Consider the following 57,207-nt stretch of genomic DNA (forward strand, 5'->3'; position numbering starts at 1 on the left):
CCGCCTCGTCTCAACTGGTCACCCCTCAGGCTGGCGTAAGATGGTGCCCGCGGCGGTGTCGGCCCGCACCCGTCGAGCCGCGGTTGATCCGGCCCCGCGCCGGAGCTATGGGGACGGGATGAGCACTCAGCACCCCTCCGGCGCCCCCTGGCGCAACTTCTACGGCCGGTTCAAGGGCAAGGGCCTGCGCAAGTCGCAGGAGGCCTACCTCGACGAGGACCTCGACGCGCTGTCCCCTGGCCCGGTTGGCTGGGACGTGAACCCCGACCGAAACCCGCTGGACCTGGAGGCGCTCTTCGGCGAGCGGGATGTCTGGCTGGAGGTCGGCTTTGGCGGCGGCGAGCATCTGGTGCACCAGGCCGCGCAGAACCCGCAGGTCGGGATCATCGGGGCCGAGCCCTATATCAACGGCGTGGCGATGCTGTTGGGTAAGATCCGCGAGGCCGGTGTCGAAAACCTGCGGGTGCATCCCGGGGATGCGCGCGATCTGTTTGACGTGCTGCCGAACGGGTCGCTGTCGCGGGCCTTTCTGCTGTACCCCGATCCCTGGCCGAAGAAGCGCCACCACCGCCGCCGTTTTGTCACCCCGGAACATCTGGAGCCGCTGGCGGCCAAGCTGAAGCCCGGGTCGATCTTTCGCGTGGCGACCGATATCCCCGATTACGTCCGCCAGACGCTGGAACAGGTGCCGCGCCACGGGTTCGAGTGGCTGGCCGAAGGGCCCGCGGACTGGCGCGAACCCTGGGACGACTGGATCTCCACCCGCTACGAGCAGAAGGCGCTACGCGAGGGTCGTGTGCCGCATTACCTGACTTTCCGACGGCGCTGAGACTGGACGGAGGGCGGGTTCGGCCCCTAGGGTCGTGCCGCGAGGTGCCCCATGTCCGACCAGAAGACACAACCGACCGATGTCACGCCCGAGGCCTTTCTGTCCGGGGTGCAGCCGCCCCGACGGCAGGCGCAGGGACAGGAGTTGCTGGAGCTTTTCGGTCAGGTCACTGGCTGGCCGGCGCGGATGTGGGGGCCCAGCATCGTCGGCTATGGCGTCTATGACTACACGTACAAGAGCGGACGGACCGGCACCTGGATGGCGACGGGGTTTTCCCCGCGCAAGGCGGCTTTGTCCGTCTATATCATGCCGGGTTACCAGAATTACGGCGCGATCCTCGACCGGCTCGGCCCGCACAAGATGGGGAAATCCTGTCTCTACATCACCCGGCTCGATGCGGTGGACAAGGGGGTGCTGGCCGAGCTGATCGGCACCGGGATCGACGATCTGGCAAAAATCTGGCCGGTGCGGGCGCAATAGCCCCCGCAAGATGGACATTTCCGCCGGTTTGTGACAAAGCCCCCGGGCACTCAGGAGCCCAGCATGACCGTCACCCGTTTCGCCCCCTCGCCGACCGGCTTTATCCACGTCGGCAATCTGCGCACCGCGCTCTTCAACTTCCTGATCGCCCGCAAGCAGGGTGGCACTTTCATCCTGCGGATCGACGACACCGATCCGGAGCGATCGAAGGAGGAATATGTCGACGCGATCAAGCAGGATCTGGAGTGGCTGGGCCTGCACTGGGACCGGGTGGAGCGGCAGTCGGAACGGCTGGACCGCTATGCCGAAGCCGCAGACAAGTATCGAGAGATGGGCCGCTTCTACGAGGCCTTCGAGACGCCGACCGAGCTGGACCTGAAACGGAAGAAACAGCTGAACATGGGCAAGCCGCCGGTCTATGACCGCGCCGCGCTGGCGCTGTCGGAGGACGAAAAGGCCAAATTGCGCGCTGAGCGGGGCGATGGCGTCTGGCGGTTCAAGCTGGATCAGGAGCGGATCGAATGGACCGACGGCATCCTCGGCGATCTGTCGATCGACGCGGCCTCGGTGTCTGACCCGGTGCTGATCCGGGCAGATGGTCAGGTGCTCTATACGCTGGCCTCTGTCGTGGATGATACGGATATGGGCGTGACCCATGTCGTGCGCGGCTCGGACCATGTGACCAATACGGCGACGCAGATCCAGATGATCGCGGCCCTTGGCGGCACCGCGCCCGACTTCGCGCATCACTCGCTGCTGACCGGCCCGCAGGGCGAGGCGCTGTCGAAACGTCTGGGCACCCTGTCGATCCGTGACCTGCGCGCGCGGGGGATCGCCCCGATGGCGCTGCTGTCGCTGATGGCGCGGCTCGGGTCGTCGCAGCCGGTGGAGCTGCGGTCGTCCATCGACGAGTTGGTCGAGGGGTTCGATCTGACCACCTTCGGTTCGGCCCCGACGAAGTTCGACGAAAACGACCTGCTGCCGCTGACGGCGCATGTGCTGCAGGCGACGCCCTTTGACGCGGTGAAGGACCGGATCGCCGCCGCCGGTGTGCCCGATGACAGGGCCGAGGCCTTCTGGGCCGTGGTGCGCGACAATATCTCCGTTCTGGACGAGGTCGACGGGTGGTGGGCCCTGATGCGCGACGGGGCGGAGCCGCTGGTAGAGGCGGAGGACGAGGCCTTCATCCGCGAAGCGATGGCGATGCTGCCCGCTGAAGTCGATGGCGAGACTTGGGGCCAGTGGACCGCCGCCGTGAAGGAGGCGACGGGCCGCAAGGGCAAAGGGCTCTTCATGCCGCTGCGCAAGGCGGTGACGGGGCGGACGAATGGGCCGGACATGGCGTCCTTGCTGCCGCTTTTGCAGGTGATCCCGGCGCGGGAATTCTGATCCTAGCGGTGCGTGCAAGCACGCACCCTACGGGCGGGATGTAGGGTGCGTGCAAGCACGCACCCTACGGGCGGGATGTAGGGTGCGTGCTTGCACGCACCGCCATGCACGCAGTTAAAGGTTCTCCGGCTGCGGCATCCCCAGCACGTGGTAGCCGCCGTCGACGCGGATGATCTCTCCGCTGGTGAAGGCGCCGGCATCCGAGGCCAGATAGACCGCCGTCCCGCCGACTGCCTCCAGCGTCGCATTGGCGCGGAGGGGGGAGTTCGACTCGGTCTGGCGGAAGGTCTTGCGCGCGCCGGAAATCGCGGCGCCGGCCAGGGTCTTCATCGGGCCGGGGGAGATGGCGTTGACGCGGATGCCATCGGGGCCCAGGTCGTTGGCCAGATACCGAACTGCGGATTCCAGCGCCGCCTTGGCCACGCCCATGACGTTGTAATAGGGCGTCACGCGAGTGGAGCCCTGGTAGGTCAGGGTCAGGATCGTGCCGCCCTCCTTCATCAGGGGGGCCGCGCGGCGCGAGACGTCGATCAGGGAATAACAGGAAATATCCAGCGAATTCTTGAAGTTCTCGCGGCTGGTGTTGATGAACCGACCCGCCAGTTCGTCCTTGTTGGAAAAGGCGATGGCATGGACGAGGAAGTCGATCCTGGGCCATTTGGCTTTCAGTTCGGCAAAGCCCCGGTCCATTGCGGCGTCGTCGGTTACATCCATGTCGACCATGAAGTCGGAGCCTAGCGACTGGGCCAGCGGCAGGACGCGTTTGCCAAAGGCCTCGCCCTGGTAGCTGAAAGCCAGCTCGGCCCCGGCCGCGGCCATTTCCTTTGCGATGCCCCAGGCGATCGACCGCTCGTTGGCGACCCCCATGATGAGCCCGCGCTTGCCTTCGAGAAGTCCTGCCATCTGTCTACCCGTCTTACCCGTTATAGCGGCTCAGCAGCATGGACCCGTTGGTCCCGCCGAAGCCGAAGCTGTTGGTCATCACCGTATCGAGGCCCGCGTTTTCGACAAGGGCGGTCGCGATCTCTTCGGGCTTCAGCTCGGGATCGAGGGTTTCGACATTGATCGAGGGTGTGATGAAATCGTCCTTCAGCATGAGCAGGCAGAAGATCGCCTCCAACGCGCCGGCCGCGCCTTGGGCGTGGCCCGTCATCGACTTGGTAGAGCTGATCGGCGGGGTCTGCCCCTCGCCGAAGACGCGGCGCACGGCCTGCACTTCGCCCACATCGCCGACGGGGGTGGAGGTGCCGTGGGCGTTGATATAGCCGACCTTGCGGCCCTCGGGCAGCGTGTCGAGGGCAAGGCGCATGGCACGTTCACCGCCCTCACCCGAGGGGGCAACCATGTCGTGGCCATCGGAGGTCGCGGCATAGCCGGTGACCTCGGCATAGATCTTCGCCCCGCGCGCCAGGGCGTGGTCCAGATCCTCCAGCACCACGATGCCGCCGCCGCCGGAGATGACAAAGCCGTCGCGGCTTTCGTCGAAGGCGCGGGACGCCTTGTCGGGCGTGTCGTTGTATTTGGAGGACATGGCGCCCATGGCGTCGAAGAGGCAGGACAGCGTCCAGTCCAGTTCCTCGCCGCCGCCGGCAAACATCATGTCCTGCTTGCCCAGCATGATCTGTTCCGCCGCATTGCCGATGCAGTGCAGCGAGGTCGAGCAGGCGGAGGTGATGGAGTAGTTGATGCCCTTGATCTTGAAGGCCGTCGCGAGGTTGGCCGAGACTGTGGAGGACATGCATTTCGGCACGGCGAAGGGGCCGATCCGCTTGGTCGCGCCGGATTTCAGCACGGTCTGATGGGCGGCCAGCATGGCGGAGGTGGACGGCCCGCCGGACCCGGCCACGAGGCCGGTGCGCGGGCTGGTGATGTGGCTTTCATCCAGGCCCGCATCCTCGATCGCCTGTTGCATGGCGATATAGGCATAGGCGGCACCCGGCCCCATGAAGCGCAGGGTTCGCTTGTCGATATGGTCTGCCGGGTCGATCTTGAGCGTCCCGGCAATCTGGCTGCGGAACCCGTGTTCCGCCATTTCGGGGGAGGCCACGATGCCGGATTTTCCGGCCTTGAGCGAGGCGGTGACCTCTTCGGCAGTGTTGCCGATGCTGGAGACGATCCCCAGACCGGTTACGACGACTCGGCGCATGTCATATCCCTAGTTGTGTTGGCAGTCTGTGTAGGACATGGGGACGGTCGGGCGCAAGGACGAGAGGCAGCGGCGCGCGAATGTCGCGATCCGCCGACGCGGGGGCCTTTCCGGACGAGGCGTGACGTGCCGAGGCGCGACGATATCACTTGCCGGCGCGGAGGATCCGAGGCTTAGCTGATCCGTCACTCAGAGGCGCTTCCATGGACAAATCGGACTTTGCCACCCTCGTCGCGAACGAGATCCTGCCGGAGGGCCGCATGGGCCACGCGCTGGACATCCACCGAAACCCGCCGGGGCGGGGTGTGTCGGCCGAGCGGCGTGCCATGGCGGCCTGGCTCAGCGCGTTGACGGAGGAGGACCGCGCCCGGATCGAACACCTGATGGCAGATGCGCGGGAGGCGGCGGTCTTCGGCATGCTGGTGCTGCTGGATGACGCCACCCAATATCGCGACGGCGAGGAGGTCGGCGAACTGCGGCTGGAATATCGCGACCGGGATGGCGGTGTGACTCATCTGAACGCCCCGCGCGGCGAGGACCTTCACGATCTGTTCAAATGGGCGCTGAAGGACCGGGAGACTAACCGGACACCTTCTTGACGAACTGCGACTTCAACCCGATCTGGCCGATGCCGGGGATCTTGCAGTCGATGTCATGATCGCCGGGGACGAGGCGGATATTCTGGACCTTGGTGCCGACCTTCACGGTCTGCGAGGTGCCCTTGAGCTTGAGGTCCTTGATCACCGTCACCGTGTCGCCATCGCTGAGGACGTTGCCGACACTGTCGCGGATCACCTCTTCTACCGTCGCCGCAGCGGACCACTCATGCCCGCATTCGGGACAGACGAGCAGCGCATCCATCGCGTAGGTGAAGGCAGAGGCGCAGTCGGGGCATGGCGGCAGGGTTTCGGTCATGCGCCCGCTATGATCAGCGGAAGGCACCCCCGCCAGCGCAACAAGGTCGCAGGCTTAGCTTTCCGACAGCGCGACCTTCATGTCCTTCACGACGTAGATCTCTTCTCCATCGGCCTCGACCCGGCCGTCGGCGACGCCCATGGTCAGGCGGCGGGTCTGGATCGCCTTGGTGAAGTCGACGTAGTAGGTCAGCATCTTGCGTTCGGGACGGACCATTCCGGTCAGCTTTACCTCGCCCACGCCGAGGGCATAGCCCCGCCCCTGCCAGCCGCGCCAGCCGAGGTTGAAACCGGTCAGCTGCCAAAGGCCGTCGAGGCCGAGGCAGCCGGGCATGATCGGGTTGCCGGGGAAGTGGCATTCGAAAAACCACAGGTTGGGCGTGATGTCGAATTCGGCCCGGACATGGCCCTTTCCGTGCAGGCCGCCGTCACCGGAGATATCGGTGATCCGGTCCATCATCAGCATCGGCGGCGCCGGAAGCTGCGCATTGCCGGGGCCGAAAAGCTCGCCCCGCGCACATTTCAGAAGATCTTCCTTGTCGAAGCTGGACGGATAGTCGGCCATGCAGTCGGACCCTTTCCCCTTGGGCTGAACATTGCCCCCTCTATCACCCGGGTCGCGCGCCATGCAAGGGGCGGGGCCGGGGCGCGGCAATCGGACCCTTGCGTGGTGCATTGAAACCGGGGGCATAGACGGGCTATAGTGCGGGCCGAGCAAGGGATTGAGACCAATGTCCGGTAGCGAACACGCAATTGTAACGGATTGGCTGGCAGGCGGCGGGCTGCGCCCGACGCGGCAGCGGGTTGCGCTGGCAGAATTGCTGGTCGGCGATGGCAAGCATCGGCATGTCACGGCCGAAAGCCTCTATGCCGCGGCGCAGACCGGCGGGCAGTCGGTGTCGCTTGCAACGGTCTACAACACGCTCAAGGCCTTCTGCGAGGCCGGTCTGATCCAGGAAATCACCGTCGACGGGTCGAAAAGCTATTTCGACACCAACATGCATGACCACCCGCATTTCTTCTGGGAAGACACCGGGCAGTTGACGGATGCGCCCGCAGATCAGCTGGAAATCACCCGCCTGCCGGATCTGCCGGAGGGCGCGGAACTAGCCAAGGTTGACGTCGTTATCCGCCTGCGCCGGGGCTGATCGCGGCGGCGTACCGATCTCCTGCATCCTGCGCCGGGCGATCTTGAGCCCTTCGGCATAGGCCTCCCCGTCGCCGTATTCCATGAACTGATCGTAGTGCCGGTGGCGTCCCTGAACGCGGGCGGCGTGTTTGATGGGGCACCAGTAAGCCTCTGTCCGGCCCGCAATTTCGGCGACATAGGCGATCAGCCCGTTGACGTAGCCGCAGTAGAAACAGTTCACCTTCTGGATGGAGTTCAGATAGGCCAGGTGGTGCCGATCGAACCGGATATACTCGGCGCGCCGGACCCTTGGGATGCCATAGGCCCGGAAACAGATCGCTTGGTAGAGGCTGACGAAAAGATCCAGCAGCGCGAAGGGCACGATCAGGGAATAGATCACCGGCGCCGTCAGCAGGTGGCGCGGAGGGCTCTTGACCAAATAGGGGGCAAGCCGGGCGCGCAGGTTTCGATGACGACGACGCACACCCTCCTCCCAGACGACGCGGTTGTTGTCCAACCGATAGCGCATCGCGGACCGGGCGCTTTCGAATTCCGCCTCCAGCTGGTCCTGAAGCTGACCTATTCTTTCGCGTAGGGATTCGACGGTGTTGGACATGGCGGTCTCCGGATTACGGCTCCAAAAATAAGGTCTCTCGCAGCTTTGTCACCTGCTGCGCCGCCCCGCGCTTATGACAAATTTCACACAGGCCCCCTTCCCCCCCGGCGAGCGCGACCGTAACCTTGCCGCAGGGGGTGACCAAATGCCGATAACGACCTGTGTTTTTGATGCCTATGGCACCCTCTTCGACGTCAGCGCTGCGGCCCGGCTGGCGGCGCAGGAGCCGGATATGCAGCCGCTGGCCGAATGCTGGGCCGCGCTGGCGGAGGATTGGCGGCGCAAGCAGCTGGAGTATTCCTGGCTGCGCGCGGTCACGGGGGTGCATTGCGACTTCTGGCAGGTGACGCAGGACGGTCTGAACTGGGCGATGGAGGCGCGGGGGATCACCGACGCGCCGATCCGGGACCGCCTGCTGCAGCTTTATCGCGAACTTGCCGCCTATCCGGAGGTGCCGGGGATGCTGGCGCAGCTCAAGCAGATGGGGCAATCCACGGCGATCCTGTCCAACGGCTCGCCGGGCATGCTGGCGGATGCGGTGGCCTCGGCCGGGGTGGGCGATCTGCTGGATGACGTGCTGTCCGTCGAACGTGTGGGCATCTTCAAGCCCGCCGCCCAGGTTTATGATCTGGTGGAGGAGCGGTTCGGGACACGGGCCGATCAGGTGCTCTTTGTCTCCTCCAATGGCTGGGATGCGGCCTCGGCCAAGGCCTACGGCTTCACGGTGGCCTGGGTGAACCGGCGCGGCGATCCCGTGGACAGGCTGCCGGGACGTCCGGATCATGTGCTGTCCGATCTTTCAGGAATTACGGAATTGAAGGTTTTCTGAGTGCCCCATTTCACGACTGCGGACGGGGTCCGCATCTACTACGAGGACGAGGGCGCGGGACTTCCCCTGTTGTGCCTCGCCGGTCTGACACGCAACGCCCGCGATTTCGATTTCGTCGCCCCGCATCTGGATGGGGTGCGGATGATCCGCATCGACAGCCGGGGGCGCGGGAAGTCGGGCTGGGCCGATTACAAGACCTACGAAGTGGTGCAGGAGGCGCGGGATGCGCTGGCACTGCTCGATCACCTGGGGGTCGCAAAGGCGGCGGTTCTGGGCACCTCGCGCGGCGGGCTGATGGCGATGCTTCTGGCGGCGACGGCCAAGGAGCGGCTGCTTGGCGTGGCGCTGAACGATGTGGGTCCGGTGATCGAAACCGCGGGGCTGAACGCGATCAAAGGCTACCTGGGCAAGGCCCCGCCCTTCGCCACGCTGGCCGAGGCGGCGGAGGACAAGATGGCCCATGACCCGCGGTTCGCCAATGTGCCGAAGGCGCGCTGGATCACCTTTCTCTCGCATGTCTACGACGAGACGCCCGAGGGGCTGACGATCACCTATGACCCCAAGCTCTATGACGCCGTCGCACCCGGGCTGGAGCAGCCCGCGATGGAGGCCTGGCCGCTGTTCGACGCGATGGCCGGGCTGCCCGTCGCGGTGATCCACGGGGCCAATTCGGATCTGCTGAGCGCGGCGACCGTCGCGCAGATGCAGGACCGGCATCCGGGGTTGATCGTCGCCCAAGTGCCGGATCGCGGGCATATCCCGTTTCTGGACGAACCTGCGGCACTGGCGGCCCTGGCGGAATGGAAAGGACTGATGGCATGAATATCGAGATGATCGAGGCCGCGCGGCGGCGGCTTAACGGCCATCTGCGGCAGACGCCCCTGCTGAGCTCGCCCTTTCTAGACGAGATCGCGGGGCGGAAGGTCTATATCAAGCCGGAGTGTCTGCAGCATACCGGCAGCTTCAAGGCGCGCGGCGCCTGGTCGGCCATCTCCGCGATGGAGCCTGCGGTGCGCGAGGCCGGGGTGATGGCCTATTCCTCCGGCAACCATGCGCAAGGCGTGGCCTGGGCCGCGGCGCAGCACGGGGTGCCCTCGGTCATTCTGATGCCAAGCGATGCGCCGGCCCTGAAACGCGCCAACACCCAGGCGCTTGGCGCGCGGGTGGTCCTTTATGACAGGGAAACGGAGGATCGCGAGGCGAAGGGCGAGGAACTGGCGCGAGATCTGAACCTCACCCTCGTGCGCCCCTATGACGAGCCGCAGGTAATCGCCGGTCAGGCCAGCGTCGGGCTGGAGATCGCGGAACAGGCGGCGGAGGCGGGGATCAGCCGGGCCGACGTGCTGGTCTGTTGCGGCGGCGGCGGTCTGACCTCCGGCATCGCCCTGGCGCTGGAGGCCCATGCCCCGGGGCTGCGCGCGCGGCCGGTGGAGCCCGAGGGGTTCGAGGATGTCGCGCGGTCGCTGGACCGGGGCGAGATCGCCCGCAATTCCAGGATGGGCGGATCGATCTGCGATGCCATCGTGACACCGCAGCCGGGCAATCTGACCTTTCCGATCATGCAGCGTCTTTGCGGGCCGGGGCTGGTGGTGAGCGATGACGAGGCGCTCTATGCCATGGCGCAGGCGTTCCTTCGGCTGAAGCTGGTGGCGGAACCCGGCGGGGCCGTCGCCCTGGCGGCGGCGCTGTGCCGCAAGGACCAGATCGAGGCGGAGGCGGTGATCGCCGTGATCTCCGGCGGGAACGTGGACCCGGTGATGTTCACCCGGTCGCTGATCACCCATGCGGAAGCGGTCTGATGTTCTTTGAAGATTTCGAGGTGGGGTTCCAATTCACGACCCCGACCCGCAGCCTGAGCGAGGCGGAGATCATGGAGTACGCTCGCGTCTATGATCCGCAGCCCTTCCACATCGACCCGGGGGCGGCGGCGCGGTCGATCTACGGCGGGATCATCGCCAGCGGGTTGCAGACCTGCGCCGTGGCATTTGCCCAGACGCTGAAGGCCAATGTGCTGAACGAAAGCTCCCTCGGCTCGCCGGGCATGGACAAAATCCGCTGGCTGAAACCCGTGCGGCCCGGCGACGAGATCGGGGTGACCGGTACTGTGCGCGAGGTCACCCCCTCCGCCACGCGCCCCAGGGGCCGGGTGGTGATCGACTATGAGGTCACGAACCAGGCGGGAGAAGTCGTGCTCAGCTATTCGATCACTCATATGCAGCGGCGGCGCAGCGAAAAGTAGTTGTCATTGATAACTATCTGAGTCACATTTGCCCCGGACGCGGCCGGATCCGGCCTGCACGGGAGAGAGTGACATGCGCACACAGGTCGTCATCGTCGGCGGCGGGCCATCGGGCCTGCTGCTGTCACAGCTGCTTCTGAAATCCGGGATCGAGTCGATCGTGCTGGAGCGCAAGACCAAGGACTATGTCCTGTCCCGCATCCGCGCAGGCATCCTGGAACAGGGGTTCGTCAACCTCATGCGCGAGGCGGGCGTGTCGGAGCGGATGGATGCCGAGGGCTTCAACCATGACGGCACATTGATCGCGGCGGAAAACGCGACCTTCCGTATTGATTTCGTCAAACACACCGGCACGCCGGTGATGGTCTATGGCCAGACCGAGGTGACCCGCGACCTTTACGCCGCGCGCGAGGCGGCGGGCGGCAAGATCGTCTATGAAACCGAAAATGTGATCATCCATGACGCCAAGACCGACGCGCCCTATGTCACCTTCACCACCGGCGGGCAGGCGCAGCGGATCGACTGTGATTACGTGGCGGGCTGTGATGGCTTCCATGGTGTCAGCCGCCGGACCATCCCGACGGATGTGCGCCGCGAATACGAAAAGGTCTATCCCTTTGGCTGGCTCGGCATCCTGTCGGAAACACCGCCGGTGGATGACGAGCTGATCTATGCCTCGTCAGAGCGCGGGTTTGCCCTGTGTTCCATGCGGAATGCGTCGCTGTCGCGCTACTATGTGCAGTGCCCGTTGACCGACAAGGTCGAGGACTGGTCGGATCAGGCCTTCTGGGACGAGCTGAAGCGCCGTATCCCGGACGAGGCGGCGGACAAGCTGATCACTGGCCCCTCGATCGAGAAGAGCATCGCGCCGCTGCGCAGTTTCGTGACGGAGCCGATGCAGTGGGGGCGCCTGTTCCTGTGCGGCGACGCGGCCCATATCGTGCCGCCGACCGGGGCCAAGGGGCTGAATACGGCTGCATCGGATATCCATTACCTCTATCATGCACTACGGGATCATTATCTCGACAAGTCCGACGAGGGGATCGCGCGCTATTCCGCAAAGGCCCTGGCGCGGGTCTGGAAGGCCGAACGGTTCAGCTGGTGGATGACCACCCTGCTGCACCATTTCCCGGATCAGACGGAGTTCGATCTCAAGATGCAGCAGGCCGATATCGCCTTCCTGCGCGACAATGAGGCCGCGCAGAAGGCCATGGCCGAGAATTACGTGGGGCTGCCCTACTGATGCAGATTGCCGATCTGGACGGGTTTCGGGTGCACTACCGGGTCGATGGCGATCCGGAGGGGCCGCCGGTGGTCTTTGCCAATTCGCTCGGCACCGACCTGCGGCTCTGGGACAAGGTGATCCCGCTGCTGCCTGCGGGTCCGCGCTATATCCGCTATGACAAGCGCGGGCACGGGCTGACCGATGCGACACCGCAGCCCTATGCCATGGGAACGCTGGTGCGCGATGCGGAGGCGCTGCTGGATCATCTGGGCGTGCGGGATGCGTTGTTTGTCGGCCTGTCGATTGGCGGGATGATCGGACAGGGGCTGGCGGTCAAGCGGCTGGATCAGGTGCGGGCGCTGGTGATCTCCAATTCCGCCGCCAAGATCGGCGTGCCCGCGATGTGGCAGGAACGGATCGAGACGGTGAACCGCGACGGGATCGCGGCGCTGGCGGATGCGGTGATGGAACGGTGGTTCGGACGCGCCTTCCGTCAGACGGCGGAGCTGGCAGCCTGGCGCAACATGCTGATCCGGCAGCCGGTGGAGGGTTATGCGGGCTGTTCCGCCGCCATCTCCGGCACGGATTTCTACACGCCGACCTCCGGCCTGCGCCTGCCGGTGCTGGGCATCGCAGGAAGCGAGGACGGATCGACCCCGCCGGATCTGGTGCGCGAAACGACCGAATTGGTTCCCGGGTCACGCTTCGCGCTGATCCGGGGGGCCGGGCATCTGCCCTGCGTGGACCAGCCCGAAGCCTATGCCAATGTGCTGACTGACTTCATGCGCGAGACCGGGCACATCTGATCGCGTCGGTTCGCCCGGTTACATCGGGCGTCACAGCCACGCGCCCTGTCCCGACTGATTGCGTTGCCGCCCCACCCTCGTCACTATGCTGGAGGCGGCCGCCGGGGCGCGGCTCATTCATGCAGCAACAGGACCCTCATGACCCAATTCATTCTCGTTCACGGAGCCTGCCACGGGGCGTGGTGCTGGCGCGATGTGGTTCCCGCATTGGAAGCCTTGGGTCATCAGGCCAAGGCAATCGACCTGCCGGGGCGCGGCGGCGGCATCGCCGGGCTGAGCCTGGCCGATCAAGCAGAGGCGATCCTGTCGGCCTATGAGGGCGAGGCGGTGCTGGTCGGACATTCCGCCGGAGGGTTCGCCATCTCCGCCGCCGCCGAGGACGCGCCCGAGCGGGTTTCGCGGTTGATCTATGTCGCCGCGCTGGCGCCGCGGGATGGCGATGTGCTGGGCCGGGTCATGCAGGGGCTGACCGGGCCGCGTGCCGATCTGCCGCTGGTGGTGGCCGAGGACCGGCTGTCCTATTGCTTCGATCTGGCGGGCGCGGGGCCGGTTCTGTACAACGGGGCGTCGCAGGAAGTGATCGACTGGGCCTTGCCGCAGATCACCTTTGAGCCCTCCGCCCCGCATCGCGAGGCGATCCGCCTGGGTGCGGCGTTTGCCGGTGTGGCGAAATCCTATGTGGTTTGCACCGAGGACCGGATGATCCCCGAAGAGGATCAGCAGCGGATGGCGGCGGGAATGGCAGAAATCGCAGCCATCGACACCGGCCATTCCCCCTTCCTGTCGGAACCGGACGCCCTGGCCCGAGATCTGGTGCATCTGGCCGTGACGTGAGAAAAATCATCTGCAGCCAATACGTTACCGCTATCATTCGCTATTTATCAACCAATTTGCCGCGCCACTCCTCCTGACGTAACGGAAAATCATTCCGACATGTGGAATATCTTTCCGCGCTTGCCTATGGTGCGCGCAACGAGTCACGCTTCATTGGATACGGGAGGTCCATATGCAAACAATTCGCGCCGCGGTATGTCGGGAAAACAACGCACCGCTCACCATCGAGGAGGTCCAGCTTCGCGCCCCGGAAACGGGTGAGGTCGAAGTGGAGATCGAGGCGGTCGCCATCTGTCATTCCGACATTTCCTTCTGGCAAGGCGGGTTCGGCGGGTCCCTTCCGGCGGTCTATGGACACGAAGCGGCCGGAACCGTGACCAAGGTGGGCGATGGCGTGGTGGGCATCAAGGAAGGCGACAGCGTCTGCGTCACCCTGATCCACGCCTGCGGCCATTGCACCACCTGCCAGTCCGGCAAGCCGACGATCTGCGAAACCCCGGTGGACAATGTCGCGACCTCTCCGATCTCGGACGCCGAGGGCGCGCCGGTTTACAAGGCCATGGCCACCGGTGCCTTTGCCGAAAAGGTCGTCGTGGACCAGTCGCAGCTTTGCGTGATCCCGGCGGACATGGCCAAGGACGTGGCTTCGCTGATCTCTTGCGGGGTGATCACGGGTGTGGGCGCGGCGGTCTTTGCCGCGGATATCGAGGTTGGCCAGGACGTCGTCGTGATCGGCGCGGGGGGCGTTGGCCTGAACGCCATACAGGGGGCCAAGATCGCCGGTGCACGGCGGGTCGTGGCCGTCGACATGCTGCCCGAGAAACTGGAAGTGGCCAAGGAATTCGGCGCAACCGACGTGGTGCTGGCCGAGGGCAAGCCCTGGGCTGAGGTCAAGAAGATCCTCGGTGGCGGGGCCGATGCGGTGCTGGTCACCGTCGGCGTCGCGCAGGTCTATGACCAGGCGCCGCGCTACCTGGGCTGGGGCGGCAAGGTCGTGATGGTCGGGATGCCCCATGGCGACAAGACCTCCTCCTACTCGCCGCTGATCATGGCCAACCAGGGTCAGGGCATCGTCGGGTCCAAGATGGGCGACATGGTGATCAAGCGGGACATCCCCTGGATCATCGACATGTACCAGCAGGGGCGACTGAAGCTGGATGAGCTGATCTCGGGCCGCTGGACGCTGGATCAGATCAACGAAGCAATGGAAGACACGAAGTCGGGCGCGGCCCGGCGCAATGTCATCATGATGAAGTAGGTGCGGCTCGAGAGCTGCGATATCATCGTGACCGCCCCGCCCGCTCCGGGCTGGGGCGGTCGCTACTGGATCCTGGTCAAGCTGACGACCGACACCGGGATCACGGGCTGGGGCGAATGCTATGCCGCCTCCGTCGGGCCCGAGGCGATGCGGGCGGTGATCGCCGATCTCTTCGACCGGCATATGGCCGGCGAAAACCCTGAAAATATCGAGCTGATGTTCCGCCGCGCCTATTCAGCGGGGTTCACGCAGCGGCCCGACCTGACGGTGATGGGCGCGTTCTCGGGGCTGGAGATCGCCTGTTGGGACATCCTGGGCAAGCACCGTGACCGGCCTGTCTGGGCGCTTCTGGGCGGGAAGATGAACGAGAGGCTGCGCGCCTATTCCTACCTCTATCCCCTGCCCTCCCATGACATTTCCGCATTCTGGACCGCGCCGGAGATGGCCGCCGAAAGCGCCGCCGATCTGGTGGCGCGCGGCTATACGGCGGTCAAGTTCGACCCGGCGGGGCCTTACACGATCCGCGGCGGACATATGCCCGCGCTGAGCGACATCGACCTCTCGGCGCGGGTCTGCGCGGCGGTGCGCGGGGCGGTCGGGACAAAGGCCGATCTGCTCTTCGGGACGCATGGGCAGTTTACGCCCGACGGGGCGATCCGGCTGGCGCAGGCGATTGCCCCGCATGATCCGCTGTGGTTCGAGGAACCGGTGCCACCGGACGATATGGCGGCCATGGCGGCGGTCGCACGTGCCACCACGATCCCAGTGGCGGCGGGCGAGCGGCTGACCACAAAGGCGGAGTTTGCGGCGCTGCTGCGCGCCGGGGTGCGCATCCTGCAACCGGCGCTCGGTCGCGCCGGCGGCATCTGGGAGGGCAAGAAGATCGCCACCCTGGCGGAGGCGTCTAGCGCGCAGATCGCCCCGCATCTCTACGCCGGGCCGGTGGAATGGGCGGCCAATATACAGCTCGCAGCGACCTGCCCGAACCTGCTGATGATCGAAACCATCGAAACGCCCTTCCACAGCGATCTGATCCGCGGCGCAATCACGGTGGAGGATGGCCATGTCCGCCCCTCCGACCGCCCCGGCCTGGGTATCGAGGTGGACGAAGACCTGGCCCGCGCCCATCCCTACACCGGGACCGCCCTGCATCTGGAGATGCAGGAGGCACCCTGCGACTACGCATCGGGCAATGCCTTTCAGGGCGGGGCCCCGCGCGACTGAGCGAGTTCTCGCCAAGGGCGCGGCGACATGATAAACCCGCCAAAACGGATCAAGGACCCGACGTTTGGCCGAGTTGCAGACCCCCGTTCCGCCGCAGGAAATGGCGGAAAACGCCCAAGGCGCCGCCGCCTTTCTCAAGACCCTCGCGCATGAAGGTCGCCTGATGATCCTGTGTCACCTGGGCAGCGGCGAAAAGTCGGTCGGCGAGCTGGAGGAGCTGCTGGACATGCGTCAGGCGGCGGTCAGCCAAATGCTGGCGCGGCTGCGGGAAGAGGGGTTCGTCTCCACCCGGCGGGAGGGCAAGACGGTCTACTATCGCCTCGCCAATGAGAATACGCAGGAGGTCATCGGCCTGCTGCACCGCCTGTTCTGCAAGGTGCCGGAATGAGCGCCGCCCTGCCCGCCCCGGGCCTGTCTCATGTCTGCGACCTGCATGTCGAACTGGACCCGATCCGCGAAATGGGCCAGGGCCGCGCCGGTCATCGCCGGATCATCCCGATCATCGGCGGCACGGTGACGGGGCCGCGGCTCAACGGGCGGCTGCTGAACCTGGGCGCGGACTGGCAGACGATCTGGCCGAATGACGTGGCAGAACTGGATACGCGCTATGCGATGGAGACCGAGGATGGCGCGGTAATCGAGATCATCAATTACGGTTACCGCCACGGCCCGCCAGAGGTGCTGGCCAAGCTCATGGCCGGAGAGATCGTGCCCGCCGATCAGTATTACATGCGGACGCAGGCAAGGCTGGAAACCGGCGATCCGCGCTATGACTGGGTGAACCGGACGTTGTTCCTCGGCACCGGGACCCGCCAGAAGCTGGGTGTGACGGTCTCTCTCTACGCGGTGGAGTAAGAGGGAGCGCTATCGCGGGATATTTTCAGCAAAAAGAAGGGCCTTGCTTTCTTTTTGCCTCAAATATCTCCGCCGGAGGCCACGCGGCGGAGCCGCGTCAGTCGAAGCGCGCCTTCAGGGCCGAAACCTCGCGCATCAGCGACGAGATATCGGTGCCGATGGCCGTGAAACCTGCGCCGAGGGTGCCGAGGTGTTTCGCGAAGTCCTCGTTCAGCGTCAGGATGCCGGAGGGCACGCCGATCTTGTCGAGGCGGCGAAACGCGTCCTCGATCGCGGCGACCACATCGGGATGGGCCTGATTGCCCGGGTGACCCATGGAGCCTGACAGATCCGCCGGGCCGATGAAGACGGCATCCACACCATCCACCGTCGCGATCTCTTCCAACCGGCCCAGGGCGTCGATGGTTTCGACCTGCACGATCAGGCAGAGCTCTTCCTCCGCCCGTTTCAGGTAGTCCTTGACGAGGCCGAAGCGCGAGGCGCGGGAGCCGCCTGCCATGCCGCGGATGCCGTGCGGCGGGTAGCGCATCGCGGTGACGGCGGCGCGGGCTTCCTCCGCGGTCTGGACATAGGGGATCATCAGGGTCTGTGCGCCCATGTCGAGGTAGCGCTTGATATAGGCCGCGTCGTTGGAGACAGGGCGCACCACGGCGGAGGTTTCGGGATAGGCGGCGATGGCCTGTAGCGAGGCATGGACCTGGAAGGCTTCGGTCGTGGTGTGTTCGGTGTCGACCACGATCCAGTCGAAACCCAGGGTGGCCAGGGCCTCTGGCACGATCGGGCCCGCGATGGTGTTCCAGAAGCCAAGCTGGTGACGGCCTTCCTTCAGCGCGGCCTTGAAGCGGTTCTTGGGCAGGTCCATGGGTCAGTCCTTCAGCAGGGTGGCGATACGGTGCAGGGCCAGCGCGTAGCCCTGGGTGCCACAGCCCGCGATGACCGCGTCGGCGCGGGTGGAAACGTAGGAGTGGTGGCGGAAGGCTTCGCGCTTGTGGACGTTGGAGAAATGCACCTCGATCACCGGGCCGTCGAAGGCATTAAGCGCGTCGAGGATGGCAACGGAGGTGTGGGTATAGGCGGCGGGGTTGATGACGATGGCGGCGGCCTCGTCCCGGGCGCGGTGGATCTGATCGACGATCTCGCCCTCGTGGTTGGACTGGTGGAAGGTCGTCTGCAGGCCGAGCGCGGCTGCGGCATCGGCGCAGAGGGTTTCGACATCGGCGAGCGTTTCGCGGCCGTAGATCTCCGGCTGGCGCTTGCCGAGGAGGTTGAGGTTCGGGCCGTTCAGGATGGTGACGGTCTTGGTCATTCGGGGTCTCCGCTGCCGCGTGGTGATGCGGTGATAGCATAGAAATTGCGGTCTGCCATGGGGTTGGGTGTTATGGATGGGGGCGCCGTCCCCCCTCACCCTAGCCCTCTCCCCCGGGGGGAGAGGGGATCCGTCGAGTGGGTGGCGGGCGTCATCCTCGGACTCGATCCATACGGCGGCCTGCTACTCCCCCCAAGGTCTCTCTCAACACCCGCATCCAGTTGCGCCAGAGCAGCTTCTCCATCAGCGCCTCGCCGATACCATGAGCTACCAGCGCGTCGCGCAGCGGGGCGAGACCGGAGACGTCCTTCATCCAGTTCGGCAGGATCGCGCCGTCGAAGTCCGAGCCGAAGGCCACGCCATCTTCGCCCATGATCGACAGCAGGTGGTCGAGGTGGCGCAACAGATAGTCGACCGGGCAGTCGGAGATGAACCGGCCGTCGGGCCTCAGGAAGCAGGTGCCATAGTTGATGCCGACCACGCCGCCCGTCGCCGCGATGATGCGCAATTCGTCATCGGTCAGGCAGCGGGCGGAGGGGGTGACAACCCAGGCGTTGGAATGCGTGGCCACCAGCGGCGCGTCGGAGATCGCGGCGACATCCTCCAGCCCCTTCATGTTGAGGTGGCTGAGGTCGATCATGATCCGGCGGCGGTTGCAGTCGCGCACCAGCGCCTTGCCCGCCTCGGTCAGGCCCGGGCCGATGTCGGAGGTGGAGGGGAAGCGGAAGGGGACGCCGTGGCCAAAGATGGTCGAACGGCTCCAGACCGGGCCGATGGAGCGCAGACCGGCGGCGTAAAGTTCGTCCAGTTCGGCAAGGTCCGGCCCGATGGCCTCCGCCCCCTCCATATGCAGGACGGCGGCAAGGGTGGGGCCGTGCAGCGCCTCTTCGACCTGGGCGGCGGTGGTGCAGGGGGTGATCACGCCAAGCTCCGCCAGGCGGTTGAAATGGGTGATCCCCTCGCGGACACCCGCCATCGCCGTTGGCTGATCCACTTCCGGCGGCAGGGGCAGGTCGTAGCTCTCCTGACGCATGGCGGCCATGTTCAGGCCCGGCGCGCCGGGGGTGGGCACGAAGAGGGCGAAGAAGCCGCCGCCAAGCCCCCCTGCCCTTGCGCGCGGCAGGTCGATCTGGCCCTTGCCGTGACCGTCGCGGACGTCCTCCGCCGTCACGCCACGCAGGGTCATCTTCAACAGGAGGTCGTTATGGCCGTCGAAGAAGGGTGTCATTTTCCATCCCGGATTTCGGACAGTGTCTTGCCGATGGTCAGCGCCTCGGGATCGAGGAAGCAGTGCAGCAGGGCGGGCTTGCCGCTGGCCCGGGCGCGGTCGAAGGCGGCGGGGAAGTCATTGCTGTCGCGCAGGGTTTCCGCGTGGCAGCCCATGGCAGCCGCCATGGCGGCGAAGTCGGGGTTCCTGAGGTCCGTGGCGGAAAGGCGGCCGGGATATTCCCTCTCCTGATGCATGCGGATGGTGCCGAACATCCCGTTGTCGATCACCAGGACGATCAGGGGGATGTCGAATTGCACCGCCGTGGCCAGTTCCTGCACCGTCATCATGATATCGCCGTCGCCCGCCACGCAGATCACGTCGCGCTCCGGCCGGTGGCGTTTCGCCATCACGGCGGCGGGCAGGCCGTAGCCCATGGAGCCGGAGGTCGGCGCCAGTTGCGAGGCGTGGTCGCGGAAGTGGTAGTGGCGGTTGATCCAGGTGGCGAAGTTGCCCGCGCCGTTGGTGATTGCCGCATCCGGGCCCAGGGTGTCGCGCAGCCAGCTGATCACCTCTCCCATCTGGAAGCCGCCGGGCAGCGGCAGGGGATCGGTGGACCAGTCGAGATAGGCCTGGCGCAGGGTGTCGACCCATTCACTTTGCCGGTTCGGGCCGGGCAGATCCGCCACGGCCTCGGCAAAGCCGCCTGCCGTGCCGATCAGGCCCAAGCCAGGCTGATAGACGCGGCCGATCTCCTCCGGATCGGGGTAAAGGTGAACAAGCCGGTCGTCGCCCGGGCCGATGTCGAGCAGGGTGTAGTTCTGCGACGGCATCTCCGACATGCGGCCACCGAGCATGAGGACCAGGTCCGCATCCTTGATCGCCGTCACGAGCTTCGGGTTCGCGCCGATGGACAGATCGCCGACATAGTTCGGATGATCCGCTGGAAAGCTGCCGCCGCGGCGGAACTCGACGCAGACCGGCAGGGCATGACGTTCGGCGAAGGCGATCATGCGCTCGCGGGTCTCCCCGCGCCACCCGCCGCCGCCGAGGATGGCGAGGGGGCGCTCTGCGCGGTCGAGGCGGTCCGCTAGGGCGGCGATGCCGCTGGCCGAAGGGGCCATCTCGATCGGCTCGGCCTTCGGGGCATCGGGCACATCGGCGGTGTCGACCAGCATGTCTTCGGGCAGGGCAATGACGACGGGGCCGGGGCGGCCCTGGGTCGCCACGCGGAAGGCGCGGGCGATCAGTTCGGGGATCCGGGCGGCATCGTCGATCTCCACCGCCCATTTGGCGATGGTCCCGAAGACGGCAGAATAATCGAGCTCCTGAAAGGCCTCGCGATGTTTCATGCTGCGCGCGACCTGGCCGACGAAGAGGATCATCGGCGTGCTGTCCTGCGCCGCGACATGAACGCCCGCCGCGGCATTGGTCGCGCCGGGGCCGCGCGTGACGAAGCAGATGCCGGGCCTGCCGCTCATCTTGCCATAGGCCTCCGCCATCATGGCCGCCCCGCCCTCCTGACGGCAGGTGAGCAGATCGACGCCGGAGCCGATCAGCGCATCGAGCACGGCGAGATAGCTTTCGCCAGGCACGCAGGTGGCGCGCTCGACCCCCTGAATAACCAGTTGATCCACAAGAATACGTGCGCCCGTTCGGTCCATGGTCCCCTCCGTCTTTGGCGCACATTGACGGCTTTGACGCGGATTGGCCAGAGAGGTCGATCGCGATGGCCGGGCGGTACGGAGGCGGCGGGGGTTCAGCGCAACCGAACTGCCGTTCCTCTGCGGATCGCGTGGTGACCCCGACAGGATTCGAACCTGTAACCTGCCCCTTAGGAGGGGGCTGCTCTATCCAGTTGAGCCACGGGGCCACGCGCGGCGTGTTTAGCTGAGCAGGTCGGGCTTGTCATGCCCGTCCGGGGCGGTCCGGACCGGAAAGTCGCGGGTTTGTGGCAAATCCTCGGGAAAATCTGCGGTGGTGAAGGCTGTTATTAAGAAGTTTGCGGTCAAAGTCGCGACGAGCCGTGCGGAATCGATGCGGCACTCCTGTCATGTGGGGCTGCGCCTCATGCCAAACGGATAAAGGTGAACTTCATGGCCGCTTCCGCGTCGACCGTTCCTGATCATACCCCCGGCATCCTGCGGCTGATGTCACCGCTGCACTGGCTGTCCAACATGCGACTGGCGGTGAAATTGCCGCTGATCATCTCGGCTCTGGGGGCGCTTGTCGCGACGGTCCTGTCCGTCTCCTCCTACTTGAATGCGGAGAAGATCCTGTCGGCGGAGATCGAGCAGAAGTTCACCTCGGCCCTGAAGTCCCGGACCACTCAGCTTGCCCAGGCGATGTATGCGACGGAAGAGGACCTGCTGACCCAGGTCAACAACCCGACCACCCATCTTGCCTTGGGCAGTTTTTCCCTGGCGTGGCGCACCTTTGGCGAGGGGCAGACGCGCGAGTTGCAGTCCGCCTACATCGAGGGCAATACCCACCCCGCCGATCAACGAGAGGCGTTGACAAACGCCGGGACGGGCAGCCAGTACGATGCCTTCCACGCGAAATTTCATCCCTATTTCCGGCGGGTTCTGAAGGCACGGCATTACAATGACATTCTGCTGGTCGATCCCAATGGCAACGTGGTCTACAGCACCGCCAAGGGCCAGGATTTCGCGACAAATCTGATCAGCGGCCCCTGGCGCGACACGCCGCTGGCCGCGATCTATCACCAGGCACGCGAGGCGCAGGCGGGAACGGCGGCATTCTCCGATTACCAGGCCTACGCCCCGAAAGACGGCGCCCCGGCCGCTTTCCTGGCCGCCACCGTGAAGGTCGGGGATGAGTTGCGGGGTGTGCTGATCTATCATCTGCGGACAGGCGGGATCAACGCAGTGCTGAACGATGCTTCCGGTCTGGGCGACACCGGGGAAAGTTACGCGGTCAGCAGCGGTTATGAAATGCGCTCTGATAGCCGGTTCGAAGGCCGCCCTCCCATGTTGGGCAAGGTGACGGAAACCCCCTTCCTCGCCGCGGTTTTCGATGGTGCGCCGCCGTCGTTTACCTCGATCACTTCCGAAACGGGGAACCCGGCCCATGTGATGGCAGATCTGATCAAGTATCGCGATGTGACCTGGGCGGTCGTGATCACGCAGGCCGACAGCGAGTTGATGGCGCCGGTCATCAAACTGCGCAACAGTCTCGCGTTGCAGCTTGGCGCATTGGTTGGGGTCCTGCTGATCATTGGCTGGCTGGTCGGGCGGGGTATTGCGCGACCGATCCAGCGGATCAACGAAAGCCTGCGCGGGGTAGCCGAGGGCGATCTGACCTCGCCGATCCCGATGACCGGGCGTCGTGAGGACGTGGGCGATCTGGCGCGGAACCTCGACAACCTGCGGGTCAAGCTGGGCGATGCAGAGGCTGACAGGTTGGTCGCCGATCAACGGGCCCGGGATCAGCAGGTGGTTGTTGAACATCTGACCGCCAGCATTCGGCATCTGGCCGATGGCGATCTGACCGCCCGGATCGACGTGGATTTCGCGGCCGATTACGAGACCCTGCGCACCGCTTATAACTCCGCGGTCGAGCAGTTGCACGATACGGTGTCTTCGCTGCTCAGCGCGGCGCAGGAAATCGACGGGAATGCGCGGGATGTGGAGAATGCCTCCAACGATCTGAGCCAGAAGGCCATCGAACAGGCCGCCAGCCTCGAAGAAACCGCGGCCGCGATCACCCAGCTTTCGGCCTCGGTCAAGTCAACTGCCGACTCCGCGGGGGATGCGGATACGGTCATGAACCGGGCCAAGGCGGATGCGCAGGAAAGCGGCCAGGTCGTGACCCGCGCCATGGGGGCGATGGACAAGATCTCCTCCTCCTCGCAGAAGATCACCCAGGTGACCTCGGTGATCGAGGATCTGGCCTTCCAGACCAACCTCCTGGCGCTCAACGCGGGGGTCGAAGCCGCCCGGGCAGGCGAGGCCGGGCGCGGCTTTGCCGTGGTCGCCTCCGAAGTTCGGGCGCTGGCACAGAGGTCGTCTGAAGCCGCGAAGGAGATCAATTCGCTGATCCAGGAAAGCGCGGAGAACGTCGTCAGCGGGGTGGAGCTGGTGGAGCGGGCCGGCGCCTCCTTCGACAATCTGATCGGGGAGTTCGACAAGGTCTCCGTCTCCGTCTCCGTCTCTGCCATCGCTTCCGCCGCGCGGGAACAATCGGTCGGTATCCAGGAAATCAGCACCGCGGTCGATCAGCTCGACGGTGTCACGCAGAAGAACGCGGCCGTAGCGACGCAGGTCCATGGCACCGGCAAGGTCATGGTCAACGAGGCGGCGCGGCTGATGCAGGTCTCCTCCGCCTTCCGGGTGGACGGATCGAAACCGCCTGCCGCGGCGGTCCGCCCTCCGGTGACGGCTGGCGGCCAGACAAAGGTGCGGCAGTTGGCCAATGGTCCGATTGCCACCGCCGATGACATGTCGGACGAGTCCTGGTCGGAATTCTGAGGTTAAGGGGCTGAATCAGTGCGCTGAGGCCGAGGCACGGGCCTTGCCGCTTGATCGCTGCAGGGCCTCTCTGTAACACTCGGGGCATTCACTCAGGACGATAGACAGTGCCCCCATCAGACCGACGACCGCTCACCCTTCGCGATGTTTCCGAAGCCTCGGGGGTGTCAGAAATGACGGTCAGCCGGGTCTTGCGTAATCGCGGCGATGTCTCTGCCGCGACACGGGAAAAGGTGTTGGAGGCGGCGAAACGCCTGGGCTACGTGCCCAACAAGATCGCGGGCGCCCTGGCGAGCCAGCAGGTCAACCTGGTGGCGGTGATCATCCCTTCAGTCGCGAACATGGTCTTTCCGGAGGTGCTGGCGGGGATCAGCCGCGCGCTGGATGATACAGAGCTGCAGCCGGTTGTCGGGGTCACGGATTACTTGCCGGAGAAAGAGCAATCCGTGCTCTACGAAATGTTGTCCTGGCGGCCGTCGGGCGTGATCATCGCCGGGCTGGAGCATACGGATGCCTCGCGCGCCATGCTGGCCGCCGCAGGTATTCCTGTGGTCGAGATCATGGATACGGACGGCGACCCTGTCGATGCGGCCGTGGGAATTTCGCATCGGCGCGCCGGGCGGGAAATGGGCAAGGCGATCCTGGATGCCGGGTATCGCAAGATCGGCTACATGGGCACGAAACTGGGCCTGGACCGCCGCGCGCGCAAAAGGTTCGAAGGCTTCACCGAAGCGCTCGCCAAGGGCGGGGTGGAGATCGCGGATCAGGAGTTCTATTCCGACGGCTCGGCGCTCGCCAAGGGGCGCGAGATGACCAAGAACATGATGGAACGCTCGCCCGACCTGGATTTTCTGTACTATTCCAACGACATGATCGGTGCGGGCGGCCTGCTCTGGCTGACCGAGATGGGCTATGACGTGCCCGGAACGGTCGGCTGCGCGGGGTTCAACGACGTGCAACTGCTACAGGGTCTGCCGCGCAAGCTGGCCACGATGGACAGCTGCCGCCGCGAGATCGGCAGCCGGGCGGCGGAGATCATCCTGGCCCGGCTGGCGGGGGAGCAGGCGCCCACTGGCAAGGTGGAACTGACCCCGACGATCAATCCCGGCGACACGCTGCGCCAGCGGTAACCCATGGCGCGGCCGGTGCTCGACAATCGTGCCGCGCGACGGCTGTTCCTACATCGCCACCTGTTGGGCGACGCGCCTAAGGGCCCGGGCAAGGGGACGGACCTGTTGGGCGTGATCCGGGACCTCGGCTTTGTCCAGGTGGACAGCGTGAACACGCTGGAACGCGCCCACCACATGATCCTGTTTGCCCGGCGTCCGGCCTATCGGCCCGCTGCCCTGCACCGGCTGATCGAAAAGGACCGGGTGCTTTTCGAACACTGGACGCATGATGCCTCCGTCATCCCGACGGAGTTCTACCGCTACTGGCACCTGCCTTTCGACCGGGCGCGGGCCCGGCTGACGGAGCGGTGGAAGGACTGGCAGGGCGCGGCTTATCTGGGTGAGCTGGACCGGGTGCTGACCCATGTGGCGGATCACGGGCCGGTCCGGTCGTCCGACCTGATCGCGGAGGAGCACAGGGGCCAGTCGGGCGGCTGGTGGAACTGGCATCCCTCCAAGGCGGCTTTGGAGTACCTATGGCGGACCGGGGCGCTGGTGATTTCGGGGCGGCGCGGGTTTCAGAAGCTCTATGACCTGCCGGAGCGGGCCTATCCCCTGCCCTGCGCGGAGGCCCGGCCGGAGCCGGAGGAGGCGGTGGAGTGGTTCTGCCAGGCGGCGATGGCGCGGCTTGGCTTTGCCACCAGCGGCGAGATCGCGGCCTTCTGGGATCACGTCACCCCGGCGGAGGCCAAGGCCTGGGTCGCGCGGGGGCTGGCGGCGGGCGCGTTGCAGGAGATTGACGTGCTGGGCCATGACGGGAAGGCCCGACGCTGCGTCGCGCGCCCCGGCGTGGTGGAGGAGGCCGCGGCGCTGCCCGAAGCCCCGGCGCGCGTGCGGGTCTTGTCGCCCTTCGATCCGGCCCTGCGCGACCGCAAACGGGCGGAGCGGCTGTTCGGGTTCTTCTACCGGATCGAGATATTTGTTCCGGCGGAGAAGCGGCAATACGGCTATTACGTCTTCCCCCTGCTGGAGGGGGAGCGGCTGATCGGGCGGATCGACATGAAGGCAGATCGCGAGGCCGGGGTGCTGGAGGTCAGCAAGCTGTGGCTGGAGCCGGGGGTGCGGCCTGCCAAGGGACGGCTGGCCAGGCTGGAGGCGGAGCTGGAGCGGATGGCGCGGCTGGCAGATGTCGGCGCGGTGCGGATCGCGCCGGACTGGGTGCAATAGACGCCCGCCATGACATGAGGGGCGCTGCCCCTCACACTCCCCGGGATATTTCCGGCAAAAAGAAAGAGGGGCCGCATGGGCCCCTCTCGCACTGGTCTTCCGGAGTGGTTTACTGGCAGCCCGCGACGGCGCGGCCGGTGAGCACCTTGGTCAGATGCGCGCGGTACTCCGCACTGCCGTGCAGGTCGGAGATCATGTCGTCGGACGGCACGCTCAGCCCCGAAATGGCATCGGCGGAGAAGGTGCCCGCCAACGCCTCTTCGGCCTCTTTCCAGCGGAAGACACCGTCGTTGGAGGCCCCGGTCACGCCCACGCCGACACGGTCGCCGTATTTCGCTACGAAGACCCCGGTGAGGGGGAAGCGGGACGCGGGCTGTTCGAACTTGATGTAGCAGGCCGCCTCGGGGATCGGGAACCTGACCGCGGTGACGATCTCGCCCTCGTCCAGCGCGGTGGCGAACATCCCCTGGAAATAGTCGTCCGCCGCGATTTCACGCGTGTTGGTGACGATGGTCGCCTGACAGGCCATGGCCGCCGCCGGGTAGCAGGCGGAGGGGTCGTTGTTGGCCAGCGAACCGCCGATCGTACCCCGGTTGCGGACCGCCGGGTCGCCGATCCTCGATGCCAGATAGGCAAGCGCCGGGAAGGAGGAGGCTGCCTCCTTCATGACGGTGGCATGGTTGGTCGCGCCCTTGATGGTGAGCGTGCCACCCTCGGCGGAGACACCGACCAGATCGGCGATGCCAAGCAGGCTGACCAGCGTGCCGGGCTGGTTCAGGCGCTGTTTCATCGTGGGGATCAGGGTCTGACCGCCCGCCAGTGCCTGGGCATCCTCATTGGCGAGGGCCTTGACGGCCTCGTCCAGGGTCGAGGGTTTGACGAATTCGAAATTATACATCTTTTCAACTTCCTATTGGGGTGCGCCGCCCTTTCGGGGCAGCGTAAATCATTTGTTCATGGCGGACCAGACACGGGACGGCGACAGCGGCATGTCGATATGCGCAATGTCATGGCCGTTCCGGTTCAGCGCATCCAGCACCGCATTGACCAGCGCCGGCGGCGAGCCGATCGCCCCGGCCTCGCCACAGCCCTTCACGCCAAGCGGGTTGTGCGTGCAGGGGGTCTGGCAGGAGTGGTCGACCGTGATCATCGGCAGATCGGACGCGCGCGGCATGGCGTAATCCATGTAGGAGGCCGAGAGGAGCTGACCGTCGTCGTTGTAGACGCAGCTTTCCAACATGGCCTGACCGATCCCCTGACCGACGCCGCCATGGACCTGGCCCTCGACGATCATCGGGTTCACCACATTGCCGAAGTCATCGGCGGCGGTGAATCTCAGGACCTCGACCTTGCCGGTGCCCTCGTCGACCTCGACCTCGCAGACATAGGTGCCGGCGGGATAGGTGAAGTTGGCCGGGTCGTAGAAGGCCGTCTCCTCCAGCCCCGGTTCGATCTGGTCGAGCGGGTAGTTGTGCGGCACATAGGCGGCCAGGGTCACATCGCCCCAGGCGAGGGATTTGTCGGTGCCTGCGACAGTGAATTGCCCGTCCTTCAGCTCGATGTCCGACTCGGAGGCTTCCATGATATGGGCCGCGATCTTCTTGGCCTTGTTGATGATCTTTTCCGTCGCCCGGAACATGGCAGAGCCGCCGACGGCGAGGGAACGCGACCCGTAGGTGCCCATACCCATGGGGGTGTTGGCGGTGTCGCCGTGGACGATTTCCACCTGATCCGCGCTGATCCCGATCATGTCGGCGATCACCTGCGGGAAGGTGGTTTCATGCCCCTGCCCGTGGGAGTGTGAGCCGGTCATGACCACGATGCCGCCGGTCGCATTGACCCGCACGGTCGCGGATTCGTAGAGGCCCGCGCGGGCGCCCAACTGGCCGACGAGGTTGGAGGGCGCGATGCCGCAGGCCTCGATATAGTTGGCGATGCCGAGGCCGCGGAGCTTGCCGTTCTTCTTCGATTCGGCCGCGCGGGCTTCGAACCCGTCCACGTCGGCCAGCTCCAGCGCCTTGTCCATCGTGGCGTCGTAGTTGCCGGTGTCGTATTCCACCGCGACCGGGGTCGCATAGGGGAACTGGTCGGGCTTGATGAAGTTCTGGCGGCGCAGTTCCACCGGGCTGACCTTGAGCTCGCGGGCCGCCTGGTCGATCAGGCGTTCCAGCTGAAAGGTCGCCTCGGGTCGGCCTGCACCGCGATAGGCATCGACCGGCACGGTGTTGGTGAAGACGGCCTTCACGTTCACGTAGATCACCGGCGTCTTGTAGTTGCCGGCCATCAGCGTGCCATGCAGCCAGGTCGGAACCGAAGGCGCGAAGGTCGAGAGATAGGCCCCCATGTTCGCGTAGGTCTCCGTCCGGATCGCGGTGAAGTTGTTGTCGCCGTCCAGCGCCAGTTCGATCTTGGTCACGTGGTCGCGGCCATGGGCGTCGGACATGAAGGCCTCGGACCGGGTGGAGGTCCATTTGACCGGGCGCTTCAGCTGTTTGGCCGCGAAGGTGCAGAAGGCTTCTTCGGCATAGTGGAAGATCTTCGTGCCAAAGCCGCCGCCCACGTCCGGGGCCACGACGCGCAGCTTGTGTTCCGGAATGCCCAGGACGAAGGCGCCCATGAGCAGGCGGATGACATGCGGGTTCTGCGAGGTGGTGTAGAGCGTGCTCTCGTCGTTGTGGGCCGAATAATCGCCCACGGCCACGCGCGGTTCCATCGGGTTGGCGACGAGGCGGTTGTTCACCAGTTCCAGCGTGGTGACATGGGCGGCGTTGGAGAAAGCCTCGTCCACGGCGGCCTTGTTTTCCTCTACGAAGCCCCAGTCGTAGCAGAGGTTGGAGGTCAGGTCGTCATGCACCTTGGTGCTGCTGTCGGACACGGCCTTCTTCATGTCGATGACGGCCGGAAGCTCGGTCAGGTCCAGCTCGATCGCCTCGGCGGCGTCGCGGGCCTGTTCCAGCGTTTCCGCTACGACCCCGGCGATGATCTCGCCGACATGGCGGATCTTGCCCTCGGCCAGGATCGGGTGCTTCGGCTCCTGCATGGGTTGGCCGTGCTTGTCCGTCACCTGCCAGCCGCAGGGCAGGCCGCCGATGGCTTCGAAATCCTTGGCGGTGAAGATGCGGACGACGCCGGGCATGCCCTCGGCCGATGTGGTTTCGATGCCGTTGATCGTCGCGTGGGCCACGTCGGAGCGCAGGAAATGCACGTGGAACTGGCCGTTGAGATTGATGTCATCCGTGTACCGACCGGTACCGGTCAGGAAACGCAGGTCTTCGCGCCGCTTTGTGCTGGCGCCGATGCCGTCTTTGGGCATGGTATCCTCCCTTGGGTGAGGGTGTCCTCCTCCGACACCCGTCTCGTCTCGCGGCGCACCGCTGCGCCGGGATGATGCGCTTTGGGTCGCTTATTCGGCGGCGACCGCCGGGACCTCTTGCCCGGAGGCTGCCAGCACGGCCTTGACGATATTGTGGTAGCCCGTGCAGCGGCAGATATTGCCTTCGAGGTGATGGCGGATCTCGGCCTCGGTCGGCTTGGGGTTCTGTTCCAGAAGCGACGTCGCCGCCATCACCATGCCGGGAGTACAGAAACCGCACTGAAGCCCGTGATGGTCCTGGAAGGCCTGCTGCACTTTGGACAGGGTGCCGTCGGCATTGGCCATGCCTTCGATCGTGGCGACCGTGGCGCCGTCGGCCTCGGCCGCGAACATGGTGCAGGATTTGATCTGCTTGCCGTCGACATGGACCGTGCAGGCGCCGCACTGGCTGGTGTCACAGCCGATGTGGGTGCCGGTCAGGCCCAATTCCTCGCGCAGGAAAGTCGACAGGAGCGTGCGCCCCTCGGCCTCTCCGGACATTGTCTTGCCGTTGACCGTCATTGAAATTTTCATGTGTTCCTCCCGATGCTTGCTTTTGTCTGCTGGCGGATGGGTCAGCTTGTCAGGCGCTTGAACCAGCCCTTCTTGGGCTGATCGCCCGGCCCTTCCTCTGCCGCCTCTTCGTCCTTCGGACCTTCGACGGCATTTGCGAAATTCTCAAAAAACTGGTCCGCCATCTTCTTGGCGAAACCGTCGATGATGCGGCTGCCGAGCTGGGCAAGCTTGCCGCCGACCTTGGCCTCGACCTCGTAGTGCAGGCGCGTGCCGCCCTCAATCTCTTCCAGTCTGACGTCCGCGCCGCCCTTGGCAAACCCGGCCGCGCCGCCCTTGCCTTCCCCGGCGAGGGTCAGGCTTTCGGGTTCGTTCATGTTGGTCAGGGTGACATCGCCCTTGAAGGTGGCTTTCACCGGGCCGACCTTCTGAACCACGGTGGCCTGGAACCCCTCTTCGGGGGTGCCGGTCAACTCCTGACATCCGGGGACGCATTGTTTCAGCACCTCGGGCGAAAGCAATGCCGCATAGACGGTTTCCCGATCCGCAGAGATGTCGCGTGAATCAGTCAGTTGCATTTGATGTCTCCCTTTCGAGGGAGAGTAACGCCTCGCGCTTGGGCTGCAAATGGAAAGCACCACGGAATGTCGGCCCGATCTGTCTCAAGGCTGAGACAGGTCATCGGTCGGCGGCCGGGCGCCAGTAGTTCCCGACAGGAGAGGCAAACGGTCCTACGACACGGAATGCGACCAAAAAGCTTGCGAAACCGCCATCTCCTTCATTGCGCCTTCATGGAATCACCCGTATATCCGGCAGCGGGACACCCCTCCCCAACGAGGGGCGTATGACTGGAAGGTTACTACCAATGGCGAACAACGCACCGGCATCGCGGCCGGCCAATCCGCGATTCTCCTCTGGCCCCTGTGCCAAAATCCCCACTTTTGAATTGACCAAACTCTCCGACGCCGCTCTGGGCCGGTCGCACCGCGCCGCCATCGGCAAAGAGAAGCTGAAGACCGCGATCGAAGAGACACGCGAGATCCTGGGCATCCCCTCCGAGTACAAAATCGGCATCGTGCCCGCGTCGGATACCGGCGCCGTGGAAATGGCGATGTGGTCGATGCTGGGTGCCCGCAAGGCGACGATGCTGGCCTGGGAAAGCTTCGGGTCGGGCTGGGTCACCGATGTGGTGAAGCAGCTGAAGATCGACGCCGAGGTGAAAGAAGCCGGATATGGCGAGATCGTCGATTTCGCGGAGGTCGATTTCAACACCGATGTCGTCTTCACTTGGAACGGCACGACCTCCGGTGTGCGGGTGCCGAACGGCGATGCGATCCCCGCGGATCGTGAGGGGCTGACCATCTGCGACGCGACCTCTGCCGCGTTTGCGCAGGATCTGCCGTGGGACAAGCTGGATGTCGTGACCTTCTCCTGGCAGAAGGTGATGGGCGGCGAAGCGGCGCATGGGATGCTGATCCTGTCCCCGCGCGCGGTGGAACGACTGGAGGCCTACACCCCCGCCTGGCCGCTGCCGAAGATCTTTCGCATGACCAAGGGCGGCAAGCTGATCGAGGGCATTTTCAAGGGTGAAACGATCAACACGCCGTCGATGCTGGCGGTCGAGGATTACTTGGTGGCGCTGGATTGGGCGCGGTCCGTCGGTGGCCTGAAGGGTCTGATGGCGCGGGCGGATGCCAATGCCAAGGTGATCTGGGATTTCTGCGAGGCCAACGGCTGGATCGCCAACCTCGCCGTAGATCCGGCGACGCGGTCGAATACCTCCGTCTGTCTGAAATTCACGGACGACCGGATAAAGGATGGTGCCACCTTTGCCAAGGCCGTGGCCAAGCGGCTGGAGAAGGAAGGCGTGGCGCTGGACATCGGGGCCTATCGGGATGCCCCCGCCGGTCTGCGGATCTGGTGCGGCGCGACAGTCGAGACCTCGGATCTTGAGGCGTTGATGCCCTGGCTGGCTTGGGCGTTCGAGGCCGAGATCGAGGCGCAGTCCGAGACCGCGTAGCACAGATGGGTGCAGAGCACCCATCCTACGCCCCCCTTATCCAAACTCGTAGGATGGGTGCTCTGCACCCATCTTCCCCACCCCATCCAAGGAGCGCCAAAATGGCCCCCAAAGTACTCGTTTCCGACAAACTCAGCGAAACCGCCGTGCAGATCTTCCGCGATCGCGGCATCGACGTTGATTTCATGCCCGACCTGGGCAAGGACAAGGACAAATTGGCCGAGGTGATCGGCCAGTATGACGGTCTCGCCATCCGGTCCGCCACCAAGGTCACACCGTCCCTTCTGGAGCACGCCACGAACCTCAAGGTCGTCGGCCGCGCCGGGATCGGCACCGACAACGTCGACAAGGACGCCGCCTCCAAGAAGGGCGTGATCGTCATGAACACCCCCTTCGGCAACATGATCACCACCGCCGAACATGCCATCGCGATGATGTTCGCCGTGGCACGTCAGATCCCCGAGGCCTCGGCCTCGACCCATGCGGGCAAGTGGGAGAAGTCGAAGTTCATGGGGGTCGAGCTGACCGGCAAGACCCTGGGCGTGATCGGGGCCGGCAATATCGGCGGCATCGTCTGCGACCGCGCCCGTGGGCTGAAGATGAAAGTCGTGGCCTATGACCCCTATCTGGGTGAGGAGAAAGCCGACAAGATGGGCGTCGAGAAGGTCGAGCTGGAGGAGCTGCTCACCCGTGCCGACTTCATCACCCTGCATGTCCCGCTGACCGATGCGACGCGCAATATCCTCAGCAAGGAAAACCTGGCCAAGACCAAGAAGGGCGTGCGGATCATCAACTGTGCCCGCGGCGGTCTGGTGGACGAGGCGGCGCTGGCAGAGATGCTGAAATCCGGCCATGTCGCCGGGGCGGCCTTCGACGTCTTTGCCGAAGAGCCGGCGAAGGACAACGTCCTCTTCAACCTGCCGAACGTCGTCTGCACCCCGCACTTGGGCGCCTCGACCTCGGAGGCGCAGGAAAACGTCGCGCTTCAGGTGGCCGAGCAGATGTCGAACTATCTGATCGACGGCGCGGTGGAGAACGCGCTGAACATGCCCTCGATGACCGCCGAAGAGGCAAAGGTCATGGGCCCCTGGGTCAAGCTGGCCGGGCATCTGGGCGCCTTCATCGGCCAGATGACGGATGAACCGGTCAAGGCGATCAATATACTCTACGACGGGACGGTCGCGGATATGAACCTGGCGGCGCTGAACTGCTCGGTCATTGCCGGGATCATGAAGCGGGCCAACCCGGATGTTAACCTCGTCTCCGCGCCTGTCGTGGCGAAGGAGCGGGGCATCCAGATTTCCACCACCAACCAGGACAAATCGGGCGCATTCGACGGTTATATCAAGGTGACCGTGGTGACCGAAAAGCGCGAACGCTCCATCGCCGGCACCGTCTTCTCCGACGGCAAGCCGCGGTTCATCCAGATCAAGGGTATCAACATCGACGCCGAGGTGGGCGAGCATATGCTCTACACCACCAACGAGGACGTGCCGGGCATCATCGGCACCCTCGGTGCGACCATGGGCAAGGGCGGCGTGAACATCGCCAACTTTACCCTGGGCCGGGCCAATGCCGGCGGTGAGGCGATTGCGCTGCTCTACCTCGATGAGGCGCCGAATGCGGCGGTTCTGAAGGAGCTGGAGGGCACCGGCCTCTTCCGTCAGATCAAGCCGCTGGAATTCGATCTGGCCTGATCCGGATCGATCCGGCATCAACAACATCAGGCGCCGCCCGGTCTGTCGGGCGGCGTTTTGATTGGACAGGCAAGGTGAGACGATGACGATCTATGCGGTTGGCGACATTCACGGGCATAGGGCATTGCTGGACGACGTCATTGCCCGGATCGACCGGGATGGCGGCACCAAGGCGGAGGTCGTCTTCATCGGCGATTACATCGACCGCGGGCCGGACAGTCGCGGCGTGATCGAGACGCTGATCCGGGGTCAGCAGGAGGGGCGGCGCTGGACCTGCCTGCTGGGCAATCATGACCGGATGTTCGGAAATTTCCTCGACAGCGGCACCATCTCACACCCCAGCATCAAGAGCGGGCTGGGATGGACGCACGACAGGCTGGGCGGGCTGGAGACGCTGGCCAGTTATGGCCTCGACGCGGGTGCGGGGCGGGACATCCTGGCCCTCTGGTCCGAGGCGGCAGAGGCCGTGCCGCAGGCGCATCGCGATTTCCTGGGCTCCTGTCCGTTATTTGCGGAACGCGACGGGCTGCTCTTCGTTCATGCGGGGATCCGGCCGGGTGTCGCCCTGGCAGATCAGTTGGAGGAGGATCTGATCTGGATTCGCGACGATTTCCTGATGCACCGGGCGGCGCATGACTGGATGGTCGTGCATGGGCATACCGCCGTGCAGGGTGCCGATCATCGGGGCAACCGGGTCAATCTGGATGGCGGGGCGGGTTATGGCCGACCGCTGCGCGTGGCGGCCTTCGAGGCGGGCGAAGTGTTTGAACTGACGCCACAGGGGCGAGAGAAGCTGACCCCGGGAAGCTGGGGCGCCGCGCCCGACTGGGCCGCCTGAGAATGCGCCTGCGACAGGTCGCCCCCGCCCTTCGCGTTGCATGTGCCGGGTGAAAGGGGAATAACACTGCCAACTGCGCCGGGGACAGCCCCCGCGCCCGAACGGGAGGTTTCCATGGAAGATATCGTCATTCTCAGCGGTGCTCGGACTGCGATCGGCACATTCGGCGGCAGCCTGGCTGCCCTGCCCCCGATCGAAACCGGCACCGCCGTCGCCAAGGCCGCTCTGGACCGCGCCGGGGTCGAAGGCGCGCAGATCGGCCATGTCGCCTATGGCCATGTCATTAACACCGAGCCGCGCGACATGTACCTGTCCCGCGTGGCGGCCATGCAGGCTGGCATTCCCGACAGTACGCCGGCGATGAACGTCAACAGGCTGTGTGGGTCCGGCGCGCAGGCCATCGTGTCGGTGGTTCAGTCGCTGATGCTGGGCGATGCGGACTTTGGCCTGGCCGGCGGGGCGGAGGCGATGTCGCGCTCGCCCTATATCGTGCAGGACCAGAGGTGGGGCGCCAAGATGGGCGACATCCGCACGCTGGACATGATGCTGGGCGCGCTGAACTGCCCATTCGGCACCGGGCATATGGGGATCACGGCGGAGAATGTCTCGGCCGAGCATGACGTGAGCCGCGCCTCCCAGGACGCCTTCGCGCTGGAGAGCCAGCAGCGGGCAGCCAAGGCCATCGAAGAGGGCCGCTTCAAGGAGCAGATCGTGCCCGTCACCATCAAGGTGAAGCGGCAGGAGGTGGATTTTGACACCGACGAACACGTGAAGCCCGGCACCACGCTGGAAGGGCTGGCCGGCCTGCGCCCCGCCTTCCAGAAGGACGGGACGGTCACGGCGGGCAATGCCTCCGGCATCAATGACGGGGCGGCGGCGCTGGTGCTGGCGCGGGCCTCGGCGGCGGAGAAGGCGGGGCTGAAACCGCGGGCGCGGGTGCTGGGCTATGCCCATGCCGGCGTGCGCCCCGAGGTCATGGGCATCGGCCCGGTGCCGGCGGTGGAAATGCTGCTGAAACGCACCGGCCTGTCGGTCGAGGATTTCGACGTGATCGAGTCGAACGAGGCTTTCGCGGCGCAGGCACTTGCCGTGAACGCGGGTCTGGGGCTGGATGCGGCCAAGGTGAACCCGAACGGCGGCGCGATTGCCCTTGGTCACCCGGTCGGGGCGACCGGCGCGATCATCACGGTCAAGGCGATGTACGAGCTGGAGCGGATCGGCGGGTCCAAGGCGCTGATCACCATGTGCATCGGCGGCGGCCAGGGGATTGCGCTGGCGATTGAGCGGATCTGACCGGCGGTCGGATAGGGCTTTGGCGGGCGTCCTTCGGGGCGCCCGTTTTGGTTTGGGGGGCGATGACGGCAGCCCATCAAAGGCGCGTCATCCCCGGGCTTGACCCGGAGATTTCCGGCCAGTGGCGCTTGGGGTGGGAGGTCCTCTGATCAAGTCAGAGGATGACGCCGCTCCCACGCATGTCGCGCCTCACCCCACCACGGCTTACTCCAGCACAACCTCCACCCGCGCGGACCGCCCCGCCCCGTCGATCACCGCGATCTCGGTGAACCCCCGCCCGAGACCCTGCAACAGCAGCTCCCGTCCACGCGCGCCGGTCTGCATCGGGCGACCGTTGACGAGCCATGTGAACGGCGCCACCCCGTCGCGGACCCGCACCGGCACCACGCCGGCCGCGGCCAGCACCGCGCCATCGGGCGGGAAGGCGACCTGGGGCAGGTCTCGGTCTTCCACCACGCCGCGCGGACGGAAGCGTTTCAGCGGTTCCGGCAGGAGGGTCGCACCGACCAGCAGGGTTTCCGGGGGCGGCGGCGGCGGTGTCTCCAGCGTGGGCTTCAGGCGACCGAAGGCCTCGAAAAGGATCGGCGCGGCGAGGTCCCCGCCGAAGGCGCCGGGCACGGGCGTCCCGTCCGGGCGGCCCATCCAGACGCCGATCACATGCGCCCCGTCATAGCCGATGGCCCAGGCATCGCGGTGGCCGTAGCTGGTGCCGGTCTTGTAGGCCAGCCGGTTGGCGGGCGCGCCGGGCGGCGGGGCGAGACCGGCGAGGATATGTCCGACCTGCCAGGCCGAGGCGCGGGAGATCAGGCGCGGCGCGTCCACCTCCGCCACCGCGCGCCAGTGCAGGGGCCGGGTCACACCGCCATTGGCGAGGCTGGCATACAGCTGCGTCAGATCGGTGAGGGTCAGCCCCACCCCGCCCAGGGCCACGGCGAGGCCGGGCTTTCCGGTAAGGTCCGGGCGCGTGCCGGCGCGGCGCAGCGCAGCCATGAGGTTTTGCGGGCCAAGTGCTTCGGTCAGTTGCACGGCGGGCAGGTTGAGCGACAGGCGCAGGGCGTCGGCGATGCGGACCTCGCCCCGGAATTCGCCATCGAAGTTCTGCGGCGCGTAGCCGTCGAACTCCATCGGGCGGTCGGCGATCAGGGTTTCGGGATGGGCCAGACCCTGATCGAAGGCGAGGCCGTAGATCAGCGGCTTCAGGGTCGAGCCGGGCGAGCGCAGGGCTTGGGTCATGTCGACAAAGCCCTGCCCCCGGTCGGTCAGCCCGGCAGAGCCGACGGAGGCCAGGATCTCTCCGTTACGGTGATCGGCCACAAGGATCGCGATGGATAGCCGGTCAGAGCGATTGCGCAGGCTGCGGGTGGCGAGGTCTTCGAGGCTGGCTTGCAGGGTGGCGTCGAGGGTCAGGGTCTGGAGCGGCGCATCGGGGGCTTCGGACAGTGCGCGGTCGGTCAGATGCGGGGCCAGCGCGGGGAACGGGCGGCGCGCACGGGGGGCGGTGTCTGTCATGGCGGCCCGGGCTTCGGCGGGAGTCAGGATATTTTCGGTGACCATACGCGCCAGGACGCGGTCGCGTGCAGCGGCGGCCTGCAGCGGGTGACGGTCGGGACGCCGGGCCTCGGGCGATTGCGGCAGGGCGACCAGCAGCGCGGCCTCGGCCGGGGTCAGGCGTTTCGGTTCCTTGCCGAAATAGGCGAGGGTCGCGGCGCGGATGCCTTCCAGGTTGCCGCCCATGGGGGCGAGGTGGAGGTAGAGGGTCAGGATCTCCGCCTTGGTCATCCGCCGTTCGAGGGCGAGGGCCAGGCGGATCTGGCGCAGTTTGCCGGACCAGCTGCCGGTGCCGCTGTCCTCCAGCAGGCGGGCAGTCTGCATCGTCAGGGTAGAGCCACCGGAGACGATGCGCCCGGCCCAGAGCGACTGCCAGGCGGCACGGGCCATGGCGTAGGGATCGACGCCGGGGTGGGTCAGAAAGCGGCGGTCCTCGTAGGCCATGAGCATGGCGAGGTAGAGGGGGTCGACGCCCTTTGACGTGATCGGAGCAGGTTGATTGCGGTTGTCGTCAAGGGCTGCGCCGTCCCGCGGGGTGGCGCATATGCGCCGCCCCAGGGGGGCGGGACGGCGCAGCCCGGCCTGCGGCCGGGCGGAACACTCTATCAAAGGTGCACCAAGAACTTTTCCTGGCCGGAGGTTTGCCATCGAACCCGCCCCGACCCGCAACCGCCAGCGTCCATCCGCCACCGTATAGACACGCAGCAGATCGCCGTCCCGATCGCGCACCTCGGCTGAGGTATCCAACAGAAGCGGCGGCAGGTCCGTCCGGTCGATCCACAGATCGACCCGGTCCCGCGTCAGCGCCCCGGCCCAAAGGACCAGGACAAGGGCCAGCAGCGCCCGTGTCATTCGCTGATCGTCACGCGGCCCGCGTCGGTCCGGGCGCGGTAGCGCGGGCGGTACATGTCCTCGACCGTGGCGGCGGGGTGGTGGTAGCTGCCCGGCGTGATGGCGCGGACGATATAGGCCAGTTGGAAGGGCTCGTCGGACCGCCATTCGATTGCCGTCAGGAACCGGTCGGAGCGGAATTCGCTATGCTCGCCCTCCTGCGGTTTCAGCCAGTCGAGGGCGCGGATGTCGCCCGCGCGCAGCAGGTTGGGGTTGTCGATCTCGAACCCGGCCGGCAGCGGGTCGTCCACCATCAGCCGCGCGCCGGTCTTCTCGAAGGGCACCACGGTCAGGACGGTGACCAGACGATCCCCCTGCGCCACCTGCGCGGGATCGACCCTGTCACCCTCGGTCGTGAAATATTCGCGTTTGATCGCATAGCCATAGCCCCCCGCCTCGACCGGGGTGGCGGTTACGCCGATGGTGGTCAGGGTGACATCTGTCTGCGCGCTCCCCTCGTTGCGGATCGCCATGGGGGTAAAGGCCTGCGCCGCGGTCGTGCGGACGAAGGGGCCGGTGACCGGCGCGCCGTTGAGCGAGAGGTTCGCTGCGACCGGATCGTCGATCAGGGCCTTGGCGGCCAGCAGGGTCCAGGCGCTTTCCTGCGTGGACATCGGGCCGTCGCGGCTGACCACCCGCGAGATCAGGGATTGCCGGTCAATGGCGGTGGAGCCGGATTCGACGGCGAGCGAAAGAACCCCGGCCGTGTCGCGCAGGTTGGTTCCATAGTCAGCGCGGAACACCCGCTCCTCCGGCGTTTCCTGGCGTTTGGCCAACATTTTGCCCGCGATGGCGAACATGGCATCGGCGCGGGTCTGGTCGCCATACATGGCAAGCGCCGCGCCAAGCTGGGCGGCGGCGAGCGGCGTGGCAAAATCTTCGCCCTTCACGTCGGAATAATAGCGCAGGTCGCCCATATTGGCCGCCCCTTCGCGGGCGAGGACCATGAGGGCATAGGCCACGTCCTCTCCGCCGCCGTTGGTGGAGGCGTCGAAATCCGGGGCATAGTTGACCCGGTTGCGCAGGTTGTCCACCGCCATCTGGAAGGCGAGCGGGTTGACCCCGTGCCCCTCGGCGCGGGCGCGCGACAGGAAGTCGGTCACATAGGCATCCAGCCAGAAATCACCTGACGCCGCGCGCCAGAGACCGAAGGCGCCATTGGTCGCCTGCCGGGTCAGGATACGGTCGACGGCCTGGCTGATCCGTTCCTCCACCTGGCCGGGCTGGGCGAGGCCCATGGCCTGGGCCACCGACGACAAGTAGAGCAGCGGCATGGCCTTTGACGTAATCTGCTCCGTGCAGCCGTAGGGATAGCGGCTGAGCGTGGCCAGCAGCGCGGGCGCATCGACCCGGGCGAGCGGCCCGGCGGAAACCACCGCCTCCCCCGTCCCGGCGCGGTACCCGGCGAAGACATTGCTGTCGAGGGTGAAGGTATCCCCTGCCGCAAGGGTGAAGCGGCGGGTTGTCGCGACCTCCGGATCGTTGACGCGGACCGGCATGGTCAGCGTCTTGGTCAGCTGTTTGCCCGCCGGTGTGGTCAGGGCCACGGTGATTGCGTGATCCCCGGTGTCGGTCGCAGTAAAGGGGATGCGATAGCTCTGCTTGGCCTTCTCGCCGAGGTCGAAGCCGGAGGGCACAGCGCCGGTCAGGGTCACCCCATTGGCCGCCACGTCCAGCCCCATGCGTCCCGTCGGTCCGGTGGCATGGACGATCTCCAGCAACATGGATGATTGATCGCCCGGCTGCAGGAAGCGCGGGAGCGAGGCGGTGACGACCACCGGGTCGCGGACCAGCACATCGGCCTCCGCCGCGCCGACGCCGGATTTGCTCCAGGCGACGGCCATCAGGCGGACGGTGCCGTTGAATTCGGGCATGTCGAAGGTGACCTGCGCCGTGCCGTCAGGGCCGATGGTCAGCGGGCCGGTGAAATAGGCGACGAGGTCCTCGGTCGGCGGGGGAGACTGCAACCCGGCCGAAGAGGCCGCGTCGCCGCCGGAGCGGACCCGGCCCATGGCGCCCTGGGTGCTGTCGATCAACCGGCCATAGAGGTCGCGGATATCCATTCCGAGCCGCTGCTGGCCGAAGTAATGGCCCTGCGGATCGGGCGTTTCAAAGCCGGTGAGGTTGAGGATACCGACGTCGACGGCGGCGACCGTGACATAGGCCTCTTCACCCGAAGTGATGCCATTGACCTGGACCGTGGCGGTCAGCGGTTCACGCGGGTCAGAGGTTTCAGATGTTTCGAAACTGACAGACAGCGCCTTCTCCGCCGGGTCTACCTTGGCATGGCTCAGCCCCATGGCGCGGGTCGGCATCTGGCCTGCGGGCGCATCCATCGGACGCATGACGGAGGCGGTGACATAAGCGCCGGTGCCCCAGTCCTCGGTCACGGGAAGGTCGATCAGGTTTTCGCCCTCGACGACCTCGACCGCCTTCATGTCGATCAGCCTGTTGGCGACGACCGTCACCAGCGCGGTCCCCGCATGACGCGGCACGAGGCGAAGCTGCGCGGTGTCGCCCTGTCGGTACTCCTCGGCGTCCAGAGACAGCTCCAGCATATCCGGCGTGGTCGTGGCGTCGGCGGGGGCGTACCAGCCGGCGTGGAAATCCTCGCTCGCAGCAATGTAGGTGCCAGCGGAGCTCTCCACGACGATCTCGTAACGGCCCCAGTCCGTGGGGGCTTCGACTTCCACCGGGTCGGTGCCGAGCGTGACGGTGCCGGAGGCGACCTCGGCCCGCGTCGTGTAGGGCTCCCACTGCCAGTTACCGTATTGGCGATACCATTGGTAGCGGGTGGTGACGCGGTTGACGGTCCAGGTGACCAGCATCTCCTGCGGGGCGAGTGCGGCGTTCAGCGCGATGAGCGAGAAGCGGGCCGTTTCACCCTCCGGCAGGCCGCCGTCGAACAGGGGTTTGATGCCGATGGCGGGGCCATCGGGGCCGATGACGCGGGTGATCTGGCGTTCGACGGGGCGACCGGAGCCTTCCTTGACGCGGACCGTGGCGGTCAGGTCGAAGGGGGTGCCAAGCGTCTCCTCCGGGAACTCAGGGTCCATGGCCAGCGTCGCCTTGCCTGCCGCATCCGTCGTGCCGCCGACAAAGGCGGTGCGGGCATAGCCGCGCGCGTCGTGACGTCCGAAGACATAGCCAGGGAAGCTGGAAAGACGGCGCGCCTTGGACAGGCGGATCTCGCCCTCGACATCGAGATCGGCCCCGGGCGCGCCAAAGAGGTAATCGGCCTGCACATCCAGCAACGGCAGGTCTGCCACAGCCAGCGGACCCTCGGGCAGATCAAGCGTGACGTCGATGCGTTCGGGTAGGAAATCCTCCACCAGCACCTTGGTCGTGGCCAGGGCGGGCGCGTCGAGATCGGCCTTGATGTCGATCCGCCAGCTGCCGCGCGGTACGGTCTGGCCAAGCGGCATGGCAAAGACATGGCCCCCGGCCGCATCGCGGGTTGAGGTCATGCGGGCATATTCCACCCCGTCCGGGCGGGTCAGGATGGCGGTGACCGGCAGGCCGTCGATGGCCGTCGCGGTGCCATCGCGGGCGAGCGTGGTCAGGTGGATCGTCTCCCCCGCCCGGTAGGCGCCCCGGTCGGTGGTTAGGAAGACGTCGATCGGCGGCGCGGGTTCGCGCCCGGCAACGCCACGGTCGGACAGGTCAAAGGCCGGATCGGTCAGCGACAGGAAGGCCAGGTCATCACCCGCACGCGCCGTCACCATGGCCGGGGCCGATCCGCCGGTGCCGCGGGTCAGCCCGGCATCGAATGTCGCATAGCCCTGCGCATTAGTTGTCGTGGTGCCCAGAACGCGGTTTGCGCTGTTCAGCAGCGCGACCTCGACCCCGTCGCGCGGCTGCGCATCGCCCAGACCGCGCAGGAAGACATGCAGACCGTCGCCGCCCTGCATCGTGGTCATGCCGATGTCGGTCAGGATGAACCATTGGGTGGCCGGATCGGCCTCCTCATCCCCGGGTACGGCAGCGTTCAGCGCGTAGGCCCCCGGCGCCATGCCCTGCAGCACCTCGCCCAGGGGCAGGCGCGTGGTGAGGGTGCGGTTCAGCTCCTGCCCGGTTTCGGCGGTGCCCTCCCAGACCTTCTCGGCGATGGTCGCGGCGAAGTGTCCTTGATCCCAATTGTAGATGCGTTGTCCGAAATAGCCCTCCTGGATCGACCGCAGCAGGTTCCGGTCGGTCACGCGGTAGAGGGTCAGGTCCAGTTCTGTCAGGTTGACCGTCTCGACCGGCAAGGCGGCATCCCCGGCGGCAGGCAGGACATAGGCCCGGCCCGGGAAGTTCACCATGGGCGAGCGGTCGCGGACATAGGCGCGGATCTCGGTGTCCTTGGCCAGTTGTTCGCCGCTTTCGGCGGGCAGGCCTTCGCGGAAGGTCAGGCTGTAGCGTTCGCCATGATTGATGCCGGTGACGCAGATCCGGTTGCCCGAGGCCTCCACCGCCATGCTGCGATCGGGGAGTTTGACGTAATCGGCATAGGTCACCCCGCTGCGGGCGAGAGGTTCGTTGAATTCGGCGCAGATGCGCGGATCGGCAAGGTCGCTCTCCACCCGATGTTCGGAAATGCGTAAGCCATATTTGGCAATCGCATCCTCCAGCTTGGCGGTGATTTCCTCTCGCGGTTGCAACCGTTCGGCCAGGCGCAGGGCCGGGATCGTGTCGCGCCCACGGTCGTTGGCCAACAGCGCATCGGCCAGGGTTGTCAGGGCGTTGACCCGGGCCGGATCACTCGCGGCGCGCAGGTAGGCATTGGTCGCGGCGGTCAGGGCGCGGCGGGTGTAGCTGCGGGTGTTTTTCTTGTCCTGGGGCGCGACGATCATGAGCAGCCGGGCATATTCCGCCCAGAGGTCCGAGGCATCGGAGGCCGCGACCGCCCCGCCCGTCCAGCGCATCGCATCCACCATGTTGCCAGACGCGCGGCGGTCGCGCGCCGTGTCGATCATGGACTGGAGAGTGAATTGGCCGCCGGGATGGATCCAGCCGATCTGCCGCGCCAGATCCCGCGCGTCGGACAGGGTCCCCGTGCCCAGAAATGCCAGATCATCGGCCCGGGTCGTTGCCAGTGCCTTGGCCTCGGCCGTCACGGCGATGACGCGGGCGGATTGTGCGCCCTGATAGTCGCTGGTGCCGGTCACGCCGGTCTTGGGGAAACAGGCGTTGGAGCGGGCGTTGAAGGTGAAGGCGGTGCAGGCATCGTCGCTTTCACAGGCGGTGCGACAGGCCTCAAAGGTCGTGTCGAAAAGCTGGGCCAGATCCTGCCCCGCGAAATCCTGATCCAAGGTCACGACAATCCGCTTGTCCGGAATGGGCGGTGTCTGGGCCGCGACGCCGGTGGCGATCAGGGCGAAAACGGCGGCAAGCGTGGCGATGAAACGGGTCATGGAACTCTCCTCTGCCCCATGGGACCGGACCTGCCCGGTCTGGGGCGACATTGGGAAAGGGTGCCATGGGGTTTCCGCAACTGACAAGGATTCGCTCCGCCAGGGCCCTAACCTAAACGGATTTTTCACCAAGATGCCGGAGACTGGCCGCGCGGGTCGATGGAGAGACAGGATGAGCCTCGCCAACAAGCTTGCGGAGGAACGCCGCGCGCGGCTCGCCGCAGAGCAGCTCTTGGAACAGAAGCAGGCCGAGCTTCACGCCGCTAACCGCAAGCTGGACCGCCACGCGCGCGCCCTGTCCGAGGAGATCGTGGAAACCCGCGCCCAGGTGCAGACGGTGCGCGATGAAAACCAGCGGGTGAAGCTGGATCTGTCGGTTGCCAACCAGAAGGTCGAGGTGGCGGAGCGGCGGCTGTGGCAATCCATTCAGGCGATCGAGGACGGCTTTGCCTTTTTCGATTCCGACGGCAACATGATCGCCGCCAATGACGCCTGGATCGGCGTTTTTGACGGGATCGAGGAGGTCAGGCCCGGTGTCTCCTTTGTGCGGTTGCTGCAATTGGCGACGGAGGAGGGGATCGTCGACATCGGCACGGCCGACCCGGCGGACTGGCGCCGAGACATCATGGAGAGATGGGAGGCCCACGGGCTGGAGCCGGTCATCTTTCGCCTGTGGAACGGCGTTTGGATCAAGCTGATCGAACAACGCGGCCATGACGGCGATATCGTCTGCCTGGCGCTCAACATCACCGACACGGTGCGCTACGAAAAGGTCCTGAAGGCCGCGCGCCGGAAGGCGGAGGCGGCGAGCCGGGCGAAAAGCGCCTTCCTCGCCAATATGAGCCATGAGATCCGCACGCCGATGAACGGCGTTGTCGGCATGACGGAACTGTTGTCGGACACCCCGCTGAGCGATGAACAGCGCCTTTATGTCGAAACGATCCGCAACTCCGGCGAGGCGCTGCTGGTAATCATCAACGACGTTTTGGATTACTCCAAGATCGAGGCAGAGAAACTGGTCCTGCATCCTGAACCCTTTGATCTGGAACGATGTATTCACGAGGTCATCCTGCTGTTGCAACCCGCCGCGCGGGACAAGGGGATCGAACTGATCGTGGATTACGACCTGTTCCTGCCGACCAATTTTCACGGCGATCCCGGGCGGATCCGGCAGGTGCTGACCAACCTTCTGGGTAATGCGGTGAAATTCACGATGGAGGGGCATGTGCTGGTCCGGGTCGTCGGCCTGCCGGAGCCGGAAGAGGGGCGCGTGCATCTGCATCTGACGGTCGAAGATACTGGGATCGGCATTCCGGCGGGCAAACGGGACAGGGTGTTTTCGGATTTCGCCCAGGTCGAGGACAGCAAGAAACGCCAGTTCGAGGGGACGGGCCTGGGGCTGGCGATCTCACAACGGCTGATCCGGCTCATGGGCGGGCAGATCTGGTTCGACAGCGAGGAGGGGGTCGGCTCCTCCTTCGGGTTCCAGATCACGCTGCCGGTGGCGGAGGACGGGCCCGGCGTCGATGCGGGCGTGGCACCGGGGCAGCTTGGCCGTGTCCTGTTGGTGGACGATCACGCGGCCAATCTCGCGATCCTGGAAAAACAGATCGGCATCCTGGGGGCGGAGACCGTCTGCTGCACTTCCGGTGCCGAGGCGATGGAGCGGATCGGCGAAGGCTTTGACCTGATCCTGACCGATCACAACATGGCCGGGATGGACGGGATGGAACTGGCCGAGGCGGTGCGCGAGGCCGACTATGATGTGCCGATCGTCGTGCTCTCCTCTTCCAGCGGGTTTGCGGATTCCGACCCGGCACGCCGCCATGTGGCCGCTGTCCTGCAACGGCCCACGCCGCGCCGCGACCTCTTTGTCGCGCTGCGCGAGATCGGTTTCACCGCGGACCGGCCGCCGCAGATCGCCCCCCCTGCCGTAGCGAAAAATCGCAGCCAACCTCTTGTTCTCGCGGCGGAAGATAACGCGACCAACCGGCTCGTCCTGTCCAAGATGCTGGCGGACGAGGCCCTGACACTGGTCTTCGCCGAAGACGGGGCGGAGGCCGTCGCCCAGTGGGAGGCAGAGCACCCCGACCTGATCTTCATGGATCTCTCCATGCCGGGGATGGATGGGACCGAGGCGACCGGCCTGATCCGTGCAGCGGAGGCAGAACGCGGCCTGCCCCGCACCCCGATCATCGCCGTCACCGCCCATGTTCTGAAGGACACGGAGGAGGAGACGAAACTGGCGGGTATGGACGGATATATCGGCAAACCGATCCGCAAGTCGGCGATACTGGAGACGATCCGCGACTGGCTGCCCACGGCCTTTCCGCAGGGTCGACAGGCGTGACCGAACCGGCGGAGCTTTGCGGAAATCGCAAGCTATGCTTCCGATTCGGCAAGAATAGGGGTAGGATTGGAAACAATGACAAAGAATACAGGCCGGCGGTTCCCATGCGCATTCTTCTGACCGCGACAGCTCTGTCGCTCGGTGTCGTCACATCCTTTTCCGCAGGTGCCGCGGAACCGGTGAGCAGTTCGCTGCGCCCGGTCCTGCGCCCGACCCCGGTGGCCTATGTCAGCCCGGAAACCGGCGCGGCGGCGGCCGCTCTGGCGGCGGAAACCATGTCACAGCTGAACATCGCGGCGGAAAGCCCGGCGCCCGCACGCAGCCTGCGCCCGCGGCTGCGCCCGGCCACCCTCGGCAGCAGCACAGCCGCGCCCGTTGCCCATTCGGCCGGGTTCCAATCCTGGATCGACGCCTTCAAGCCGCGCGCCCTGGCCAAGGGGATTTCCGCCCCGGTCTTTGACAGCGTCATGGCGCGGGTGCGCTACCTGCCCGACGTGATCCGACTGGACCGCAAGCAATCGGAATTCACCAAATCCACGGGTGAATATCTGGCCAGCGCGGTGTCGGACACGCGGGTTACCAACGGGCGCAGCAAGGCGGGACAATATGACCGCACCCTGCGCGCGGTCGAGGCGAAATATGGTGTCGACCGCAATGTCGTCGCGGCGATCTGGGGGATGGAAACGAATTACGGCAGCTATCGCGGCAAGACTCATACGCCCTCGGCCCTTGCGACACTTGCGTACGACGGGCGGCGGGCCACGTTTTTCGAGGCACAGCTGATCGAGGTGCTCAAAATCCTGCAGCACGGCGACACTACGCCGGACAACATGACAGGAAGCTGGGCCGGCGCCATGGGGCATACCCAGTTTATGCCGACCTCCTATGCCGACTATGCGGTGGATTTCACCGGCGACGGGCGGCGCGACATCTGGTCAGAGGATCCGACGGATGCGCTGGCCTCGACCGCCGCCTATCTCGACCGGATGGGCTGGCAGACTGGAATGCCCTGGGGGAAAGAGGTGGTTCTGCCCGCCGGGTTCAACTTCATGCTGGCCTCGGGCCCGATGAAACTGCCATCGGAATGGGCGCGGCTTGGCGTGCGTCCGGCGGATGGCAGCACGCTGAGGGATCATGGTGAAGCCCGCATCCTGTTGCCCGCGGGGGCCAAGGGCGCGGCCTTCCTGGTCTTCCGGAATTTCGACGTGATCAAGCGCTACAACAACTCCGACGCATATGCGATCGGGGTCGGGCACCTGGGCGACCGGATCGGTGGCGCCGGGGGGCTGCGCGGTGCCTGGCCGCCGGGGGAACGGGCGTTGAAACGGGCGGAACGGCAGGAGCTGCAGAGCCTGCTGACCCGCGCCGGGTTCGCCACCGGGGGGGTCGATGGCAAGATCGGGCCGAATACGGTCGAGGCTATCAGAGGCTATCAGAAACGCATCGGGATGGAGCCGGACGGACACCCCTCCGTGGTTCTGCTGACCCAGTTGCGGGGGTGATATCCGCGGTGGCGCCGGAGGGCGCTGCCCTCCGGACCTTCCGAAGTTTTTTCGACCAGAAGAAGGGTTTTCGGGCTCCGGGTGTTTTCAGGAGGGACTGGCCGCTTTGGATCGCAAGCTCGGGTGCCGCGATTCAGCGGGAGCGGCATAGGCCTTTTTGCTGCGATTGATTTGGGCGCCCCGGTTTACGGGCTGTGTTATAAGCTTTGGCCCGGCTGCGTGTGACGATTTCCCGGTGGTGCGGTCCTCGGGAGGTGTCAGGGCCTCTAGTCCTCCGCCACCTCCTTCTGTTGCGCGGCGATCCAGGCGGCATAGCCCGGCGTCAGCACCTCGCGCAGAAAGGCCACAGGATGGGCCTTGAGCGACAGGCGCATGGCGACGAAATCCTCCACGACCTCTTCCCCCGGGGTCATCTGCGGCAACAGGGCGGCGGGTTCGATGATCCCCTCCCCGTCCATGTCGCCGTCGAAGAGCGGCAGCGGCGCGCCGGGGCGGAGCGCCTTGGCCTCCCAGATCGCGGTGCGGCGGTCGAGGCCGATGCCCGCGAAACTGTCCGCCTCCGCCAGCCGTTCGATCAGGGAGGGGGCAACCCCGGCGCGGCGCCAGACATCGGCCACCGAATGATAGCCGTTGCCGCGGGCGGCGGTGATCCACTCTGCCTCCTCCTCACCCACGCCCTTGATCTGGCGGAAGCCCAGGCGCAGGGCGAGGCGGCTGCCCTCCCGCTCCATCGTGTTGTCCCAGTGGGAGGCGTTGATATCGACGGGGCGCACCTCCACCCCGTGTTCCCGGGCGTCGCGGACGATCTGCGCCGGGGCGTAGAAGCCCATGGGCTGAGAATTGAGCAGGGCGCAGGCGAAGATGCCCGGGTGGTGACGCTTGATCCAGGACGAAGCATAGACCAGCAGCGCGAAGGAAGCGGCGTGGCTTTCCGGAAAGCCGTAGGAGCCGAAGCCCTCGATCTGGCTGAAGCAGCGGTCGGCGAACTCTGCATCATAGCCGTTCTTCTCCATGCCCTTCATGAAGCGCGTGCGGAATTCCGACACATTGCCGTGCTTCTTGAAGGTGGCCAAAGACCGCCGCAGCCGGTCGGCCTCCTCCGGGGTGAAGCCCGCGCCGATGATCGCGATCTGCATCGCCTGCTCCTGAAAGAGCGGCACGCCCAGGGTCTTGCCCAGCACCTTGCCCAACTCGTCGGAGGGGAACTGCACCTGCTCCTCCCCGTTCCGCCTTCGGATATAGGGGTGGACCATGTCGCCCTGGATGGGACCGGGGCGGATGATCGCGACCTCGATGACGAGGTCGTAGAAACAGCGCGGCCGCATCCGGGGCAGAAAGTTCATCTGCGCACGGCTTTCCACCTGGAAGACCCCGATCGTGTCGGCCTTGCAGAGCATGTCGTAGACACGGCTGTCCTCCGGCGGGATGGTCGCCAGGTCGAGGTCCAAATTCTCGTGCCGCACCAGCAGGTCGAAGGCCTTGCGGATGCAGGTCAGCATGCCAAGCGCGAGCACGTCGACCTTGAGGATTCCAAGCGTGTCGATGTCATCCTTATCCCAGCAGATGACGGTCCGGTCCTCCATCGTTGCGTTCTCAATCGGGACGAGTTCATCAAGCCTGCCCTCGGTCATGATGAAACCGCCCACGTGCTGGGAAAGATGACGCGGAAATCCTTCGATTTCGTGAATCAGCGCCATGGTCTGTTTCAGGCGCGGATCGCTCGGGTCGAGGCCGATCTCGCGCATCCGCTGCGCGGCCATCCCGCCAGCGGCGAAAAAGCCCCAAAGCTGTGAGGACAAAGCGGAAATCGTGTCCTGCGTCAGCCCCATGGCCGCGCCGACCTCTCGGATGGCGCGCTTGCCGCGGTAGTGGATCACCGTCGCGCAGAGGCCCGCGCGATGACGGCCGTAGCGTTCGTAGATGTGCTGAATCACCTCCTCGCGCCGCTCGTGTTCGAAATCGACGTCGATATCGGGCGGCTCGTCTCGCGCCTCGGAGACGAATCGCTCAAAGACCATGGTGCCGACCTCGGGCGAAACGGAGGTGACGCCCAGGCAGTAACAGACCACGGAATTGGCCGCCGACCCCCTGCCCTGACACAGGATATTGCGCGATCTGGCAAAGGCGACGACGTCGTGAACGGTCAGGAAATAGGGTTCGTAATTCAGTTTGGCGATGAGCCTAAGCTCATGATCCAGCATGTTTTTGACGTTCTCCGGCGCGCCGTGGGGATAGCGCCACTTCAATCCCGCGCGGGCGAGGCGGGAGAGGCGGGCGGCGGGGGTTTCGCCTTGCGCGATCTCGCTAGGATATTCGTAACGAAGTTCGTCTAGGGAAAAGGTGAGGGTTTCGGCCAGGGCGATGGTCCGGTCCACCGCGCCCTCATGCGGACCGAGGATCCGACGCAGCTCGGCTTCGGAGCGGAGGCGCTGTTCACCATTGGCCAGGGCATCGCGGCCCAGGTCGTCAACGGTGCGGCCTGTCCGGATGGCGGTCATCACGTCGGCCAGCTTGCGGCGGCGCGCGTGGTGCATCATCGGCCGCGCGCTGGCCACCGTCGGCAGGCCCAGCCTGTCGGCCAGCGCCGCCTGGGCGTCAAAGCGGGCCCGGTCCTGACCGTCATAGGCGGGGGCGAGGGCCAGGGTCATCTGCGTGGCGAAGCGGCGCATCAGCCGCTGCGCCTGTTCCTGCCATGCCCGCGCGCCGTACCGGGTGGTCAGGCTGCGGGGCGGGTGCAGGATGAGGCGCAGCGCCTCCATCCCGTTTTCGATCAGATCCTCCACAGTGAGGTGGCAGGATCCTTTCTCCGCCCGCAGGCGCCCGCGGGAAATCAGGCGGCACAGCCGCGCCCATCCCAGCCGGGTTTCCGGCAGGGCGGTGATCTCCATCCCGTCCGACAGGACCAGCCGGGTGGCGGGAATCAGACGCGGGGGCCTGGGGCGCGGCGGCACATGGCCGGGCTTCAGCGGTCCCATGGGGCCATGGGTGGCCTCCCAGGCCTCGCGCTCGCGGATGGCCCGGGCGATATCGCGGGCCTTCTGATGCGCCCTGACGATCCCGGCGACGGAGTTTTCATCCGCAATGGCAATGGCTTGCATCCCCAGCTCTTCGGCGCGCAGCATATAGTCCTCGGGGTGGGAGGCCCCGGTGAGGAAGGTGAAATTCGACGTGGCGCTGAGTTCACTGAACATGGAATCGGGATTATATTCACGTTTTGTTCTCATTTGAACCGTAGCATCGGGGCATCAACCCGGGATCAGGCGGATCAGCACGAAGAAGGCAACGATGGAAGAGGAAGCAAATCTGTTACGCATAAAGAACAGGACCAGCCCGCCCAGAACGGCAGAGAACCAGTGTGCGGCAGGCGGAGGATTCGATCCGGTCGGATCCGCGCAGACCCCGGGATCCGTATGTGCACTTCTGTTGCTGCGCCGTCTGGTCGCGTCGATCGCGGCATATTTAACCGAGGGTGGCAGCAAGCGGATTGCATCGGCCGGTGATCCCTATCGGATCAGTATCGCCCTGAAGTCATTAACGTTCGTCCCAGTCGGACCGGGGGCGAAAATCTGGCCGCAAGCGTCAAAAGCCGTCCAGGCGTCGTTGCGGGCCAGCGCCTCGGCCGGGTCGACACCGGCGGCACGCATGGCGGCACAGGTCGCGCCATCGGCAAAGGCGCCGGCGTTATCCTCGCTGCCGTCGATGCCGTCGGTATCAGCGGCGAGGGCGACGATCCCCTCCATCCCCTCGATGGCCAGAGCAAAGGAGAGCAGGAATTCCGTATTGCGCCCGCCGCGGCCCTTGTGGCGCAGGGTCACCGTGGTTTCGCCGCCCGAGAGCAACAGGCAGGGCCGCGCAAAGGGACGGCCGCGCAGGGCGATCTCGCGGGCCACGGCAGCATGGGCCCGGGCGATGTCGCGGGCCTCGCCCTCCATCGCGTCCGACAGGATATGCGCCGGGATGCCCTGCGCCCGGGCCAGGGTGGCCGCGGCATCCAGCGACCGCGCGGCGGAGGCGATGACATGCACCTCGTTTCCGGCGAGCGCAGGGTCGTCCACGGAGGGCGCATCTTCGGGCGCGGTGTCGAGGTGGGCGCGGATGCGCGGTGGCAGGTCGATGTTCCAGGCCCGGATCGCGGCCAGCGCGGTGTCCCGGGTCGCAGGGCCCGGCACCGTGGGGCCGGAGGCAACCTCCGCGGGGTCATCGCCGGGCACATCCGACACGATCAGCGACACGACCCGCGCCCGCGTCGCCGCGGCAAGACGTCCGCCCTTGACCCGGCTTACCTGTTTGCGGATCGCGTTCATCGCGCCGATCGGCGCGCCGGAAGCCAAGAGCGCCTCGTTCAGCGCCCGTTCATCGGCCAGCGTCAGTCCGTCTGGCGGGGCGGCCAGCAAGGCGGAGCCGCCGCCGGTGATCAAGGCGACGACGAGGTCATCCTCCGCCAGCCCGGCGAGAAGGGTCAGGATCTCCTCGGTCGCCGCGGCGCCGGCCTCGTCGGGGACAGGATGGGCCGCTTCCAGCACCTTCAGGGCGCCGCACTCGGCGGCGTAGCCATAGCGGGTCACCACGATCCCCTCGACCGGGCCGTCCCAGGCCTCCTCGAAGGCGCGGGCCAGTTGCGCAGCACCCTTGCCTGCGCCGATCACGACGGTGCGGCCTGCGGGCGGATCAGGCAGGTGACCCTGCAGCGCCACCGCCGGATCGGCGGCGTCAACGGCGGCATCGAACAGCGCGGTCAGAAAGGCTTTGTCGTCGGGGGTCATGGTGCCAGCGTAGCGAAGCGCGGCGGGGCTGCAAGCGGGATTGCGAGAGGCCAGACAACCTGGACCAGATGGTCAAAATCCCCGTCTACCCCGATTGCCAAGCGTCGGGACCGCGCGTAGGCTCCCCCACGACCCCGGCACAAGGAGCGCAGCGATGGATGGCGAATTCCGCGACAACGACATCTCCAAGATCGTGGAGGCCGACAAGGCCCACGTCTGGCACCACCTGATCCAGCACAAGCCGTTCGAGACGGGCGAGCCGCGCATCATCACCGAGGGCAAGGGCATCCATGTCTGGGACCAGCGCGGGGTGAAGCACCTCGACGCCGTGTCGGGCGGGGTCTGGACGGTGAATGTGGGCTACGGGCGCGAAAGCATCGCCAATGCGGTGCGCGACCAGTTGATCAAGCTGAACTATTTCGCCGGTGCGGCAGGCACGATCCCCGGGGCGATCTTTGCCGAGAAGCTGATCGAGAAGATGCCGGGGCTGACCCGCGTCTATTATTGCAACTCCGGCTCGGAGGCGAATGAGAAGGCCTTCAAGATGGTCCGCCAGATCGCGCACAAGCGCTACGGCGGGAAGAAGACAAAGATCCTTTATCGCGACCGCGATTATCACGGCACGACGATCGGAACGCTGTCCGCAGGTGGTCAGGATCAGCGAAACGCGCAGTACGGCCCCTTCGCGCCGGATTTCGTGCGGGTGCCGCATTGCCTGGAATATCGCGCGGGCGATCAGGGCGCGCCGGTGGAAAACTACGGCGAATGGGCGGCGGACCAGATCGAACAGGTGATCCTGGCCGAGGGGCCGGAGACGGTCGGCGCGCTCTGCCTCGAACCGATTACGGCGGGCGGCGGCGTCATCACCCCGCCCGAGGGCTACTGGCCCCGCGTGCAGGAGATCTGCCGCAAGTACGACGTGCTGCTGCATATCGACGAGGTGGTCTGCGGTGTCGGCCGCACCGGCACCTGGTTCGGCTATCAGCATTACGGGATCGAGCCGGACTTCGTGACCATGGCCAAGGGCGTCGCCTCGGGCTACGCCGCGATTGCCTGCTGCGTGACCTCCGAGCGGGTGTTCGAGATGTTCAAGGATGATGCGGAGGATCCGCTGAACTACTTCCGCGATATTTCCACCTTCGGGGGCTGCACGGCCGGCCCGGCGGCGGCGATCGAGAACATGCGGATCATCGAGGACGAGAAGCTGCTGGAGAACACCATGGCCATGGGCGACCGGCTGATGGCGAATTTCGAGGCGCTGGCGGAGAAGCACAAGGTGGTGGGTCAGGTCCGCGGCAAGGGGCTATTCGCCGGGATCGAACTGGTCGCGGACCGGCAGACCCGGGAACCGGCGGATGAAAAGCTCTGCGCGCAGATCGTCGCGGAATGTGCCAAGCGGCAGGTCATCATCGGCGTCACCAACCGCTCCATCCCCGGTTACAACAATACGCTCACTTTCTCGCCCGCGCTGATCGCGACCGAGGGGCAGATCGACGAGATCGCCAATGTGGTGGACGAAAGCCTCGGGGCGGTTTTCGGATGATCACCGGGCGCTGTTACTGCGGGGAGTGCGCCTATGAGGCGACGGGCGGGACGTTTTTCCATGCCCAGTGCCACTGTCGGGAGTGTCAGTACATCACCGGCGGCGGGCCGAATTACTTCATGATGTGCCGGGCGGAGGATTACCGGATCACGAAGGGGTCGCCCAAGGCTTTCACCCGGTCTGATCTGGAGAGCCCCGTAACCCGGCATTTCTGCCCGACCTGCGGCACGCATCTGAACACCTATCCGCGCCCGGCCCATGTGGTGATCAAGGTCGGCACGCTGGACGATCCGACCGCCTATCCCGGACCGGAGACGGCGATCTACATGTGCGACGTGCAGCCCTTTCATCACGTGGCCGACGGTGTGACGCCCTTTGACAGGCTGCCGCCACGGGGCTGAACGGCGCGCCCTTCTTTTTGCTGGAAATATCTTCGGGGGTGAATTGGCCCGGCACGGGCCAAGAGGGGGCAGACAGCCCCCTGCCCCAAGTTATTCGGCCTTCTGCAGCATCCGGCCCAAACGCCGCCCGCCAAGTATATGCAGGTGGAAATGCGGCACCTCCTGAACGCCATCCTCACCAGCGTTGGAGATGAACCTGCAGCCCGGGCCATCATCCGCCGTCACGCCCATCTTGCGACAGACCGCAGCCACGGTACGGTGGAAATCCGCGATCTCGGCCTCCGACGCCTCGCCCGCGAAATGGTCGTAGGTGACATAGGGCCCCTTGGGGATGACCAGTACGTGCACCGGCGCCTGCGGTCGGATGTCTTCGAAGGCGAGGGTGTGGTCGCTCTCCATCACCGTCTTGTTGGGGATCTCGCCGCGCAGGATCTTGGCGAAGATATTCTGGTCGTCATAGCTATAGGCCATCGGGAACCTCAGTCGGAAAAAAGTTCGGGGTCTTCCGCCAGTTCATGTGCCAACTCGGCAGGAACGGCAAGGAAGTCTGTCAGCGCACGGGTGTTCTGTTCGACTGTGGCAGACTGGCGGATGCGGTGGAAATTGGCAAAGCGGGCATCATGCAGCCGGTCGCTTTCCATGGCCATGGCATTGCCGATCGTCGGGATCAGCAGGTCCATCGCCTCCGCACTGGTGTGATCGGAGGCCAGCCCGGTGCGCAGGGCATGCCCCCGCAGGTACTCGGTGTCGAAGTCGCATTCGATGTCCAGCAGGGTGGTGGTGGAGCGGTCGGCACAAAAATCCTCGATCAGGTCGAGGCTGGCCGGATCAATGCAGACGATCATCCGGTTGCTGTGGAAGTAGTCGAACAACATCCGCAACAGGGCCCGGCGATGACGCGTGCGTTTCGACAGAGAGGTCTGGATCCCCCCCAGATCGGGCAGCACTGTGGTCTCCTCATGAAACAGGTAATCCACCGAAGGTATCTTCGTCACATCCCGGATCCGGCTGACCAGACGTTTGGCGACATGCCATTTCTTGCAGATGATGATGAGCAATTCCCGGTCGCGGCCCAGGGTGGCCTCGTTTTCCCAGAACCGTGGCGCGAAGCGGTTGCCGATCCGGCCCCGTCCGGCCAGAAACTTGTAGAGCGCGCGCCCCTCGTCGGAGATCGTGAACGTGATGCTGTCGTCGTTGTAGAGCTGGCCGAGCCTTTCCTTCAGCTCGTGGGCCTCCGGGCTGACCTTGCGGGCGAAGAGAAAATCCTGGCCGAGCAGAAGGTCATAGTGGTCATTGTAGAAGGTCACCGGCATGCCATAGTCGGTGAACATCAGGAAGGTCGGGGTGCGGGTCTCGATCTCCTCCCCCGGGACCAGATGGCGGACCAGGGTCTGGAAAAAGGTCTCGTCCGGGATCCAGGTGGTCGAAAAGAACCGCATGACATCGCGGCGGCGGGCGGCGAACTCCATCACGGCCTCGACCGTGCGGCGGCGCAGACACCACCACTGGCTGCCGATCTGGACCTGCAGATCGCCGGGGATGGACCGGGCCAGGTTCAGGCGCCGCTGCCATTCGATGCTTTGATAGAACAGCCATTTGTTCGACCGTTCGTTGAAATAATGCCTGTAGATCAGGCGCTCGTCCTTGATGCCGGTCCGGATCCAGTTGCTGTCGAAAAAATCGAAACTCTCGATGTAGTCGACCTCTCTGGCGTCCAGAAAATCATGGGCATAGCGAGCCGATTTGATCGGGACGCAATCGCCGGACATCATGTAGAAATGCGTGGCGCGCGGAAAATCCTCCAGCGCCGCATTCAGCGCCTGCAGGGTGGCGGCCACCAGGGACCATTCGCCCCAGCCACAGCGCAGCCTGCGGCGCGCGAAGGTCACGTTGGCATTGTCGGCCAGTCCTTTGCGGATCTGCTGATAGGCGGCCTGTCCCGCGGTGGCGTCGAAATGGATCGAGACATAGTCCCCCGCGGCGGTCAGCCGCTCGGCCTGCGCGACGACGGCATCGGGGTCCTTGTGACACAGAAGTATATACGCAATCGTCGCCATTTCGGGAACAATAACCAGTATTTGGAGCGATTTGTCGACACCTGTTCGGGTCTTCGCCAATTGATAAGGGGGCAAATATTTGCTCTGTATGCAAGTTAATGATCGGGCGCACACAACTGGCCCGAGTATCGGAGGCAGAGCAGATGGGGTTTCCCGGTGTCTGGATGACAGAGAGCGAGAGCGTGGTGTACCGCGTGGTGCCCAAGTGCGCCTGCTCGACCATCGGACAGATCATGTACTATTCGGATCACGGGTCGTTCTACGACGGTGACATCCACGATGCGACCACGGGCCTGCACAAATGGGCGCAGGAGCACAGCCAGGGCCCGATCGAAGAAAATGTCTCCCGGCACAAGAGTTACGCGTTCACCTGCGTGCGCAATCCCTACACGCGGATCCTGAGTTCCTTCTTTGACAAGATCTGCGGCATCCAGCGCAACGGCAACCGCTATCGCGGCAATCTGGTGCCCCTGCTGGTGCAGAAATACGGGATCGAGGTTGGCGGCGACGACGGCAAGGAAGAATTCGACCAGATCAAGAGCTTCCGCCGCTTTTTGCTGTTCGCACGTGACACCATCCGCTGGCGCCGCCCGATGGAGCCGGACATTCATTGGTCCGCCATGTCTGGCCATATCTCGACCTTCGTCATCAACGGCGGACGCTACGACAAGATCTTCTGGACGGAAGAGTTCAACGAGGGGATGCAGGACTTGCTCGATCACATCGAGACGCCGCACCGGGTCGATCTCTCCGCCATCCCGCGGTTCAACGAAAGCGAGGGCCATGGCCCCAAGCGCGCCCATCCGGTCGAGGATTACTTCGACGACCTGTCGATGCATCTGGTCTACGAAATGTACAAGCGCGACTTCGACCTGTTCAAATACGATGCACAGGACCCGGCCAACAAGATGCCGATCGGCGAGATCGACCT

General features: G+C 65.5%; 47 protein-coding genes and 1 tRNA gene (1 of these 48 cut by a window edge). 28 read left to right on the plus strand and 20 right to left on the minus strand.

Features of this window, described 5'->3' with window-relative positions:
* Positions 1 to 118: 118 nt before the first annotated feature.
* From trmB to gltX, 3 genes are all read left to right on the plus strand, one after another.
* A complete protein-coding gene (trmB, locus tag ACFC2Y_RS14160; RefSeq protein ID WP_375175941.1) occupies positions 119 to 829 on the plus strand; it encodes a tRNA (guanosine(46)-N7)-methyltransferase TrmB in 711 nt (236 codons plus the stop codon).
* Positions 830 to 880: 51 nt separating this feature from the next.
* The gene (locus tag ACFC2Y_RS14165; RefSeq protein ID WP_375175940.1) at positions 881 to 1,309 is read left to right on the plus strand and encodes a DUF1801 domain-containing protein; all 429 of its coding nucleotides are present in this window, start codon (positions 881 to 883) and stop codon (positions 1,307 to 1,309) included.
* A 63-nt stretch (positions 1,310 to 1,372) separates the two neighbouring features.
* A complete protein-coding gene (gene gltX / locus ACFC2Y_RS14170; protein ID WP_375175939.1) occupies positions 1,373 to 2,698 on the plus strand; it encodes a glutamate--tRNA ligase in 1,326 nt (441 codons plus the stop codon).
* A gap of 114 nt (positions 2,699 to 2,812) precedes the next feature.
* Here the strand turns inward: gltX and ACFC2Y_RS14175 are convergent, their stop codons facing one another.
* Both ACFC2Y_RS14175 and fabB read right to left on the minus strand, forming a co-directional pair.
* A complete protein-coding gene (locus ACFC2Y_RS14175) occupies positions 2,813 to 3,601 on the minus strand; it encodes an enoyl-ACP reductase (RefSeq protein ID WP_375175938.1) in 789 nt (262 codons plus the stop codon).
* A 13-nt stretch (positions 3,602 to 3,614) separates the two neighbouring features.
* Positions 3,615 to 4,844, minus strand: a complete 1,230-nt coding sequence (gene fabB, locus ACFC2Y_RS14180; RefSeq protein WP_375175937.1) for a beta-ketoacyl-ACP synthase I — start codon at positions 4,842 to 4,844, stop codon at positions 3,615 to 3,617.
* 203 nt (positions 4,845 to 5,047) lie between these two features.
* On the opposite strand from fabB, the gene ACFC2Y_RS14185 reads away from it, so the two are divergent.
* Positions 5,048 to 5,443, plus strand: a complete 396-nt coding sequence (locus ACFC2Y_RS14185; protein WP_375175936.1) for a hypothetical protein — start codon at positions 5,048 to 5,050, stop codon at positions 5,441 to 5,443.
* Here ACFC2Y_RS14185 and ACFC2Y_RS14190 read toward each other — a convergent pair.
* Entirely contained in the window at positions 5,424 to 5,759 is a 336-nt protein-coding gene (locus ACFC2Y_RS14190; protein ID WP_375175935.1) for a zinc ribbon domain-containing protein YjdM, read from the minus strand. The two genes, ACFC2Y_RS14185 and ACFC2Y_RS14190, sit on opposite strands and share 20 nt — an antisense overlap.
* A 54-nt stretch (positions 5,760 to 5,813) precedes the next feature.
* The gene (fabA, locus tag ACFC2Y_RS14195; RefSeq protein ID WP_375175934.1) at positions 5,814 to 6,323 is read right to left on the minus strand and encodes a bifunctional 3-hydroxydecanoyl-ACP dehydratase/trans-2-decenoyl-ACP isomerase; all 510 of its coding nucleotides are present in this window, start codon (positions 6,321 to 6,323) and stop codon (positions 5,814 to 5,816) included.
* A gap of 166 nt (positions 6,324 to 6,489) precedes the next feature.
* On the opposite strand from fabA, the gene irrA reads away from it, so the two are divergent.
* Positions 6,490 to 6,906: an iron response transcriptional regulator IrrA gene (gene irrA, locus ACFC2Y_RS14200; protein WP_375175933.1), complete on the plus strand. Its 417-nt coding sequence runs from the start codon at positions 6,490 to 6,492 to the stop codon at positions 6,904 to 6,906.
* On the opposite strand, the gene ACFC2Y_RS14205 is transcribed toward irrA, so the two are convergent.
* The gene (locus ACFC2Y_RS14205; protein ID WP_375175932.1) at positions 6,865 to 7,503 is read right to left on the minus strand and encodes a hypothetical protein; all 639 of its coding nucleotides are present in this window, start codon (positions 7,501 to 7,503) and stop codon (positions 6,865 to 6,867) included. The genes irrA and ACFC2Y_RS14205 overlap by 42 nt on opposite strands.
* A gap of 145 nt (positions 7,504 to 7,648) precedes the next feature.
* Here ACFC2Y_RS14205 and ACFC2Y_RS14210 point away from each other — a divergent pair, with 145 nt between their 5' ends.
* From ACFC2Y_RS14210 to ACFC2Y_RS14260, 11 genes are all read left to right on the plus strand, one after another.
* A complete protein-coding gene (locus ACFC2Y_RS14210) occupies positions 7,649 to 8,332 on the plus strand; it encodes a haloacid dehalogenase type II (protein ID WP_375175931.1) in 684 nt (227 codons plus the stop codon).
* Positions 8,333 to 9,154 carry an alpha/beta fold hydrolase gene (locus ACFC2Y_RS14215; RefSeq protein ID WP_375175930.1) on the plus strand — a complete coding sequence of 274 codons (822 nt, stop codon included), beginning with the start codon at positions 8,333 to 8,335 and terminating at the stop codon, positions 9,152 to 9,154. It abuts the gene before it with no gap.
* Complete coding sequence (locus tag ACFC2Y_RS14220) at positions 9,151 to 10,131, plus strand: threonine/serine dehydratase (protein ID WP_375175968.1); 981 nt, start codon at positions 9,151 to 9,153, stop codon at positions 10,129 to 10,131. The genes ACFC2Y_RS14215 and ACFC2Y_RS14220 overlap by 4 nt, the downstream gene beginning before the upstream one ends.
* Complete coding sequence (locus tag ACFC2Y_RS14225; RefSeq protein ID WP_375175929.1) at positions 10,131 to 10,571, plus strand: MaoC family dehydratase; 441 nt, start codon at positions 10,131 to 10,133, stop codon at positions 10,569 to 10,571. Before ACFC2Y_RS14220 ends, ACFC2Y_RS14225 begins: the two co-directional genes overlap by 1 nt.
* A gap of 73 nt (positions 10,572 to 10,644) precedes the next feature.
* Positions 10,645 to 11,814, plus strand: coding sequence for a 4-hydroxybenzoate 3-monooxygenase (pobA, locus tag ACFC2Y_RS14230; RefSeq protein ID WP_375175928.1), 1,170 nt, complete (start codon positions 10,645 to 10,647; stop codon positions 11,812 to 11,814).
* Complete coding sequence (gene pcaD / locus ACFC2Y_RS14235; RefSeq protein ID WP_375175927.1) at positions 11,814 to 12,602, plus strand: 3-oxoadipate enol-lactonase; 789 nt, start codon at positions 11,814 to 11,816, stop codon at positions 12,600 to 12,602. Before pobA ends, pcaD begins: the two co-directional genes overlap by 1 nt.
* 138 nt (positions 12,603 to 12,740) lie before the next feature.
* The gene (locus ACFC2Y_RS14240) at positions 12,741 to 13,436 is read left to right on the plus strand and encodes an alpha/beta fold hydrolase (protein ID WP_375175926.1); all 696 of its coding nucleotides are present in this window, start codon (positions 12,741 to 12,743) and stop codon (positions 13,434 to 13,436) included.
* Positions 13,437 to 13,608: 172 nt separating this feature from the next.
* On the plus strand, positions 13,609 to 14,694 hold the full coding sequence (locus tag ACFC2Y_RS14245) for a zinc-binding dehydrogenase (RefSeq protein ID WP_375175925.1): 1,086 nt from the start codon (positions 13,609 to 13,611) through the stop codon (positions 14,692 to 14,694).
* Positions 14,695 to 15,918: a mandelate racemase/muconate lactonizing enzyme family protein gene (locus ACFC2Y_RS14250; RefSeq protein ID WP_375175924.1), complete on the plus strand. Its 1,224-nt coding sequence runs from the start codon at positions 14,695 to 14,697 to the stop codon at positions 15,916 to 15,918.
* 100 nt (positions 15,919 to 16,018) lie between these two features.
* Positions 16,019 to 16,306 (plus strand): ArsR/SmtB family transcription factor, encoded by a 288-nt coding sequence (locus ACFC2Y_RS14255; RefSeq protein ID WP_375175967.1) that lies wholly within the window; start codon positions 16,019 to 16,021, stop codon positions 16,304 to 16,306.
* Positions 16,303 to 16,773, plus strand: coding sequence for a DUF3237 domain-containing protein (locus ACFC2Y_RS14260; protein ID WP_375175923.1), 471 nt, complete (start codon positions 16,303 to 16,305; stop codon positions 16,771 to 16,773). The genes ACFC2Y_RS14255 and ACFC2Y_RS14260 overlap by 4 nt, the downstream gene beginning before the upstream one ends.
* Positions 16,774 to 16,870: 97 nt before the next feature.
* Here the strand turns inward: ACFC2Y_RS14260 and ACFC2Y_RS14265 are convergent, their stop codons facing one another.
* From ACFC2Y_RS14265 to ACFC2Y_RS14285, 5 genes are all read right to left on the minus strand, one after another.
* The gene (locus ACFC2Y_RS14265) at positions 16,871 to 17,635 is read right to left on the minus strand and encodes an HpcH/HpaI aldolase/citrate lyase family protein (protein WP_375175922.1); all 765 of its coding nucleotides are present in this window, start codon (positions 17,633 to 17,635) and stop codon (positions 16,871 to 16,873) included.
* 3 nt (positions 17,636 to 17,638) lie between these two features.
* A complete protein-coding gene (gene aroQ, locus ACFC2Y_RS14270) occupies positions 17,639 to 18,079 on the minus strand; it encodes a type II 3-dehydroquinate dehydratase (protein WP_375175921.1) in 441 nt (146 codons plus the stop codon).
* Positions 18,080 to 18,230: 151 nt separating this feature from the next.
* A complete protein-coding gene (locus ACFC2Y_RS14275) occupies positions 18,231 to 19,307 on the minus strand; it encodes a dipeptidase (protein WP_375175920.1) in 1,077 nt (358 codons plus the stop codon).
* Complete coding sequence (locus tag ACFC2Y_RS14280; protein WP_375175919.1) at positions 19,304 to 20,950, minus strand: thiamine pyrophosphate-binding protein; 1,647 nt, start codon at positions 20,948 to 20,950, stop codon at positions 19,304 to 19,306. The genes ACFC2Y_RS14275 and ACFC2Y_RS14280 overlap by 4 nt, the downstream gene beginning before the upstream one ends.
* 132 nt (positions 20,951 to 21,082) lie before the next feature.
* Positions 21,083 to 21,159 (minus strand) — tRNA-Arg (locus tag ACFC2Y_RS14285).
* A gap of 223 nt (positions 21,160 to 21,382) precedes the next feature.
* On the opposite strand from ACFC2Y_RS14285, the gene ACFC2Y_RS14290 reads away from it, so the two are divergent.
* From ACFC2Y_RS14290 to ACFC2Y_RS14300, 3 genes are all read left to right on the plus strand, one after another.
* Positions 21,383 to 23,776, plus strand: a complete 2,394-nt coding sequence (locus tag ACFC2Y_RS14290; protein WP_375175918.1) for a methyl-accepting chemotaxis protein — start codon at positions 21,383 to 21,385, stop codon at positions 23,774 to 23,776.
* 107 nt (positions 23,777 to 23,883) lie between these two features.
* On the plus strand, positions 23,884 to 24,906 hold the full coding sequence (locus ACFC2Y_RS14295; protein WP_375175917.1) for a LacI family DNA-binding transcriptional regulator: 1,023 nt from the start codon (positions 23,884 to 23,886) through the stop codon (positions 24,904 to 24,906).
* A gap of 3 nt (positions 24,907 to 24,909) precedes the next feature.
* Positions 24,910 to 26,112 carry a winged helix-turn-helix domain-containing protein gene (locus ACFC2Y_RS14300; protein ID WP_375175916.1) on the plus strand — a complete coding sequence of 401 codons (1,203 nt, stop codon included), beginning with the start codon at positions 24,910 to 24,912 and terminating at the stop codon, positions 26,110 to 26,112.
* 109 nt (positions 26,113 to 26,221) lie between these two features.
* On the opposite strand, the gene ACFC2Y_RS14305 is transcribed toward ACFC2Y_RS14300, so the two are convergent.
* From ACFC2Y_RS14305 to ACFC2Y_RS14320, 4 genes are all read right to left on the minus strand, one after another.
* Positions 26,222 to 27,010: an FAD binding domain-containing protein gene (locus ACFC2Y_RS14305; protein WP_375175915.1), complete on the minus strand. Its 789-nt coding sequence runs from the start codon at positions 27,008 to 27,010 to the stop codon at positions 26,222 to 26,224.
* Between the two features lie 48 nt (positions 27,011 to 27,058).
* Positions 27,059 to 29,425 (minus strand): xanthine dehydrogenase family protein molybdopterin-binding subunit, encoded by a 2,367-nt coding sequence (locus ACFC2Y_RS14310; RefSeq protein ID WP_375175914.1) that lies wholly within the window; start codon positions 29,423 to 29,425, stop codon positions 27,059 to 27,061.
* A gap of 90 nt (positions 29,426 to 29,515) precedes the next feature.
* Positions 29,516 to 29,998, minus strand: a complete 483-nt coding sequence (locus ACFC2Y_RS14315; protein WP_375175913.1) for a (2Fe-2S)-binding protein — start codon at positions 29,996 to 29,998, stop codon at positions 29,516 to 29,518.
* A gap of 41 nt (positions 29,999 to 30,039) precedes the next feature.
* Positions 30,040 to 30,555, minus strand: a complete 516-nt coding sequence (locus tag ACFC2Y_RS14320) for a CoxG family protein (protein ID WP_375175912.1) — start codon at positions 30,553 to 30,555, stop codon at positions 30,040 to 30,042.
* 287 nt (positions 30,556 to 30,842) lie between these two features.
* Between ACFC2Y_RS14320 and ACFC2Y_RS14325 the strand changes: the two genes are divergently transcribed.
* From ACFC2Y_RS14325 to ACFC2Y_RS14340, 4 genes are all read left to right on the plus strand, one after another.
* Positions 30,843 to 31,997 (plus strand): phosphoserine transaminase, encoded by a 1,155-nt coding sequence (locus ACFC2Y_RS14325; RefSeq protein WP_375175911.1) that lies wholly within the window; start codon positions 30,843 to 30,845, stop codon positions 31,995 to 31,997.
* 101 nt (positions 31,998 to 32,098) lie between these two features.
* Positions 32,099 to 33,694: a phosphoglycerate dehydrogenase gene (gene serA / locus ACFC2Y_RS14330; RefSeq protein WP_375175910.1), complete on the plus strand. Its 1,596-nt coding sequence runs from the start codon at positions 32,099 to 32,101 to the stop codon at positions 33,692 to 33,694.
* Between the two features lie 82 nt (positions 33,695 to 33,776).
* Positions 33,777 to 34,532 (plus strand): metallophosphoesterase family protein, encoded by a 756-nt coding sequence (locus ACFC2Y_RS14335; protein ID WP_375175909.1) that lies wholly within the window; start codon positions 33,777 to 33,779, stop codon positions 34,530 to 34,532.
* A gap of 114 nt (positions 34,533 to 34,646) precedes the next feature.
* Complete coding sequence (locus ACFC2Y_RS14340) at positions 34,647 to 35,825, plus strand: acetyl-CoA C-acyltransferase family protein (RefSeq protein ID WP_375175908.1); 1,179 nt, start codon at positions 34,647 to 34,649, stop codon at positions 35,823 to 35,825.
* Positions 35,826 to 36,029: 204 nt separating this feature from the next.
* Here the strand turns inward: ACFC2Y_RS14340 and pbpC are convergent, their stop codons facing one another.
* Together pbpC and ACFC2Y_RS14350 are read right to left on the minus strand one after the other, a co-directional pair.
* Positions 36,030 to 38,225: a penicillin-binding protein 1C gene (pbpC, locus tag ACFC2Y_RS14345; protein ID WP_375175907.1), complete on the minus strand. Its 2,196-nt coding sequence runs from the start codon at positions 38,223 to 38,225 to the stop codon at positions 36,030 to 36,032.
* A complete protein-coding gene (locus ACFC2Y_RS14350) occupies positions 38,222 to 43,660 on the minus strand; it encodes an alpha-2-macroglobulin family protein (protein ID WP_375175906.1) in 5,439 nt (1,812 codons plus the stop codon). The genes pbpC and ACFC2Y_RS14350 overlap by 4 nt, the downstream gene beginning before the upstream one ends.
* Positions 43,661 to 43,832: 172 nt before the next feature.
* Here ACFC2Y_RS14350 and ACFC2Y_RS14355 point away from each other — a divergent pair, with 172 nt between their 5' ends.
* Entirely contained in the window at positions 43,833 to 46,010 is a 2,178-nt protein-coding gene (locus ACFC2Y_RS14355) for a response regulator (protein WP_375175905.1), read from the plus strand.
* A gap of 104 nt (positions 46,011 to 46,114) precedes the next feature.
* Entirely contained in the window at positions 46,115 to 47,512 is a 1,398-nt protein-coding gene (locus ACFC2Y_RS14360; RefSeq protein WP_375175904.1) for a lytic murein transglycosylase, read from the plus strand.
* Between the two features lie 266 nt (positions 47,513 to 47,778).
* Here ACFC2Y_RS14360 and ACFC2Y_RS14365 read toward each other — a convergent pair whose 3' ends face one another.
* A complete protein-coding gene (locus ACFC2Y_RS14365) occupies positions 47,779 to 50,703 on the minus strand; it encodes an error-prone DNA polymerase (RefSeq protein WP_375175903.1) in 2,925 nt (974 codons plus the stop codon).
* Between the two features lie 312 nt (positions 50,704 to 51,015).
* The gene (locus ACFC2Y_RS14370; protein ID WP_375175902.1) at positions 51,016 to 52,275 is read right to left on the minus strand and encodes a glycerate kinase; all 1,260 of its coding nucleotides are present in this window, start codon (positions 52,273 to 52,275) and stop codon (positions 51,016 to 51,018) included.
* A 154-nt stretch (positions 52,276 to 52,429) separates the two neighbouring features.
* On the opposite strand from ACFC2Y_RS14370, the gene ACFC2Y_RS14375 reads away from it, so the two are divergent.
* Both ACFC2Y_RS14375 and ACFC2Y_RS14380 read left to right on the plus strand, forming a co-directional pair.
* Entirely contained in the window at positions 52,430 to 53,818 is a 1,389-nt protein-coding gene (locus ACFC2Y_RS14375) for an aspartate aminotransferase family protein (RefSeq protein ID WP_375175901.1), read from the plus strand.
* A complete protein-coding gene (locus tag ACFC2Y_RS14380; RefSeq protein ID WP_375175900.1) occupies positions 53,815 to 54,219 on the plus strand; it encodes a GFA family protein in 405 nt (134 codons plus the stop codon). Before ACFC2Y_RS14375 ends, ACFC2Y_RS14380 begins: the two co-directional genes overlap by 4 nt.
* Before the next feature lie 90 nt (positions 54,220 to 54,309).
* Here ACFC2Y_RS14380 and ACFC2Y_RS14385 read toward each other — a convergent pair whose 3' ends face one another.
* Both ACFC2Y_RS14385 and ACFC2Y_RS14390 read right to left on the minus strand, forming a co-directional pair.
* Positions 54,310 to 54,690 (minus strand): histidine triad nucleotide-binding protein, encoded by a 381-nt coding sequence (locus ACFC2Y_RS14385; RefSeq protein WP_375175899.1) that lies wholly within the window; start codon positions 54,688 to 54,690, stop codon positions 54,310 to 54,312.
* A gap of 8 nt (positions 54,691 to 54,698) precedes the next feature.
* Positions 54,699 to 56,276: a DUF5928 domain-containing protein gene (locus ACFC2Y_RS14390; protein ID WP_375175898.1), complete on the minus strand. Its 1,578-nt coding sequence runs from the start codon at positions 56,274 to 56,276 to the stop codon at positions 54,699 to 54,701.
* Between the two features lie 143 nt (positions 56,277 to 56,419).
* On the opposite strand from ACFC2Y_RS14390, the gene ACFC2Y_RS14395 reads away from it, so the two are divergent.
* Positions 56,420 to 57,207 carry the 5' portion of a sulfotransferase family protein gene (locus ACFC2Y_RS14395; protein WP_375175966.1) on the plus strand. Its footprint extends 31 nt past the window's final position, so the window shows 788 of its 819 coding nt (coding positions 1-788); the start codon lies at positions 56,420 to 56,422; the stop codon falls past the right edge of the window.

Origin of the sequence: Pseudooceanicola sp. (assembly GCF_041987405.1) — a bacterium.
GTDB lineage: Bacteria > Pseudomonadota > Alphaproteobacteria > Rhodobacterales > Rhodobacteraceae > Pseudooceanicola.

Coding starts and splice junctions, on each gene's coding strand:
- trmB (WP_375175941.1), top strand. CDS start 119: ATGAGCACTCAGCACCCCTCCGGCGCCCCCTGGCGCAACTTCTACGGC.
- ACFC2Y_RS14210 (WP_375175931.1), top strand. CDS start 7,649: ATGCCGATAACGACCTGTGTTTTTGATGCCTATGGCACCCTCTTCGAC.
- ACFC2Y_RS14380 (WP_375175900.1), top strand. CDS start 53,815: ATGATCACCGGGCGCTGTTACTGCGGGGAGTGCGCCTATGAGGCGACG.
- ACFC2Y_RS14325 (WP_375175911.1), top strand. CDS start 30,843: ATGGCGAACAACGCACCGGCATCGCGGCCGGCCAATCCGCGATTCTCC.
- ACFC2Y_RS14365 (WP_375175903.1), bottom strand. CDS start 50,703: ATGTTCAGTGAACTCAGCGCCACGTCGAATTTCACCTTCCTCACCGGG.
- ACFC2Y_RS14265 (WP_375175922.1), bottom strand. CDS start 17,635: ATGGACCTGCCCAAGAACCGCTTCAAGGCCGCGCTGAAGGAAGGCCGT.
- ACFC2Y_RS14205 (WP_375175932.1), bottom strand. CDS start 7,503: ATGTCCAACACCGTCGAATCCCTACGCGAAAGAATAGGTCAGCTTCAG.
- ACFC2Y_RS14255 (WP_375175967.1), top strand. CDS start 16,019: ATGGCGGAAAACGCCCAAGGCGCCGCCGCCTTTCTCAAGACCCTCGCG.
- pcaD (WP_375175927.1), top strand. CDS start 11,814: ATGCAGATTGCCGATCTGGACGGGTTTCGGGTGCACTACCGGGTCGAT.
- ACFC2Y_RS14355 (WP_375175905.1), top strand. CDS start 43,833: ATGAGCCTCGCCAACAAGCTTGCGGAGGAACGCCGCGCGCGGCTCGCC.
- ACFC2Y_RS14240 (WP_375175926.1), top strand. CDS start 12,741: ATGACCCAATTCATTCTCGTTCACGGAGCCTGCCACGGGGCGTGGTGC.
- irrA (WP_375175933.1), top strand. CDS start 6,490: ATGTCCGGTAGCGAACACGCAATTGTAACGGATTGGCTGGCAGGCGGC.
- pbpC (WP_375175907.1), bottom strand. CDS start 38,225: ATGACACGGGCGCTGCTGGCCCTTGTCCTGGTCCTTTGGGCCGGGGCG.
- ACFC2Y_RS14245 (WP_375175925.1), top strand. CDS start 13,609: ATGCAAACAATTCGCGCCGCGGTATGTCGGGAAAACAACGCACCGCTC.
- ACFC2Y_RS14260 (WP_375175923.1), top strand. CDS start 16,303: ATGAGCGCCGCCCTGCCCGCCCCGGGCCTGTCTCATGTCTGCGACCTG.
- ACFC2Y_RS14190 (WP_375175935.1), bottom strand. CDS start 5,759: ATGACCGAAACCCTGCCGCCATGCCCCGACTGCGCCTCTGCCTTCACC.
- ACFC2Y_RS14320 (WP_375175912.1), bottom strand. CDS start 30,555: ATGCAACTGACTGATTCACGCGACATCTCTGCGGATCGGGAAACCGTC.
- ACFC2Y_RS14185 (WP_375175936.1), top strand. CDS start 5,048: ATGGACAAATCGGACTTTGCCACCCTCGTCGCGAACGAGATCCTGCCG.
- ACFC2Y_RS14390 (WP_375175898.1), bottom strand. CDS start 56,276: ATGGCGACGATTGCGTATATACTTCTGTGTCACAAGGACCCCGATGCC.
- ACFC2Y_RS14375 (WP_375175901.1), top strand. CDS start 52,430: ATGGATGGCGAATTCCGCGACAACGACATCTCCAAGATCGTGGAGGCC.
- ACFC2Y_RS14315 (WP_375175913.1), bottom strand. CDS start 29,998: ATGAAAATTTCAATGACGGTCAACGGCAAGACAATGTCCGGAGAGGCC.
- pobA (WP_375175928.1), top strand. CDS start 10,645: ATGCGCACACAGGTCGTCATCGTCGGCGGCGGGCCATCGGGCCTGCTG.
- ACFC2Y_RS14280 (WP_375175919.1), bottom strand. CDS start 20,950: ATGGACCGAACGGGCGCACGTATTCTTGTGGATCAACTGGTTATTCAG.
- ACFC2Y_RS14370 (WP_375175902.1), bottom strand. CDS start 52,275: ATGACCCCCGACGACAAAGCCTTTCTGACCGCGCTGTTCGATGCCGCC.
- ACFC2Y_RS14305 (WP_375175915.1), bottom strand. CDS start 27,010: ATGTATAATTTCGAATTCGTCAAACCCTCGACCCTGGACGAGGCCGTC.
- ACFC2Y_RS14275 (WP_375175920.1), bottom strand. CDS start 19,307: ATGACACCCTTCTTCGACGGCCATAACGACCTCCTGTTGAAGATGACC.
- ACFC2Y_RS14310 (WP_375175914.1), bottom strand. CDS start 29,425: ATGCCCAAAGACGGCATCGGCGCCAGCACAAAGCGGCGCGAAGACCTG.
- fabB (WP_375175937.1), bottom strand. CDS start 4,844: ATGCGCCGAGTCGTCGTAACCGGTCTGGGGATCGTCTCCAGCATCGGC.
- ACFC2Y_RS14290 (WP_375175918.1), top strand. CDS start 21,383: ATGGCCGCTTCCGCGTCGACCGTTCCTGATCATACCCCCGGCATCCTG.
- ACFC2Y_RS14175 (WP_375175938.1), bottom strand. CDS start 3,601: ATGGCAGGACTTCTCGAAGGCAAGCGCGGGCTCATCATGGGGGTCGCC.
- ACFC2Y_RS14340 (WP_375175908.1), top strand. CDS start 34,647: ATGGAAGATATCGTCATTCTCAGCGGTGCTCGGACTGCGATCGGCACA.
- ACFC2Y_RS14360 (WP_375175904.1), top strand. CDS start 46,115: ATGCGCATTCTTCTGACCGCGACAGCTCTGTCGCTCGGTGTCGTCACA.
- aroQ (WP_375175921.1), bottom strand. CDS start 18,079: ATGACCAAGACCGTCACCATCCTGAACGGCCCGAACCTCAACCTCCTC.
- ACFC2Y_RS14335 (WP_375175909.1), top strand. CDS start 33,777: ATGACGATCTATGCGGTTGGCGACATTCACGGGCATAGGGCATTGCTG.
- ACFC2Y_RS14220 (WP_375175968.1), top strand. CDS start 9,151: ATGAATATCGAGATGATCGAGGCCGCGCGGCGGCGGCTTAACGGCCAT.
- fabA (WP_375175934.1), bottom strand. CDS start 6,323: ATGGCCGACTATCCGTCCAGCTTCGACAAGGAAGATCTTCTGAAATGT.
- serA (WP_375175910.1), top strand. CDS start 32,099: ATGGCCCCCAAAGTACTCGTTTCCGACAAACTCAGCGAAACCGCCGTG.
- ACFC2Y_RS14385 (WP_375175899.1), bottom strand. CDS start 54,690: ATGGCCTATAGCTATGACGACCAGAATATCTTCGCCAAGATCCTGCGC.
- ACFC2Y_RS14350 (WP_375175906.1), bottom strand. CDS start 43,660: ATGACCCGTTTCATCGCCACGCTTGCCGCCGTTTTCGCCCTGATCGCC.
- ACFC2Y_RS14225 (WP_375175929.1), top strand. CDS start 10,131: ATGTTCTTTGAAGATTTCGAGGTGGGGTTCCAATTCACGACCCCGACC.
- ACFC2Y_RS14165 (WP_375175940.1), top strand. CDS start 881: ATGTCCGACCAGAAGACACAACCGACCGATGTCACGCCCGAGGCCTTT.
- gltX (WP_375175939.1), top strand. CDS start 1,373: ATGACCGTCACCCGTTTCGCCCCCTCGCCGACCGGCTTTATCCACGTC.
- ACFC2Y_RS14300 (WP_375175916.1), top strand. CDS start 24,910: ATGGCGCGGCCGGTGCTCGACAATCGTGCCGCGCGACGGCTGTTCCTA.